Below are 57671 nucleotides of genomic sequence, written 5' to 3' on the forward strand. Positions count from 1 at the left end.
TGGCGTCTGCCGGTACCGTAGTCTCCACCGGCTCCATGACCGTTACCCGCCATAAGGTCTACTGTTAGGTATTTTTCGTATTTTCCTTCGAAGAAATCCTTTAAGGGAGAAAGTCTGAGATTGACCCCCATATCGAACTGCGGATAAGCATTGGTCATATAAGAGCGTTCCAAAGCGATGAAGTTCGCGGAAGACATCAGATATTCCCTATGAAACTGGGTAGGCAATTGCCCGAAGCTGACTCTCGCTCCCATGATAGGGATATTCACGTATAAGAAAGCTTCTTGGATATAACCCCTTCCTTCTTTCAAGGAAACGTTGGTAACTTCTCCCGTAGTATTTTTGCTTTGTGTGATATAGGGAGCGTTCAGCATGTTTTCTCCCCTCAGGTTCAAGGCCATTCCCCACCAGGATCCGCCTTGGTATTGGACTCCCAAGCGAAGACGTCTGAAGTTCCAATCTACGGAGTTAAAGTCCCCGTTTCCGTTATTATAATTGGATCCGGTTTGGGCGGAAATTCCCCTAAATTGGACCCTTCCGGTGATAGTGAGTCTTTCTTTTTGGGGTTCATCGGGACGATTGGTAAGGTGATTCGGGTATGCATTGAATTTAGGATCATGCTTATTGATCGCCTTATCGATCTTACTCTTAAATCTTCCCGGGCCGGGTTTGGTAAACAACTGTCCGTCCTGATCCTCATATATGGTGATTTCTTCCGGCTTCGGTTTTTCCGGAGCTGGCTTAGGGGGTTCTCCTCCTCCCTGTGCTAAGTGTTCTTGAGAGAATGCCGTTCCGGAAAGTAATAATAATCCGAAAGGCAGTAACCTTAGGAGGCAAAAGCGACCTAGGCCTATCATCTCATTCTTTTCTGCGTTCTTCTTCATTCAGAGTCCCTTGGTTTTTTTCGCAAATGAGGGGATTCCCTCGCGAATTCTATTTCTTACGTTCAGGTAACAGAATGATCTCAGAAGGTTACAAAATGATTACAACATGGCGAGGATTTGGTTACAAAGCCGAGACGAGGCCTTTTTGCGGAAGTTCGGCATTAGTATAGTTACAAATTAGGAACGGGATTATCTAATCATATGTTTGTTGTTTTGGAATTTAGAGATCCGATTGCTCGACCGACCCGGAAGAAAAAGATGCGAAGCCGAGACTTAAAGCTAAACGGATAATATTCGGTTGAAAGGATTGTAGATTGAGGGAATGGCGAAGGGTTATTCTATTCTTCTCAGGTATGTTAGAAAAATAGAATAAGGGATCATGGATCTTTCCTCCGCGCTCATTCCTCTTGAAAAGGGATAAGAGGGGAGGAAAGTCGTCGTTTAATACAGATTGAAACGGACAGGTACCAGAACTTTTACGGTTATGGCCTTTCCTTCCAAAATCGAAGGGGAGTATTTCTTCCTGTAAAAGGTTTCGATCGCGGAATTTTCCAGACCGTAACCCAATGCTTTTCCGATGTTTCGGACTCTTAAGACTTCTCCCGAGTCTGCGATGACTACTTCTAATGTCAAGGTTCCCGTAACACCGGCAGCCTGAGCGTCCTTGGTATAAGCAGGGATCAGGTTAGGAGATAGATCCACCGGGGCGGTTGCTCCGGAAATAACTTGGTCTTGGGCGCCGGCGATTCTCGGATCCTCTTTTTTCTTGAGAGTATCCGTTTCTTCGAAATCTCCGTCGTCGGGGGATCCCGTATTCGGGTCCTGGATCACCAAGTTGTCTACGAAAGCCACCTCATCCACCAAGCTCTCTAATCGGTTGGATTGGAAAGAAGGAATGTACCAGAAGGAAAACAATAACAACTGCAGTATTATCGAAACCCCTACCCAGAATTCTACGCGATAACGATCGACGAACTTGCGTAGCTTTCCTCTGGGAGCTTCGATTGTCGTTTTTTGATTCACTTCAATCCACCTCCCTGAGTAGTCTTGGTGACTAAAGAAACTTTCAAGGCTCCCGCTTCTTTTAGAAGTTCGAAAGCGGAATCCAAATCGGCGTAAGGCAGATCCTTGTCTGCATGAACCAATACCTTCAGATCGGGGGTAGTGGTTAGTTTCGCGCGAATATTATTGATCGCCTCGTTGATCGGCATCTTTACCTGATTATAAAAGACGCTTCTGTCTTTATCCGCACTCAGGTATAAGTTTGCGATTTTCTTGTTCAACTGTTCTCCGCCCGGAACGTCGGGAAGGGCGATAGGAATGTCCGGATCAGTATCCAAAACCGAAGTCACCATGAAGAATACGAGCAGCAGGAAGGCGATGTCCGCCATCGAGCTGACCGGAATCTTAGGTGCTTCTTTCTTTTTCTTTAATGCCATTATGTTCCCCGTCTTTACTTTAGCCGTTTAACGGATATTTTGGTAAATCCCCGCAGCTGGACGGCGGATAACGCGTCTAGCATGTTCCCGTATTTCGTTTCTCCGGTGGTTTTGATCAGTGCGATCTTTTCCGAGATATTGTCGATTTCTAGAGCGTTCAGTTCGGCGCGGAATTCCTTTAAATTCTGGTATTCCTTGGTGCCGATCTTTTTATTACGCATCTTGATCACTTCACCCGAGACAAGGACCTCGTAGACGTTTTCCCTCAAAACCAGGGTTGGCTCCGCGTCTTTTCTAGGAAGTTGGATATTCAAACCTTCCTTAACGAAGAAGACGGCGGTGACCATGAAGAAGACGAGAAGTAGGAAGGCGATATCCGACATCGACGATGCGGAGATTTCCTCGAGTTCTTTCTTTTTCTTAAGCTGAATCATAATAAGATCTTCTTACCGAAGCGATTCGGTCGCTTATTACGCTCTCGCGTTATTTTTCAGGAACTCTTTGTAGATGCGGTTGGCCGCTTCTTCCACTTCGGAAGTAAAGCCGTCGATCCTGGAAGTAAGATACTGGTGGAAAGTCATCGCAGGAATCGCGATAATCAAACCTGCAGCGGTTGTAATCAAGGCTTCCTTGATACCACCGGCAACCACTTTCGCGTTTACTTGGTCTGCGTTTGCAATCGCGTCGAACGCGTTAATCATACCGGAAACCGTTCCCAAGAACCCGATCAAAGGAGCGATGGTGGAAACTGCGGCGATGATCACCAAACCTCTTTCCAAAACCGTGATGACTTCCGCAGCCTCTCTTTCGATTCCTTTGGCGAAGATTTCCGCGTTACCGGCGGAGACTTCGATTCCGTTTTTCAGAACGTCGGAGATTTTGTATTCGGAGTTCGCTGCGATGAATTCTTTAGCGCCGTCTAAGCCCTTTGCATCCATCTTTTCCGCGAGGTCGATATTGAAACCTTTAGGAAGGAGTTTGGAAGTGAAAAGGAAATACAATCTCTCGAAGATGATACCGAGAGCGACGAAAGAGGAAAGAGCGAGGGGATACATGGTCCATCCTCCCTTTTCGAAGAGGTCCCAGAGTCCAACTTCCTCTTTAGGAGCAGGAGGAGCTACTTCAGGAGCGGGAGTAGCAGCCGGTTCTTCGACTTTTTGCTCCGTGGTAGGAGTAGCCGGAGCCTCGGTCTTTTGGGAGAATAGAGGAGAAGAAACCAACGTAATTGCGCCGGAAATGAGTAGAATAGCCACCCATTGGCGGTTCGAAAGAAATGCGAACTTATGCATTTAAAAAAATACCCCGTAAGAAGTTTATTAGAGAAATGTCTCATTGCTTCTTTACATAAATATTACATACTGGTTACCGATTGGCGACATTCGGTCCGGAGTCCTAGGCTCAGGCTTTTCGGATTTCCCGACTTGATTCCATTTTGTAATAGTTCCTACAGAAATTCGGAAAAAAGGGAACCGGATCGGCCGGCAAGACTGGGCGTGGGTTTTACGAAATAGCATGAAATTGAACCGAGGGATTTTTGGGCCTTTTGGGAACAGGAGCGGTTTTACGATACTGCTTGAAACCGCTTATCCATAGAATTCATTTAAACCCTTACAGCCCCGGGGAATTTCACGAATATTCGTAGGATCGATCATTGTACGTGCAAAAATTAGAATGCAATATTTTATTCTTACTCTTGTTCCGGAGAGAATAGAACTCCTCCTCGCCAGACCGCTTTGGTATTTAAGGTATCGGTAATACGAACGGAAGGATCACCGTCTACAAGAACTAGATCCGCACGAAATCCGTTGGCAATTCGTCCTCGATCGATTAAACCGAAACGGCGAGCGGGAACGGAAGTTGCAGCGCGTAGGGCTTCTAAAGGAGTCAAGCCTGCGGCGACTAAGAGTTGGAGTTCATGATGTAAGCTTACTCCATGAGCTAACCCTCCTAGGCCGGGTGCGGGTTCGGATACGTCGCTTCCCGCTAGAATGTCCACACCTGCTCGATGGAGTATTTTGACGTTATTAAAGACTAGGTTCAGGCTTCCTTGAGGATGAGTATTCATCGTACCGGAAAGGGATTCGAGCCATTCTTTACTTAGTTTAGAGCGAACTCGTTCGTCTTTTGCCAACCATGCGGCATTATTTCCGAAGGCGCTGGATATAACGGAGAGGGTAGGAATGATGAATGTTTTGGAAGAAGAGAGCGCCTGGATGAGATCGGTAGGAGGAGGCGAGTCTACAAATATATGCGCGAATCCGTCCACCCCAGCTTTTAACGCGCGCTTTGTTCCCACGATGGTCGTAGCATGAGCTACGGCCATTTTGCCCTGTCGGTGAGCCTCGTTAACTGAAGAGATGAGGACAGCATCGCTCGGCTCGGGAAGATTCGGGTAACCTACGATCGTTCCGTCTTCTATTATGATCTTAATATAATCGGCGCCCTCCGAAATTTGCTCGTCCACGAATTTCACCGCCTCTTCCGGAGTGGAAACGGAAGGAAAACTGAAAAAATACCGAATGATTAGGTTACTACTGCTATGAATATACTCCGAAGGGTGACCTCCTTTGGCGGTTACTCCCATGCCCGGAGAACGTACGTCGGCTAGATCATGACGCTCCGCAATTTTTTTGCGTTCCCTCTTGGACCAACTTCCCATCATCTCCAATTCGGTAGTGATGCCGAACTTCAGAGCGTCTTTCAAGCCCTCTTCGTCCGTATGGACATGAGAATCGATCAGCCCGGGCATTAATGTCGCACCGTGGGCATCGATCACTACGGCGTCCGCTGGAATCGGTCCGCCCACCGATTGGATGATCTTGCCTTGGATCACGACAGTCGTATCCTCGATGATACGCTCTCCGTCGAAAATCCTTGCGTTCTTGATCGCGAAGGGCTCGTTTTTCAAAACGGCAGGCGCCCCTTTGCATCCTGCAAACTGACTTAGGATAGCTAGGGCGATTATACAAGAGGTCCAACCTGCGGCTTTATTCGGATTCATGCAACGATTCCTTTTTTTAATGAGACCGACTAGGGAAGATTCCGATCCCAAATATTCAACGAAAATTATGGAGAGAATTTTTTATGTTAGCGAATGGAGCGGTCGTTTTTGCGAAATTGTGTGGAGCATCGAGTCGGATCATTACAAAGCGAAGGCAAATGGGAGTGTCTTAAAAATTTCACACAATTTAATCTTGAGATAAGGCTCTCATGACAGTCAAGCCGTGAGCTTTGAAATTTTTAGTTCTTTTAGTTTCTCCATGTCAACATACTTTTTAGTTCCCCATTTCGTGGAGGCAACATGCCTAAGACGAGCAGTGGCCAACATTATGGCAGATCTACCATCCGGGAAAGCTCTCACAACTTTTGTTCTTCTCTTGATCTCTTTTGTGATCCTTTCCGGATGGTTGCTGATTTTATTTTTTGTAAATATTATTTATTTAGAATATTGTTACAAAACGATTTTATATTTATATCCAAAATGGGATATGTGTTTCGCATAACTTTATTATGCGATTGAGTATTTGAATCGTTCTCGATTTCCTGCTGATGCTCTGGTTTTTAAGAGAGGTTTGGGAATGGAGGTTTCGATTTGGAATAAGGACGAGTCGAGGAAAAAGAACAAGCCGACTTACGATGCCGGCTCATTCGGAAATCTTGAGTTTTGCGGGAATAATCTATTCTCGTTTTAGGTGATAGAGTTTGAATTTTCCTTTGTATTCCAAAATGCTTCTAAAAGAACTTAAGGTGAGAGTTTCCTTGGTGCTCGGGCTATACAGAGTGGTTCTGCAGCCTAAATGCAAGGTAAAAGGTCCATATTTTTCAGGCTCTCTTTTGCATTCTAATTTTTGGAATACAAAATCTTTTCCTTCTAACTTGAACAAAAGTTCTTTCACTACTATATTGGACTCCATGGTCATATGGTCGTAAGCCAATTGGGGGCTCATTCCTTGGTCGGAAGAAAATTTTTCTCCTACATGGTTCCAGAACATAGTATTATGTTCATCTGCATTTAGGGCGAGGCTTGAAACGGTAGCGACGTCGCCTTTTTCGAAAGCGGTAACCGCTTTTTGGACTAGTATTTCCTTGGAATCTTGGAGATTGGATAATTTATAATTCGTGAAATCGATGCAACCGCCCATACTTATAAGAAAGGCGATTGAGAGTGTTATCTTTTTAAATCGGTATTTGTGGATCATAATATTTATAGACAATAAAAAAACCCGCTCCGTTTTGCGAAGCGGGTTTTTTAAGCAAGAACTACTCTTCCTTAGTTAGCAGGATACTGGGCCCAACCTTGGGTCCAATCCGAAGACGAGTCTTGGATTGCTCCATAGAACGTCGTATCATCAAAGAAGGAGACATTGAAGTTTGTGTTTGCGGTTTTAAGCGCAGTGGTTCCTGTGGTGGTGGCACTTGCGGAAGGCGCATAATTTACTGTTGCATCTTCTGCAATTGTGGTGATTCCCACGCTTGCTACACCAATATCCACAGTTCCGGAAGCGCAAGCGCCGACAGCACTGTTTTTTATACTTACATAACTGACTCTTGCATCGGCAGGAGCGGAGTCACTTTGGCAATCCAGTGCATTCTTACCTACGTGGTTGTCCACGATGAAGTGAGAATAGTCTCCCAGCTTGTCACCGGATGCACCGGATGCTCTTCTTACGAAGATTGCTCCGCCTGCGTTCGCGGCGCTTGCTCCCGGTCCTACACAAGTTACGTTTGCGAAGAATGGATCGGAACAGGTTCCATTAGTGGCAGGTCTAGCTGTGCCTGAACAAGAGAAAGATGAGTTTCCATCACCCTCAATACAACGAGAGGTATCGTCGTTCACCGCGATCGCAGTTTTGTAAAGGTGAGAAATAGCATACTGGTATTTTCCGATGAATCCGTCCGCAAAGTCGAACTGGTCGTCACGGTTACCTGTAGAGATCATGTGTTTCGCAGTGAAAGCTCCACCCCATTGCTCGAATCCGTCGTCGAATCCTCTATGGCATTGAACGTAATCCAAAGAAGTTCCCGATCCGACCCCCATAAGAGAAACGCAGTTTCTTTCGTTACCGGGAGAGAATGGTGCTCCAGCGAATTGGACTACTACGTAGGTTAGGTTTCCAGAATTGTCTGCGTTATTGTTTCCACCAAAGGAACCGGTATCACCTTCTCCGATCGCAGTTTGTCCGTAACCACCGAAGGTTTGGACTGCATTTCCTTGGATGATGATTCCTTGCCAGTCGGCAGGAGCTCTAGATCCAGCGTCTTTAGAAGAAGTGAAAAGAATCGGTTCTGCGGCCGTTCCATTCGCATGGATTTTTCCACCCGGCTTAATCAAAAGGGCGCCTGCAGGAGCAACTGCTCCATATACAACCACTCCCGCATCGATCGTGAGCGTTATACCATTCGGAACGATGACCGTTCCACTTAGAACGTAGGGACTTCCCCCTTTGGTTAAGTGGAGGTCGCCAGAAAGAGTTCCGCTGATCTGGGTTCCGTTTTTCGGATAAATCATATCGATCGCTACGGAACTAAAGCTAAAGTCATAACTTCCGCCAGCTTGGATAATGTTTCCTCCAGAATAGAGACTGGCCCAAGAAGACTCGCTACTAGTAACATCTTTACCGGTTGATAGTTCCAAAGGAGCATTCCCCAATTTCTCGGAAACAGGTGAAAGCAAAGAAGCAACTCCGTTTTTAGCGATTCTCAATCTCCGAGCTTTCAGAGGGGAACCACCGGATGGAGTTACGATTACTTTATAAGTATTTCCTACGCTAGAAACGTCGAACTTAGCATGAAAGGAACCGTTAGCTCCCGTTACGAAAGTCGTGATTGGAGTTCCATCAGCTTGAACGGTCGTATTGATTCCTGCGCCGATTGCACCTGCTTCCAAGGTGGAAACATCGCAATAGATACGGACAGCATTCTTTGAGTAAGCCAGCGGATAAGAACTCGCGGTGATCGAGGAACTTCCGTCGAAATACTGACCGACAAAACCGGAAGTAGCAGGAGTGATAGACCATCCGTTGATTTGAGCGACAGTCGATGAACCGCATTGTGCCAAGACGAAATCGGCAGCTGGATTGGTTCCAGGAGTCGCTGCAAAGACGGTAGACGCTTTTGCAATATAAGTTCCAGGGCAGTTCGTTGTCGTATTTACCTTAGTCGTTGCATCAAATCCGCCATCGCAAGTGCTTCCATCTCCTGCTGTAGCTGCATTACCGGATGAGTTATTATATAGAAACCCGGAAGGAGTCTTATCAGTTGGAAATGAGTTACTGCCAGTAAAGTAGTATTGGGTAGCAGGGTTATTTTTAACCCAGTTATGAGGAAGAACCGTTACGGAACTTTCTCCTCTGCCCAAGATTTGCACGGTAGCTCCTACAAGAGGAGCGCCGGTACCATCTACCAGCGTTCCGGAGATATAAACTCCGGGTTGGCTTCCGCCGAGTAGTGCGAGCAGTGCAGCTCCGCTATTCCCAGAAGACGATTTAGGACAATTGAGAGTAAAGAATCCGAGAGTCGCTAACCCTAGGAAATACCCCATCTTTTTTATAGAACGATTCATTTCGAATCTTTCCTCCAAATAAATTCAGTTGATCTAATGAAAACATATGTTTGTTTCATTTCTGTTTCGATTCCGTTAGTTTTCCATCTCCGGGGAACTTTCAGTTAAACGTATAGGTCGCGGAGAAAGTAAACGTAGGCCCTAAGCGATACGAATTGATCGTTTGGCCTTTATACGAATGGCTTCCCAGATCTATGAAATTGCTTCCTATATTGAAACCGTTCGTAGTGGTATGGGTTCCCCCAAATGCATCTAAGTAAGGGTTCTCTTGCACGATTTTGATTCTTGCATCGTTTAAGTTCTTACCGGAAATTTTGATATCCAACTTCTCGAAGAATTTCACGATATAGGTCGCGTCGATCATGCCCACGGGTCTTTCATAAGTGTCCGGGATACCGAGTCCCCCAACCGCATTGATCCTGGGTCCGAATTCGTTATAGAGCAGGGTGATGGAATGGTCTCCCTTCTCGTCGAAGCGGTAACGAAGGTTTACGTTATACACATATGGTGACTGTCCTTGCAATGGACGGCTGATATTCGTAGGTTTCTGGGTGGAAGTTCCAAGCTGGTAATAGATCCAGTCGTTGAAAGTAACCTCCGACTTGATAAAGAACGTATTGATCCCTATAGAGAATCTTTCCAATCTTTGGCTGATTAAATCCAGGGACTTTCTAGCTTCAAACTCCACTCCTCGCACATACGCTGACTGAGCGTTGGTGTATGTGTAACGGAACTGAGAGTCTACTTCCATGACTTTCTCGATCGGAGAAGACATCTGCTTATCGAATACGCCTATGGCTATGATTTCATCCGCTTTAGGATAATATTCATAGCGAACGTCATAGTTATGGATATAAGTCTTGGTTAAGAACTGGTTACCGACCTCAATCCCTCCTCCCAAAATATTGAAGAACTGGAAGGGAGCCATTTCTCGGAAGTCCGGTCTTGCTAAAGTTTCTGTGTAGGAAACTCTTATGTTCGTCTTATCGTTCGGACTAAGGATAAAGTTAGCCGAAGGAAGAATGTTTTGGTTGGCGTTGATCGCATAAGGTTTCCGGAAAGTAGGATCTATAATGGAAAGCTCATACGAATTCAAATAGGATTTATAATTGTATCTGTCGAAGAATTCTGCGTTTGGATCAAATGGGTTAGTAGTTTTGACCGCTTGGAAGTTATTTTCGTAACGGAATCCTCCCACGAAGCGGAGTAGTCTATGAATCGGCATATCCACTTGAGTGTAGTACGAAGTCAGCTTTTGAGCCGCATCGTATTTGTCCGTAGGTTGAGTGGCGTCATCCACATAGTAGCCCTTGGCTCCCCGGTTGATCGGATTGTACACGACTTCCGGAGGCAAAGGATAGTTGGGGGCGGGGAGCGAGCCACCTAAAAGGTTTTGCCCCGGTATTGCAGAGCGGAAGAAATATCTCTCAGCATTGAAGCTACGAGTACGATCCAAATAGCTGTACCCTACTTTTAACTTGGATTGCAATCCGTCCCATTGATTGAACGGAATTTCGTAATCAAGGCCAGCGAATTTACTAACGTCGATCGTATTCGACCAGAATTGGCTGCTTCCCAGGGTTCCCCCTTGCAGATTGGGGGCGATTTTTCCGATCTGCGCCGGATCCACCGCATAAATGGTATCCCTCATATCCGGTTGGTCCCTTCTCGCTTCGGAGTGCGAGATTTTCCAATCCAGTTTCGTATCCTTTCCGAACATGTGGATAATATGGTCCCCTCCTAATTGGGAGGTGAACAGGTTTCTCATGATATAATTCAGCTTTTGAGCGCCTATATCCAATCCGGCAGCGTAATTGCTTCCGTTATAAATCAATACTTCCTTGTCGTTGTTCACGCTTAAGAAGTTTTTAAAATGGATCCTGTGGCCCGCGGAAATTTGGAACGTGTTGTTGAAGATCGTTCCCCAGTTTACAGATTCCACATACCATCTTTGGTTATAGTTATAATATGGGATGAGCCTAACATTCTTTCCTCCAACCGGAAGGCCATTGGCGATTCCCCCCGCTCTGTTTAATGTGTCGTATTCATCACGGAATTGGTAATCGTTGTTATAGGTGATTGCGAACAGGGTTCCGAATTTCTTCTCTCCTCCCAGATCGAATTTGTTTCCGATCGAGAAGTTATATCCCGTATTCATCGGGGCGTTGATCTGAGAAGGAGACCATTGGTTGCTAAATTGCAGGGATCCCGCGGTGATCATTCCTGCATTGTATCCATATTGCCCGGTTCCCACTTCTTTAAAGGGGGCGTTCGGAAGAGAGTCCACTAAGTCCGGTTTCTTTCGGTTTCCTTCCGAAATACCGAGCCAGTCTTGGCCTCCGCCGCTATACGTTTTAAAATTTTGGAAAGTAGTGTTGTTATTGTATCCGGTTTGGAATCCCACTTTCACGAAAAATTCTTCGGGGTATTCCTTGGTATCGATCTTTACCGTTCCACCTGCGAATTCCGCGGGTTCTTCGGGAATGAAGGTTTTGGAAACGATGATATTCTTGATCAAGGAAGAAGGGAATAAGTCCAAAGGAACGATTCTTTTGTTCGGTTCCGTGGAAGGAAGAGGTGCGTTGTTCAAAAGGGTGTTCGAGTATCTTTCTCCCAGACCCCTTACGAATACGAATCTACCTCCGACCAAGGTGATACCCGTTACCCTGCGGATCACGTCCCCCGCGCTGGAGTCGGGAGTCTTTTGGATGGCCTGAGCCGAAATACCGTCGGAAACCGCAGCCGATTTCTTTTGGAATTTCAAGAGGGAGGATTCGGAATCGTTTAGAGCTCTTTCCTCTACTACGACAGTCTCGAGTTTTTTAACTCCCATTGCCACGTTGGCTCTGGCCTTTCCTCCGGCAACCGTGACCTTCTTCTTCTGGGTTTCCATACCCTGCATGATGAATTCGATCTGGTATTCCCCGTCGGGAACGCCCACGATTTCGTAGTTACCGTCGACGTCGGTGCGTCCGTATTTATTGATGCTTCGAATGATTGCCGTCACGCCGAACATAGGCTCTGCGGTCTGTGCATCCAAGGCTTGACCGGACACCGTTCCCGCGCCTTGGGCAAGTAATTGATTCGAATAAGATAAAGCGGCTAATGCGAAGATTAGCTGGAAAATCTTTTTTTTCATGTTAAGAGATTGATCCCCGAAGGTTTGATTTTTCGGATTACAATCACATTTCTGGGTTACATTCTCATTACGTACGGGTTAATAATAGGTGAAGCTAAAGGAAGATCTGCGCGGGATACGATTAGAACCGCGTTCTATCGCTTTTTCTTCCTTATTATAAGAATTGCCGGTGATGGGGGATCTGAAACTGAGTAGGATGGGGAGAATTTTCGTCCGTTACGAGAACGTAATATTGGGAGTCTTCAAAATTCGGATCCATCCGTTTCGGAACTCCGAAAAGAAATGTCCGGGAGACGATCGTATTACAAATTTTCCGGTCCAGCTCTCATTTCGACTGGAATCGCGACAATTCCTCGAAGGAAATCGGTCTGCTGTAATAGAATCCTTGGGCTTCGTCGCAGCCTAAGTCCTTGATTTTTCGGAGTTGCTCCTCCGTCTCCACTCCTTCGGCGGTGATTCGCAGTCGTAGGCTTTTTCCCAAGGCGATGATCGTCTTGGATATGGCGAGAGAACTCGGGTCGGTCAGAATTTTGCGGACGAAGGACTGATCCACTTTCAGGGTTCGTAAAGGGATTTTGCTTAGATAAGACAGGCTGGAATATCCCGTGCCGAAATCGTCCAAGGCCAGGGCGATCCCCCAGGAATGTAGTTCGCTTAGGATTTCTAGGGCCGAATTCATATTGGTGATTAAGCTGGATTCGGTGATTTCCAATTCTAGGTCGGAGACTTCCAGGCCATTCTTTTCCAAACCTGCCAGAACCTTTTTGGTTATGGTAGGATCTTCCAATTGCTTGGCGGAAAGATTGACGGAAATTCGCAAAGGACTCTTTCCTTCTTTCTTCCAATTTCCCAGGTCTTCGAGGGACTTTTGTAGGACCCATTCTCCCATCTCGGAGATGAAGCTGCTTTCCTCGGCGATAGGGATAAATATCGTAGGAGAAACGATTCCCAATTCCGGATGATTCCAGCGAAGCAAGGCCTCGGCAGAGACCATTTTTCCGGAGGAGAGTTCCATTCTGGGTTGGTAATGTAGAAAGAGTTGGCTCTTTTGGATGGAGAGTCTTAGATCCTTTTCTAAGAGATATTTCTCCTTCATTCTTTCCTTCCATTCGGAAGAATAGGTTTGGATTTTTGCGTTTCCCGATTGCTTTGCTTGGTTGAGAGCGGTTTCCGATTTCCAGAGAAGTTGGTCGGAGGATTTACCGTCGAAAGGAAAGACCGAGATTCCTATTCGGACATCCGATGCGATGTTTTGGTCTACGATGGGAATTTGAGCCGCAGCCGTTTTTTCTATCTTCTCCGCCCATTTCTCGGAATCGGATTCCTGCACTTGGGAAGAAGACGATATCGGAAAGAAGGAGAATTCTCCGTCTCCCGTTCTTGCGATTACTGTCTCCGGGCCGAGAAGGTTTTCCAGTTTCTGGGCCAAACCGCGTAAGTACAGATCTCCCATGTGCAGACCGAAATTGGATCGAATCTGTTTAATATGAGTCACTTCTAACGAGAATATCGGAAAGCTTAGGGGATCTTCCACGGAACCTAACTCGCTTAAGCAGGCGTTTAGCTTTTCAATAAACAATTCCCGATTCGGGAGGCCGGAGAGCCCGTCGTAATTCGCCATGTAGTGGATGAGTTCGTCCAATTTTCTCACGGTAATTACCGTATCCGCCATGAGGGAACCTGCCTCATCTCGGTAGACGACGGGTAGATCGGGCAATTCTCTTTCCGTCAAATAACGGTTCAAAGATTTGGAAGTAAGGACGACCGGAGCTAAGAGCTTGTGCAAAGCGAGTAATGTGGCAAATGTTCCTATCAATGTGGCGGCGAGCGCCAAACCTAAAATCCTCAACGCGGTTTCGAAATCCTCCGCCGTGGAGATCACGAAGAATAAGAGGAGCGAGATAAGAGGCACATGGGTGCCTAGAAAGGCCACCATCATGATTTTACTGGAATAGGATTTAAGGAGTCGGATCCTACTTAAGTAGGAATAAAAATTGAGTCCGCTCAGGTTCATGTAAGACCACTCCAAAAAGGAAACGTTATGCGATTTAGCTTGGGTGATTCGGTCTTTTTTGCTTGGGGAATGAGAGCTAACTTTTCTTCTTATTTGCCATGCTTTTAGAGAAGGCCTTGCTCACAATAAGAAAAATCCTGAGGTCTACGCCATAAGGTTTAGTACATAAAAAATTTTTTCCAAAGAGAAGAATTCGGAATCTTTCCGTAAGCATTTCCGGTTTCATATTTAATCAAGAATATTGTCCTTCCGTTTCTTAGAATGCGGTGAGTCTCGAAAGATTTTCGGAGAGGTGAAGGCTTTTGGAATTGCGATTCCGAGCTTATAAATTCACGGAAAGATTCCGCCTAAGTTTCTCCGTATCGGTCCACTTGGGAGAAGGGGGAGGAGTTCCTACCAAATAAAGCAGAAGAGACTGAGTCCTTTCCAGGATAGGTACGGATTTCCTTTTTTATGGAATCCGGACGTTTCTCAGGAAGGATCTCATTTTTCTGCCAAAAATAAGGATGCAAGACCCCCAACTGTCCCGGAAAACCTGTCATTTTGGAACGTTCGTTATAAAAAGTGTTGGTGTTTGGATTTTTTTCTTGCCCCAGTTCGGGTTTTATGTATAATACCAAACGTTCGAAATAAATTAAAACTTGGGGAATGCGCCTCGGTTCTGGCCGAGGAGGGGAGAGAAAATGAGTCTATTCAAGCGTTTGTCCTTTCTAATCGCCTTTCTGATCCCGCTTATGGCGGTCGCAGGATATTATTTGGGAGGAGGATTCAATTTCCTGTCTCTTGCGGTTGTTTTCGGAATTCTGCCGATTCTGGATGTTTTGGTCGGTCCGGATGCGAGCAATCCGAAGGAAGAAGAAGTTCCGGTCCTACAGCAGGAATTCTATTTTAGATTTCTGACATATGCTTGGGCCTGGGTCCAGTTCGCTCTGGTCGTTTGGGCTCTTTGGGAAGTGCAATCCCATTCTCTCAGCACCTTAGAGTGGGTCGGTTTCGTCCTTTCGATAGGAATCAATACGGGTGGAATCGGGATCACTGTCGCTCACGAATTGGGTCATAAGAATACCAAGATTGAGCAGTGGTATTCCAAGTTCATTCTCATGACAGTTTGCTATATGCACTTTTTTATAGAGCATAACAGGGGACACCATGTGAACGTATCCACTCACGAAGATCCTGCCACTAGCCGGAGAGGAGAATCCTTCTTCTCCTTCTATCCTAGAACCGTTTTAGGAAGTTTGGCAAGCGCTTGGAAATTGGAGAAGAAGAGACTCTCCAAATTGGGAAAATCGGAATGGCGCTGGGAAAACGAAATGATCAGCTCAACAGTCGTTCCTGTCTTATTTATCGCAGGGGTTACCGGAATTTTTTATCTAATTACCGGAAACTTTAAATGGGAAGTGCCTGTATTCTTCTTTGTCCAGAGTTGGATCGCATTCTCTCTTTTGGAACTCGTGAATTACATCGAGCACTACGGTCTCGCCAGAAAGGAATTGTCTCCCGGTAAATTCGAGAAGGTGCTACCGATCCATTCCTGGAATCAGAACTTCGGATTGTCCAACGCCTTTCTTTTTCAATTGCAGAGACATTCGGACCATCATGCCAACGCGGGCAGAAGATACCAATCTCTTCGTCATTTCGAGGAAAGCCCCCAGCTTCCTTACGGTTATGAGATCATGATTTTGATCGCTCTCGTTCCGCCCCTTTGGTTCAGGATCATGGATGCGAAACTGGAGGATTGGCAATCGAAATACGGCGGTTCCGAAGCGAAACCGGCTAAATTGTCCAAGCATGCAATCGCTTAAGAAGAATAGAATATACTAAAATATAAAGCCCGGATATTCTCCGGGCTTTTTCGTTTTTTCGGATCGGAATCGATCTATTGTTTGTATTTTTCCAGAACTCTTAGGGTTCTTGCAATGTCGTCTCTTTGTTGCAAAAGGTCCTTTCTTAAGAGCTCCGGCAAGTTGGGATGCTTATCCAGAAACTCTTGGGTTCTTTGCAATAACTTAGGATCCGGTTCGAAGGACGGGAACATCAGATGTCCGAAAGCGGATGCAAAATGAGGATCCCTTTTTTCGTAAACTCCGATCACGGATTCGAAATAGAAATCCGTGAAAGAAAGGAGTAACTCCTTCTGGTGGTCCCATTGGAATCCTCTCATTCCGTAGCGAAGGAAATCCGTGGATTCTCCTTCTGCGGGTTTGAGAAATCTTTCCCAAGAGGATTTCTTGTTTTCCGGATCCGGAAAGGACACTCGAGCGAGAAAAGCCTTCTTGGCTCCTAGATCGGTTCCGTCCTTCTGTTCTTCTCCGTCGATTCTTGTCTTGGATTCGGGGTCTCCGTAAGCACTCAGTCTGGAAAGGATGACCCATCTTCTCTCCTGGTCCATGGAGATTCCTGGGATGGATTTTTTTCCGTCCAAGAGTTCCTTTAGGTAGGAAAGTTGTTCCGGAGATTTGGAAGTATTTTCTAATATTCTAAACCAAAGAATCTGTTCCTGCTCGGGATTCTCGGCTTTTACCGATTTTTCCTTGGCGATCGCGTTCAGTCTGTCCGACCATTTTCTCTTTTCCTTTTCGGGGATGTAATGGTCGATCACTGTCAAAGCCTTGGTAAGAATATGGCTGTTTCTTACTGAAAGATCCGGTTCCTTCAGGCCTTGGTCGAGTGCGAGCTCCAGAAACTCCCGGGGAGAAAGTTCCGCGTCTCGGACCATTTGCCATAGGCTACCCCATACGATTCTTCTCGCGAAACGATCTTCTAATGTGTGTAGGCTTCGTTTCAAAACGGGGAGCGCATTCTTACCTAAATAGGTTTTCGCGTATGCATAATCTTCGGTGTTCAATAGCAGCAGGTCGTTCCCGTTTTGCTTGTCCCCTTCTTCCAATAAGGTTTCGGGACCCTTGACTAGGATTCGTTTTCTCCAGACTTCTTTTAATTTTCCGCTTTCTTCTCGGAATAGTGCGGCCTGGAGAGCGTGGGTGCGGAGGAGTCGATTGGTTTCCGAAGGGCTTTGGGATAGGAAGAGTCTTCCGTTTTGGCTAACCGGACTAAGAGTATTGACTCCAGTGGTTTCCAGCCATTCCTTACTCCAACCTCTGATATCTATGCCGCTTGTCTCCGACATACAGGAGAGAAAATCGCCGAGTACAGTGTTCTTCTCCGCATAGCGTTTGAAATACAATCGCATTGCGTCTCGGAACTTCTCTTCTCCCACATAATACATGAGTTGCCTGAGAACCGAAGCTCCCTTGGAGTAGGAGATCCCGTCGAAATTACTGATGGCTTCTAAAGTATTTTCGGCTTTGCCCGCGATCGGATGGGTGGTGGAGAGTTGGTCCTCCCGATAGGCCCATTCTTCTCGAACGTAAAAATGTTCCAGGGCGTCCGGGAAAAGTTTTCCCTTCGACATGGAATAATAGGAAAGATAGTCCGCGAAACTTTCGTTCAACCAAAGATCGTTCCACCATTTCATGGTGACCAGATTTCCGAACCACATGTGTACCATTTCATGATAAATCGTATTGGCACGGTTTAGATATTCCGAATAGATCCTGGGGCTGCGGAAAATATAACTCTCGGAGAATGTTACGGCACCCACGTTCTCCATAGCTCCCATATTGAATTCCGGCACGAAGATCTGATCGTATTTGCCGTAAGGGTAGGGAACGTCGAAGTATTTCTGTAGGAAACCGAAGGCCTCCTTTGTGATCGCGAAGATATTGTCCGCATCCATGTATTTGGCGAGGGACTTACGGCAAAGAATTCGCAGAGGAATGTCTCCCGCCTTGTCCTCCCAAACCGAATAGGAACCTACGATGAGAGAAAAGAGATATGTGGAGAATTTCTTGGTCTTATGGAATCGGATCGTTTTTTTGTCCGCATTCTTTGTTTCGGAAGCGGGGACGGTATTATGCACATAGGTCCATTCGGACGGGCCGGTCACTTCCAGTTCGTAATCAGCCTTTAGGTCCGGTTGGTCGAAGGAAGGAAACAAACGATGCGCTTCGAATGGCTCGAAGTCGGTATGCATATACTCCGCTTGGTCGGCTGGGTCCACGAATTTATGGAATCCGGAGCCGCTATGGTCGAAACGATTTAAATAACGTATTTTTAATTCGTTTTTTCCTTCGTTCAGGGAGTTTCCGGGAATCAGAAGATAGGAGTCCTTCTTCTCATAATCCTTCTCTTCTTTACCGTTTAGCCATAGGATCTCGATTTTCTTGGATACGAAATCCACCTTCACGCTACCTTTCTTGCCGCCGGAATAGACGAAGCGAACGCTCGTTTCCCCCTCGTATTCCTGGGAGCCTTTTTCCAGTTTCAATTTTAAAGAATAGGAAACGTCCGAAATCTGGGCGGAGCGAAGCATCGCCTCCTGTTGAGTGAGTATATTATCCATTCTTTGCCTCTAAACCGTAATATCCTTGAGATCCATTTTCCTTAGACGGGGGGCGATGGCAGTAACGAGAGCTACTGTGATAAGAGTGAGACTTCCACCGATTACGACGGAAGGAACCAGGCCGAAAGCGCGGGCCGCAGCCCCGGATTCGAAGGCGCCCAGCTCGTTGGAAGACCCTATGAATATGTTATTCACTGCGGAGACCCTTCCCCTCATATGCTCGGGAGTATACATCTGAACGATAGTATGACGTATGACCACGCTGACCATATCGAAGGAACCGCTGATGACCAGAGCGGCGAAGGAAAGATAGAAACTCGTGGATAGCGCGAATACGATCATGCAAACCCCGAAACCGAATACGCTCGAAAGCAGAATGACTCCAGAATTCGTTTTGGGAGGTTTGACCGCGATGAAAAGAGCGCATGTGACCGCACCCAAGGCGGGAGCGGATCTTAGAATTCCGTAATATTCGGGACCCATTCCCAATACTTCCCGGGAGAATGTGGGAATGAGAGCCACTGCGCCGCCGAAGAGTACTGCGAACAAATCCAGAGTGATGGCTCCCAGTATGAGCTGGTGGCCGAAGACGAATTTCCAGCCGGAGCCCAGGCTTTTCCAAATGGATTCCTTCTCTCCTTGTTTTTCCGGAACCGGCTTGGAAGGCACGGCAAAGAATAAAAGCAGGGAAAATGCCATGATCCCGAAATCCGCGAGATAGGCGGTCTGCACTCCGTTGAATCCTACTAAGAGTCCTCCGAGCATGGGGCCTAATACTGCGGAGCCTTGCCAAGCGACCCCGCTCCAGGTCGCGGCGTTCGGAAAGATTTCCTTGCTTACCAACTGAGTCTGGAAGGCGGCGATACTAGGAGAAAGAAATCCTCTACATATACCGGAGAAGAATATGACGGAATAGATAGGGTAGACCCAATACTTTTCGGTGATCCATTCGAAGCCGGGTGAGGAGAATAATAACAATAAAAAGGAACTGAATGTGAGTCCAGTCAGGGAAATGAATATGATTTTCTTTCTGGGAAAACTGTCCACCACCAGACCGGAAAACAGGGAGATTGCTACGTTAGGCACAAGCTCGGCGAATCCGATCAATCCCACAAAAAACGCGTCGTGAGTGATATGGTCGATCTGCCAGAACACTACCGTGGATTGCATGACGAAGGAAAGTGTGACTAAAAATTTTCCGGCTAGAAAATTCCGGAATTCCGGCACTTGGAGGGAGATAAATGGGGAGGCTTTTTGTTGTTCCATCGACTCGTTCTATTTCTCGTGGTTTAATCCGTATTTTAGGAAGTACAATCCGAATGCGGCGACCATCATCCCATGGTGTAGGATATGTCTTTGGACCAGATCCGGAATTTTGCTTAAAGGATATTCGTACACTTCTATTTGTTCGCTTTCGTCCAGATCTTGACCTCCTTCGTGAGGACGGATATTCCTCGCGATGAAGGTATGGCACCAGTTATCGAAGATCGCTGGGTTTCCCGAGACTTTGCCCAGGTATTCCCAATCGTCGGAAACGAATCCGGTCTCTTCTCTCAATTCGGCCTGAGCGGATTCCAGTAAGGTCGCCTTCTCCGCGACACCTCCCGGAATTTCCACGGAATACCGATCGAGCCCGTGCCTGTATTGATCTATTAGTAGGATTTTTCCTTGGTTCGTGAGTGCGATTACGTTCACCCAATCCTTGGATTCCAGATGGTAGAAATCCCTGGAAATGCTGCCGTCGGGCGATGTGGTAGGAACTCCTACCAATTGGAAGATCGGAGTCTTGTAGAGAGATTTTTTTTCCCCTCGTTTCCAGAGTTTGGAATCGGCAGAATATTTGTCGGGTTGGAATTCCTGCATAGAGAATGCGATTTCATCCAGTTTTTCCAAATCCCGTAAGATTCGCAAACCTTTGCCTGTACGCGGTTGACAAGATCCGAAATTGGAGAATTATGTCGCTTATATAACCGGAAAAATGGCCTTAGATTTTCGAAGTCTTTGGACCTTCCTTTCCGAATTCTATCCGATGAAAGACGAATTTTTAGAACCTAGTTTAGAAGAAGGAACCGTATTTCCTGCCGAACCCAAAACGGTAGGAACTCCAGCAATCTCCGAGAGGGGACTTTTCGATTTTTTCGAAACTCAAACGGAAGATTCTAAATCCTCTCCGGATTCCGTCCAAACTGCCGAAAAAATTCCGGTTCCTTCTCACTTGGATTCTAATTCGAATCGGGAAACTTCCTCTTTGGAACTAGATTCTTCTTTCGAGAATTCCTTCGGATCCTCTTTTTATAGGGACGACGAGTTCGAAGAAGAAGTTTCCGACACTCGCGAGACGTCCCATTCTACTGAAAATCGATTGGAAGTTTTGGACCCTAATTCGGATTCTTTCCAAAGGATTTTGGAATCTCTTCCCGAATCTCCCGAGCCTATCGTAGAATCAGCCATCAAGGCGGAAGGTTCCGATTCTTCTGCGGAAATAATCGAAGATGATCCGGATGCGCCACCGCTCGCGTCATCCGCTTCTACGAGTCCCTCTAAAGAAAGGGCTCCCCGGAAAAAGAATGCTACGGAACCTAGGGAAAGTTTTTCCTCCGTTCTAAAAAGTCTGTCTCCCGAACAGGCGAGAGCCGTGCAGACAGTCCAAGGACCTCTTCTGATTTTTGCGGGAGCGGGATCCGGAAAAACGAGAGTGATCTCGAATCGGATCGCTCATATGATCCAGGACCACCATATTCCTGCGGGGAAACTAGTCGCCTTATCTTTTACAAATAAAAGCGCGAAGGAAATGGGCGAAAGGGTTCGCAAACTCGTGCCTAGAAATCTACTTAAAGGAATCGTTCTATCCACATTCCATTCCTTAGGATTGGGAATCCTAAAAAAACATATCGAAAAATTAGGCTATAAAATGCCTTTCTTATTATTGAACCAAGCCGATCAGGAAGGTCTTGTAACGGGAATGCTCGTGGCCCAGAAATTGGAGCCCAAAAGGGCCCAGGTCATGGAAGTTCTCTCCAAGATTTCCAGGATCAAAAACTCAGGTCCGGATTATAAAGAGGCAATGGAAGCTTCCCTAAACGAAGGAGATCTGCTGGCCGCTTCTCTTTTTCAGCAATACCAGGATACTTTAAGAGAACAGAATTCCATAGACTTCGACGATTTGATCCTTCTTCCCTCCCAATTGCTGAAAGAATTCGAGGAAGTAAGGGAAGAATACCATAAGAAGCATCATTATTTCATGGTGGACGAGTTCCAGGATACCAACCCGATCCAATATACGTTTCTACGAGCGCTTATGGGAGATTCCAATAATCTCTGCGTGGTGGGAGACGACGACCAATCCATTTACGCTTTCCGAGGATCGGATGTAAGTCTTATCCTGGGTTTCGAGAACGATTTTCCGGGAGCCAGCGTTATCCGTCTCTTGGAGAATTATAGATCTACGGACATCATCGTATCCGCGGCCAATTCTCTCATTCGCCATAACGTTTCCCGCAGATCCAAGGAGTTGTATTCGAGGGTTCCGGGAGCTCTCAAAGTGAAATATGTGGAGCGCATGGACGAGAAGGACGAGGCGGAATGGGTGGTCGAAAGTATCCGAGAAGAGATCATCAAGGAGGCTCGTAAGGGTAGCCAGATCGCGATCCTTTTCCGTACCAATTTTCAATCCCGACCTTTCGAGGAATCTTTCCGTGCCAGGGACATGCCTTATAAAGTCGTGGGCGGATACAATTTCTTCGATAGAAAGGAAGTCCGGGATCTGATCTCTTATATTCGTTTGATCGCCAATCAAAAGGACGACGCGTCTCTTTTACGGATCATCAATTATCCCAAGAGAGGAATCGGGGCCGGGTCCATCGCGCTCGTCCATGAAAAGGCGGCGCAAAACAAGGAATCCTTGTACGAGACATTATTCCGGGTTTGCGAATCCCCTGATTTTATTCCCGATCTGAATCGAAAGATCTCCTCCGAAATCTATAATTTCGTGAATCTGATCGAAAAATCCAAGAAGAAGTTTTCCTCTTCTCCCAGACTATTCTTCGCCTTGCGCGAGTTAATCGCGGATCTGGGCCTGGAAAAAGAGATCATTCTGGAAGAAAAAGAGGAGAAGGTGGCGAAGGCCCGAATCTACAATATGTCCGAGCTCGTGAACATGTTGGCATTCTTCGAAGAAAACAACGATTCCGGCGAAAAACCCACATTATTCGATTTTATCAATCGATTGGCGATGCTTATGGAAGACGAGCCTTCGGATGAGAAGGAAGACAACCGAGTGCAGCTTCTTACCATTCATCAATCCAAAGGATTGGAATTCGAATCCGTTTATGTCGTGGGACTCGAAGAGGGGATCTTACCCAGTGGAAGAGCCGCTTTGGAGGATAATTCCGTAGACGAAGAAAGGCGACTCATGTACGTGGCCATGACCCGGGCCAAAAGGCATTTATGCTTGACAGGGGCCGCAAATCGCCGCAAATTTGGGGAGCAATTGACCTCCGAGCCCTCCCGATTCCTGAAGGAGATAGACCCGGAGACCCTAGACTGGCTCTCAAACGAGGAGACTCGTAAGCAGGAAACGGATGATTTCCTACAGGAGCTGGAAAAATTGAAAACGGGATAAGAGAATGAGTAAATATTTCGCCATATTTTTGATCGGAGCCCAGATGTTCCTGGCTTGTGCCTCCGCACAGAAGGAAGGTGGGGTTTCCTCTAATTTGGAATCCCAGGTACGTTCTGAAATCAAAGGGATCGACCAGCAATTATCCGATGTCGGACAAGAAGACAAGAAACGCTCCGAACTACTCCTCGAAAAAGCCAAATTACTCCTCAAAATCGAATCCTTTAAAGAAGCATCTCTGGTTCTGAAGGAACTCCAAAACTCCAAAGAAGGACGCAACCTTCAGCATCTGGATCATTATCTAGGTTCTGCGTATCTCGGAATCAACGATTACGACAATGCAATCGTACATTTCCGCAAATCCGATAATGTGGATCGTGATTTCGAATCCGTTACCCGTAAAAAGATGTGGGCTAAGGCCTATTTCGAAGACGAGAAATACGGACAGGCTCTGGGAGTTCTCGGAAGAGCGTCTAGAGAAAAGAATTTTGAAAAGGATCTTTTCTACTATGAGACGGTCGTAGTCAGTTTCTACAGAATTAAGGAATACAAAAGATGCCAGCTGGTTCTGGAAGAGGGATTACAGAAGTTCCCGGAAAGCCTCGTTCTGAGGGAGACTTCGGAGAAGATCAGTCAGATTCTTCCGCGATAATTCGATTTAATATTCCGATTCCCAAAAATCCGATTTTCCGAAAGGAAAATATGTCCGTTTCGATTCCGGTTCCTAAGTTTCTTTACCGGGTCTTTTCCCTCGTTTTCGGCAAGATCAGAAGCGTGGGAGAACATCCTTCCTTTCGGAAATATTCCATTGCAATCATCGTAGTTCTGCTTCTACTCACCGCAGCTAAGGAAGGAGCGGAATGGTATTTCGTTCGTAGAGTGATCAATCTGCGAGGAGTTAAGGAACTGGCTCGTGAATTCATCAATGTGGAATTGGACCGAGCCGTTACTTTAGGCGTTGTAGAATACGAATTTCCCAATCATGTATTCATCGAAGACTTAAAGATATCCTCGGACGAGGATTTCGCATCCCAACGTATGATTTTCCGAGCCAATAAGGTGGAATTAGTCTTAAGAGGTTTGTGGAAGGGTCAGCCTTCCGTAAAATTCATCCGAGTGAAAAACGCTCAAATCAGCGTAGATTTGGAAGATAAGATTTCGGGGGAAATTCTATCCTATATTCATAAGATCAACGTTCCGGAAATCAGCTTAGAGAATAGTAGCGTCACCGTATATAAGGGCGGAAAGATTCTTCTGGAGAATGTGAAGGATGTCGATTTGGATATTCATAAGGAAGGAAATCAAATAGACGTTCAGATTTCCGATTCTCTCTTTCCGATTCCCGGATTCAGATACTTAAAGGGAAATTTCCGAACCGATATAGGTACCAAGAATATGAGTCTTTCCCTTCGTTTCAAAAACGCAAGGGCTTCGGCGGTCGGAGGGCTCTATTCCGAACTTTCCCCGTTCTATCCCAAGACCGGTAAAATATCCGGAGAAGCCGATCTAGAAGTGGACGGCGCCTCCATCCGAGGGAAAGGGAATACGCAATTCTCGGATGTGGGAGGAATCCTACTCCTGGATCTTCCTCTGAGAGAGGAGAATTGGGAATGGAGGGACGCGAATCTCTCCCACGAATGGGACCGAAGCTTCCAAGGGCAATCAATATCAGAAAATCATAAAGTTTCTTTCGGTTCCGATAAGCTGACCCTGACTAAAACGAAGAACGAAAAAGGTCTCCAAAACTGGGATCTGACGATGAATGTCCAGGATCTGGACGATTTACGAAATTATCTTCCTCTCTCCTCCGATCTGGATACTTTTACCGGAGCCTTGGATCTGATTTGGAAAGGGACCGAGACCGGCAATTACGGAGACTGGCTTAAATCCGACGCGAAATTGACTCTTAGGGATTTTCATTGGAAGGATCCGTATCTGGATCTAGGAATCCAAAATGCGAGTTTCTCTTGGAATCCTTCCGGTTTGGAATTCAGCGGATACGGTACCCAGTTCGGTCTACCTTGGAAGGCCTCCTTAAAAGGAAAGGCCGGCTTCCGCAAAGGTTTCAAAGGGGACGGAAGAGCCTATTTCCCTTTGCAGGGAGATTATTATTTGGATTTCGAAACGGATTCCTTGGTATTGTCCAACTATCTTCCTTTGTTTAGAAGCGTGAGACAAACGATCCGAGAGGACATCCACACTCGTATGGAGAAGCTTATCCCAGAGATTAAATTTATCCGTACCGAAGTTTACAAATACTTTATGGAATATCCGAGTGGAACCGTTCAGTTCAGGAGCAAGGAAACCAAATTCGATTCCGGACTTCCCGATATGGGTAGATTGGAGGCGATTTTGAAATTTTCGGCCAGCCAGTCTCGATTGGAGGGAAAGATCAAAGGCAGCGGAGAAGCCAAGCTCAATTCTTATTTCACTTATGGAGCCGATAATCCATATTTCGGAATCGATTTCCAGACGACCGGACTCGCTTGGGGAATTCCCGCTCTGACTTTCTGCGGAGGGACTCTCATCCCTGAGGCCTTGGATTCGGAGGGGACGATCCGGTTTAACGGAAACAATTTCCTGGATATACACGATCGGATTTATACTACGATAGACAAGGTCCGATTGCTCGGAACCGTATGGAAGGGAGAGGGGGAATTTCCGGTTTCTATTTCTACCAAATTTGAAATGGGCTTCGATTATGCGAGCCCGGGAAATCCGCCTCTTAGAAACGTTTATTGGAAATCGGACAATACCAACGCGACCGCGAATGTGTACGTGGATTCGGATTCTTCTCTTCGTTATTCCGTAACGGGGAGCGTATATTCCACTTCGGCAGAATCCGGAGTTCCTACGGTAACTTCTTCCTTTTTTACCCGATTCAAAGAAACGGGCAAGAGTTGTATTAAGGAACAGTAATTAAACCTGAGGCTTTTCCTTCAGGAAGGAAATGACCGCTTTCGCGGCGTTTCTGGAAGTATGCTCTTCGCCCAGGGATTCCTTTACCGAATGGATCTCGTCGATCATTTGGTTTCGATATTTCTTATTTTTCAGGATTGCGAGCGCCTCGTCCTTTGCTTCCTCCGGAGTGCATTCCGCCTGTATGAGTTCCTTGACCGTTTCTCTTCCGCTCAAGATGTTCACAAGACCGATGAAAGGGGTGCGGATAAGCATCGCGGATATCACATAAGTAAGAAAGCTTACCTTATAGAGAATGACCATGGGTTTCTCGAAATACACTACTTCCAGAGTGGCCGTGCCCGAGGTTACTAGGACGAGATCCGACGCTTCCATCGCTCTCAAAGACCGATCGAAAATATATTCGATACGAATGCCGGGATGATTCGCTTCCAAGGTCGCGATCTTGGATCGGATGAAGTCCTCTTCCTTGGTATTGATATTTGGAAGAAGGAACCGCACATGTTTTTTCTCGGATTCCAATTCTTCGTGAATCTTTGCCGCGGTTTCTAGAAGAATATCCAGAATCCTGTGGATTTCTCCGGAACGAGAACCGGGCATAACGGTGATCGTGAAGGAACTTCCCGGTTTTTCCTCAAGCGTAGGGATCGGAGCTTCCTTTCGGATCTTTTCTCTGATTCTCTGAGCGATCGGGTGACCTACGAATACGGATCGCACTCCATAATCGTCGTATAATTTCTTTTCGAAGGGGAATAATACGAGCATGAGATCCACGTTCTCCTTGATCTTGAAGATACGGGAGAAGTTCCATGCCCAGAGTTGCGGCGATACGTAAAAGATAACTTTGATGCCCAATTCTTTCAATCTGGTGGCCAATCTCAGATTGAAACCTGGGTAATCGATCAGAATGGCATGGGTGCAGGATCTTGCGATCGCTTCTTCCACGAGGCGATCCATGAGTTTTTTCAAGAACTTGTATTTGAATAGAATGGCGCTGAAACCGATTACGGAAAGTTCCTCCATGTTCTCTATGGAGTCCAATCCCTCTTCTATCATCTTAGGGCCGCCGATTCCGAAGAATGTGAAATCCGGGTCGTGCTTCCTTAATTCTCGGAGGAGTTCGTAACCTAGTACGTCGCCGGAATGTTCCCCTGCCAAGACCAGAAATACTGGAGAACCCGAGATGGGACTCCGTTCTTCCGCGTGCTTGGATTTCTCAGCGCTCTTCTTAGGCTTGAGGGAGCTTTTTTTGCTTAGTATTGATTTTTGAGACGTTGCCACGGCCGATGCTCAGGATATGAATTTTCAATTTTTCTGCAAGGCTAATAAATTCGAAAGGATTGACCACGATGGTTTCTCCCTCCCTTAGAGCGAGAATATCGCAATTGCTTTCGCTCATGACTTTCAGGGTCTCCACCCCAACGGTAGGTAGATCGAATCGATCGTCCTGGCTGGGCTTGGAGCTTTTACAGACGACCGCCTTTCTTTTTTTGGCGAATTGACCGCCTCTACGGATCGTTTGGTCGGTTCCTTCCACCGCTTCCACGGCTAGGACGGATTTATCCAGGACCACTACCGCCTGTCCTATGTCCAGGTGCGCGATCTTTTCCGCGTATTCCATTCCGAATTGCACGTCTTCGATTTGTTTTTTGTCCAGGGATTTCTTGGTATAACGTCCTTCCGGAAGAAGAAGGGATTTTAAAAAGGTTTTTTGGGAGATGATACGGATTCCTTCTTTTTCGAAGTCCTCCGCCACGGTCTTAAAGATGGAGTAATCGTGACGATTCACCATTCTCGCCAGAAGCGCCAAAGCTTTTAGATCGAAATTCAGACTCTTGAAGATGATCTCCTTTTTTACTTTTCCCAAGAGAAGGAGACGATCTATACCGTGAGTCTTGCAGGATTTCAAAAGCCCTCCAATCTTTACGATACGAATCGGGACCACTCTATCCTGGTATTGTCCCGGATGAAAATCGGATTCCGCAATGGAGAGAAAAAGAGGATCCTCTCCAGCGGCGAGGGCCTCTCGCATTCCGATCTGTGGGAGATTTCCTCCTCCCGCTAAAATTCCTAAACGTCCCAAGTCTTAGCCGGAAGAAGAACTTCCGGAGGAACCGGAGGAGTCGGAACCTTTGGAACCGGACGATTTGTTATCGGTCACATAGAAACCGGATCCCTTGAAGATGATCCCGCCAACATTGGAGATAAGACGATCCACTTCTCCGCTTTTACCGCAAAGAATACATGTGGTAATAGGATCGTCCTTCATGGACTGAAAATATTCGAAAGTTTTTCCGCAAGCCTTGCATCTATAATCGTAAGTCGGCAATTTGGATTCTCCTTCTTTGATCTATGGATCAAAATAAAAATTTAAAACGGAAGACCGCCGCATTCGAATCGGATTTCTTTTCCGGTTGCAGCAGACAGAGCTTGAATAAGGTTCCTTCTTCCGAAACGAAGTCCTCTTCCGGTTGGACCCCCTGTAGAACGGTCTTTTCTTCCACGAGAAGGGAACCTAATATCCGATTGGAAGAGGAGTTCAAGCCCAATTGGAATCTTCTCTTTCCGGAATCGGAACCTATGATATACTTGTTCCTATTGATGGAGACGCTTTCCCTGTCAAGGTCGATTTGGTAAACCGGCTTCCAGTCTCCCGGACGTCCTGCATACAATCGGAAGAGGGGAACGCTTTCGTCTCCGCTCAGACTGGCCGCGAGAAATTCCAGATTTCGAAAAGGTTCCTCTACGATCCTGCAGACTTCCTTATATTTATTATCCTTGGCTCGGTAAATTACGATTCCGTAATCTCCATCCAGCGCTAATTTTTCAGTACGAATGTATTCTCCGTGAAAGCCGGAAGGAATTTTTTCCTCGTTCCAGAATGCGAAATCCCAGGCTTGGCTTCTTTCCGACTCTTGGAAAGACTTAGCCATTTCTTCCGCCTTGGTAGAAGGAAACGGATCCTCTTCCAAAAAATGGGAAAAGATCCAACCCACTACTTGGGTTTCCGGAATATATACCTGCACCCAATTCCCTTTTCTTCCCTGGACGGTTTCGGACCTCGGGTCCTTGTCCAAGGCGTAGAGTAATAGTCCCTTCTTCAATCTGGCTTTTCCGGCGTTTTCGGTTCCGGGGCCGGATCTTAGATTCGTGTTTTCTCCCGTATTCTTCAGGCGCCCTCCCAAAAGGGAAGAATCCTCGCGAGTGGAAAGAAATCCTAATAGATCGGAGAGCTTGTTTTTATCCGTTTCGGAGAGTTTGGTTTCTCTTCTAAGAGACTTGCGTAGAATATTGGAATAGTTCGAACCGAATACGATCGGATTGGAATGTAGGAACTCCTTCAAATCTCGCAGGAAGGTAGCATCGTCCTCCCATTCGGTCGCGTTTTCCAGGCGCAGCGCGATGGCCTTCTGTCTCCAGTATCCGCCTTGGCGAAGCTGGGAAACGAATATATCTTCGAAAACGGGGAATTCTCCGGAGGCCTCCGTGGAAGGAACGGAGCCGATCCCGTATTCTTTCTGGAAATTCTTTGCGATCTTATTTCTTTCCTCCGACTCCTTCTCTTTCAGCTCTTGGTTGAAGCGAAGTAGAGAATGAGACGCGTAGAATAGATCGTCCGGAGTGGGGGAGGGATGATTCTTAACTGCGCGAATTACCTTTTCCCATCTCTCCTTTTTGTAATCGGAGTAAATGGAATCCGAGGCCTTGGGCCAAAATTTGACCGCAATCCATATTAGGAAAATGAAAAGAAAGATCCCGATGATGGAAAGGAAGAATCCGCGCTTCAAAGAGTGTACTTACGTCTCCTATTCCAATTTAGGCAGGAGTTTTTCCGTATCCAGATTGAATTTTTCGAGAAGAGTATTCTTCGCTATATAGTATCTCATCAGATCGATATTGAAGTTCACCTTTGCTTGGGTCAGACTCAATTGATCCCGAACGAGAGTATCCAAAGCGTTTTTGACCGCAACGGCGTCCGCTCTACCTTGACGGAAACTTCTTACGACCCCGTTGTAATAGCTTTGGGTTTCTCTTTCGGTAATGATGGAGTTTTTATAAATTCTATAGCTCGCTTCCAAGGAGTCGATTCTACTTTTTAGATCGTCCCGAACTTCGTTTTTGAGTTCGGTCTCTTTTAGAGCCGCCTGTCTTAAGCTAATCTCGGAGTCTCTTCTGCCTGCGTATACTCCCTTATCGAAAAGAGGATAGGAGAAGGATACTTTTCCGTTGAAGTCTTTGTATTTGAAAGACTGCACACCGTCTCCGGTATCCGTGTAATTCGCGGAAGGAGTGGTGATCGTTTGCGCCTGAGAGGATGCGGATCCGGAAAGCTGGAGAGAAGGTAGCTGGTCGCTCTTAGCGTTCTTCACTAGGAGTTCCGCGATTTCCTTTTCCTTGAGTACGTTTTGGTAATCGGTACGTTTTTTATAAGCTTCGGGTAAATCCTTGGAGAAATCGGGTTTATCGGGAATTTCTTCGAGTAGGTCCGTATCTTCGGAAAGTTCGGTTCCTTCCTCCAATTTCAAGCTACGAGCGAGCTTACGTTTCGCTTCTTCTTTTTGCACCATGGCGGTTTCCAATTGGCTGTCCGCTTGGGCGAGAAGAGAATTCCATTGGTTCACTTCGAAACTTTCGGATAATCCGAGTCCTTGTTTACGAATGGTAAGATTGCGAATGTCCTTAACGTTTTCCTGAAGTTTGCGGAAAGTCTTCAAGGCTTGGAGTTTTACGGAATAATCCCAAAAGTCGACGAGAGATCCTACGATTGCCTCTGAGATTTGGAGAGAAACCTGGTTTCTCGCCATTTGGGATTGGTTATTCAGGATTTGTTCCTGGTTCCTACCCTTATAACCGAAGGAGTTTTTGAGCAAGTCCTGGCTTACGGTAGCGGTAATGAATCCGGTATACAAAGGAGGAAGTGCGAGTCCCGAGAAGCTGGAAGCGAAAGGATTGCTTTTATCTTCGAAAGCGTTCGAGTCGAATCGTCTGCTTCCTGATTCCAGTTTAAAATAAGTTCCGGTGGCTCGGATGGTTTTTTCGATACCGCCTTTGATGGTATCGTCCGAGATCTTGGTTCCCGTGAACACGTTGTTCTGGTTTTGGGGAAGGATACTTTGGCGGAAACTTCCGTCTGCTACCAATCTCCAAGAATATTGGGACTCCGCCTTCAGATAATTCGAATCGGTTTTGGCCAATTCGTATCTTAAATTTTGGAGTTTGAAGTTATTATCCAATGCCCTTTTCACGGTTTCTTCCGTGGTGAGCTTTAAGGGCTTTCCGGAAGAAGGGGCCGGAGTTCCTTCTTCCGCAAATAAGATGCCGGTTCCGAATAGGAGGACGGCCGACCACAATAAGACGAATTCGAAACTTTTCTTTCCGATCATTTTCGAAAGATTTCCCTGCTTGTGTTTCATACCGAACCTCCTTTCGGATTTAGACCCCGATTAACCGATGGCCTTTTTCATTTTTTCGCCGACTTCGGCGATGGATTGGCAAACGGAAATGCCCGCATCCTGCATAGCTTTCATCTTGGAAGAGGCTGTGCCCATTCCTCCGCTGATGATAGCTCCTGCGTGTCCCATTCTTTTGCCCGGTGGCGCGGTTTGACCCGCGATGAATCCTACCACAGGCTTCTTCACATTCGCCTTGATATAAGCCGCAGCCTCTTCTTCGGAAGTTCCGCCGATCTCACCGATCATCACGATTCCTTTGGTCTCGGGATCTTCGTTCAGCAGTTTGACCGCTTCAGTATGGTTCATACCAGGAACCGGATCCCCCCCGATTCCGATCACGGTGGATTGCCCCAAACCGTGCTGGGACAACTGGGCTACGGATTCGTAGGTCAAGGTTCCGGAACGGGAAACGATTCCGATGGATCCTGCTTGGTGTATGAAGCCGGGCATAATCCCCATCTTAACGTTGTATTTCGGAGAAATGATTCCAGGACAGTTCGGACCGATAAGGCGGGTCTTAGAACTGCGAAGAGCGCTATATACCTTCAGCATATCGTGTGTTGGAATTCCCTCGGTGATACAAACGACTAAAGGGATCTCGTTGAAAATACCTTCCAAGATCGCGTCAGCCGCGAAGGGAGGGGGAACGAAGATGATCGAAGCGTTTGCACCTTCTTTTGCTATTGCGTCCTTCAGGCTGTTGAATACGGGAACATGCTTACCTACTAAGTCCGCTTTCTGGCCACCTTTACCTGGAGTAACCCCGCCGACCACATTGGTTCCGTATTCGATCATTTGTTGGGCGTGGAAGGAACCTTCCTTTCCGGTAATCCCTTGGACCACGACTCTTGTATTACTATCTACTAATACTGCCATATGTATTTAAGTTAACCTTTATTCTTTACTTAATGGCTTCCGCCACTTTTTTCGCCGCGGTGCGAAGATCATCTTCTCCGATGATGTTCAGTCCGGATTCGTTCAGGATTCTCTTACCTTCTTCCGCGTTCGTTCCTTTCAAACGAACTACGAGAGGAACCCCTATGTTCACAGCTTTAGCGGCTTCGATGATTCCTAGAGCTACTCTGTCGCAGCGAACGATTCCGCCGAAGATATTGATGAAGATCCCTTTTACGTTCGGGTCGCCTAAGATGAGTTTGAATCCGTTGGTTACCGTGGTTACGTTCGCTCCACCGCCGACATCCAGGAAGTTAGCGGGCTCGGCACCTGCCAATTTTACGATGTCCATGGTAGCCATTGCAAGACCGGCTCCGTTTACCATACAACCGATGTTTCCGTCCAGCTTCACATAGTTGATATTGTATTCGCTGGCTTGCACTTCCAGAGGATCCTCTTCGGATACGTCTCTGAATGCGGCGTTTTCTGGATGGCGATACAATGCGTTCTCGTCCAGATCCATTTTACAGTCTCCGGCAACGATCTCGTTTTCTTTGGTAAGAATGAGAGGATTGATTTCTAAGAGAGATGCATCTTCTTTGATATAAGCGGTGTAGATGGAAGCGAGAAGAGCCTTAAAGGATTTATGAGCTTCCAAAGGAAGTCCCAGATCGAAAGCCAATTGAGAGGCTTGGTTCGGTTGGAGACCGATTCCCGGATCTACGGCGATTTTAAGGATTTTTTCGGGATGAGTCTCGGCGACCTCTTCGATCTCCATACCGCCTTCGGTGGATGCCATAATGATGGTCTTACGAATAGCGCGATCCAAAAGGATACTCAGATAGTATTCCTTTGCGATATTGATTCCTTGTTCCAGATAAACTTTGAGGACTTTTTTTCCTTCCGATCCGGTTTGAGGAGTGATGAGTTGCATACCAAGGATCTTGTCCACGGCCGCGAGCGCATCTTCTTTGGTCTTGGTGACCTTAACTCCGCCGCCTTTGCCTCGTCCACCCGCGTGGATCTGAGCCTTGACGACTACTACGGAACCTCCCGTTTTGGAGGTTACTTCTTCGTGAGCTTTCGCTCCGTCTTCTTTCTTATCGATAACTACGCCGAAAGGAACTTTGGCGTTATGGCGTCTCAGGATTTCCTTTGCCTGGTACTCGTGAATTTTCATGAATCAACCTTATTTTTTGGGTGTGAGGTCGCGTTTGGAATGCTTTTTCTAAGGATTTTACGGGGAAGAATCCTGTCCATCCCCTTTCGGAAAGACTTAGAAACAAGAGATAAATCCCGGATTTTACTTATGCTTAGGTCGGGGAATTTCGAGTTCTCTTTTCGTTCATCCGAGAGGAACCGATCTCAGGACAGACCCTATTCTTCTCGAACCCGACTCCCGAATACTTTGGCTTTTCTTCTTTAAATTTCGCAGCTTTCCCTTTCTGCGGAGAAGGTTTGCTCAAAGAATATTGAACGAGGTCCCAAGAGATTGGTCAATATGACAGATTTTATTTCCATTATAGCATAAACGGAGCTGCTTCTCTGAGCATTACAGGGGTTTTGGGGGAAACCGTAGGAACACCTACAAAAAACAGGAGATACATATGAAGGTGCTATTTCAGAAAATCGTCTCCCCGGCGGTTCTTCTCTTTTTGGTCGCTTGCGACGGAGGAGGTTCGGGAACGAATTTAGGGCTTTTGGCCGGAGTATTGGGAGGAGCTTCGATTCCGGTAGCGACTGCTTCGGATCTGACGAACGAATCGGCGGCCGATTATAACGATAACCAATGGGGACTGATTACCGGGACGCGTTTGGAGTCTTGGGTCAGCGATTGGCAAAACAATAAGCCGGCTCATATTACCGGCAAGCTCGTGATTCTGCAAAGCAGTCTCGCGAATAATTTCTCGGGAGATACAAGCGGCAGATCCTATATTAAATCGGATAATGCGAACGGGGTCTATGTTTATCATCTGGACGATTTTCAATCCGGATTCCGATTCAATCAGCAAAGAGATACGGGACTTATCAAGAATTCCGTCCGTTACCAAGCGGACGGGGCCACCGTGGATCTTTGGCTGAAATTTTACGGAATCGATCTGAGTAAAGACTTGGTTGTATTTGCCGTAGGAACCGCGAACAATAACGGAACGGCTTATTCGAACGGATCCCAAACCCAGGACGTGACCAGAGGAATCTATTGGTTGAAATATTGGGGAGCGGATACCAAACATCTGGCGATTTTGAACGGAGACATCCGAGTTAATTTTACGAATGCGACGTACCTGGATGCGAACAAGGATACCGCTCCTCTGGATAACGGAGGTTTCAGTGTGAAGCAACTCCGGGTGGATCAAACGATCATCACTCTGACTTTGGAAGATGTGATTCAGATCGTGAAGAATAACGGTTCCGCTTCTATTCCGGGGATTACCGAAACCCAGATCATAGTGGATGCAAGACCTGCCGCTCAATACAACCAAACCGTGGGAATCACGAATAGCGGGGCCAATCATATTACGACCGCTTGGAACGATTCGGGAGCCCCGGCTAGCGGAACCGCGGGAACTCCTAAAAAATACGTTCTATTCGAGACCCGTTTGAAGGGAGCGAAGGCCTTTCCTTGGGCGTCTCTATTGGATGCTTCCTCCACAGGATATCGTTTCTTGAGTAAGGCTACACTTGCGGGAACGTTTGCGAGCACAGTATCGGGAGTAGGAGCCAGCTATGTTGCCGGTGCTACCATCGTTTCACAATGTCGTACGAATTTCGAGGCTCAGGTAAACGGATTTGCTGCTCAGAATATATTAGGATATCCTACAGTATTCTACGATGGGTCCTTAGTGGAATGGACTTCTTTAGTGGCAGATTATCCGGACGGAACGGAAGGAACGAGCTTTAATAAGCTTTCGCTCACTTCTCCATTTAGAACGGACACGGTAGATTTAAGCTACGCTCCTAGCGGGAATATAAATTATAATTCCTATGCGAGTGGAGGAGCTTCTTCTCCTTACGTTACGGTTGCCCAGGCAGACGTGGATCCGACCGCCACGACTACTAGGAAAGCGCAATGGGCGGATAAGGCCTATAAATATTAAGAATCCAGAATGGAGTAGCGATAGAGGAGGAGAGAATCCCCTCTTCTTCTCTTGAAATAAAAAAACTCCCTGGGCGGAAAACGCCGGGGGAGTTTTCGGATCGAAACGAATTTCGACGGATGTTTTTAGAATAAGGTAACCAGGATTTGGTCTAGAGAATAAGCTCCTCCACCGGTGATTCCGAGAGTGATGGCGGCACCGACGGCAAGCAAATGGAACTCGTAACCTTCTCCTTTTTGAGCGCCGAACCAGTTAATGAAGAATCCATGCTCCTTATGTACGAGGAGGGCGGCACCGAGCATAATGATCCCGATGGAAATCGCCGAGAAACGAGTGACGAGGCCCAGGATGAGAGCGACGGAACCTAAGGATTCGCCTATAATGACTAGGAAAGCGATGATTCCGGGAAGACCTGCGGATTGGGTAAAGTAACCATAGGTGCCTTTGAAGCCGTAGCCACCGAACCAACCCAAAAGTTTTTGGGCTCCGTGTGGGAAAATCACGAGTCCCAGGGTCAGTCTGAGGACCAGAGGGGCGATATCGTTACTGGTTGCGAGTAATGTCTCTAACATTTGAATTTCTTCCTTTCCCCGTTCAATGCTTTGTGGGGTAATAGTTTATTCTTAAACTATATTACTTTGAATGTGAAGTATTTCTTACAACTCTTTTTCCCTTCGGTCGGTTTTTTCCGAAAAAAACAAAAGAGTAGAATAGTGAGTAGTTCGAATTCTTCGCTTTTCTATCGATTTTGACGTTTTTCGGTGGAATGGGCAAGGTTGAGGGAGTTCCTACCATTCTGAGGACTCTGAGAAGAATAGTATCTATTTGTCGAATGGATTGAGCAGTCACTGATAGGAAATTCAATATAACGGAAATTATTCTGTTATTCCTGGGCTTGTGAATCCAGATTAGTGAGAGATACTTTGTCCCAAAAAATCCAGGACCTCGTAGAGGAGAGATTCTTTGTCCGAGCCATTCTCTATTCTGATTTCTATCGTTTTCGCATCATTCTTGTTAGGCTTTCCTTGGGTCGCAAACCGACTTTCCGAGAAATACAAATGGGCCGGTTTTTTCGGGCCTGTGGTGATCTGTTATGTTGCGGGGATTCTTCTTGGGAATTTGGTTCCGGGGGGATGGCTTCCGAAGAATGTTGCGGAAAGGGTTTCCGAACTTTCCATACCCATCGCGATTCCTCTACTTCTTGCTTCTTCCGATTTTTTAAAGGGGATCCGAGAGGCCAAGGTTGCACTTTTCTCCTTCTTTCTTTCCTGCCTGGCCGTGGTAATTTCCAGTAGCGTATTCGGTTATCTATTCGCCTCCTATCATCCCGAATCTTTTAAGATAGAGGGAATGCTGACAGGATTGTACACGGGGGGAACTCCGAATCTGAATGCGATCGGATTGGCTTTGGATGCGGGACGCTCCACGATTGCTCTCGTGAACGCCGTGGATCTTGTCGTAGGAGGAACTTACCTGCTGTTCCTACTCAGTTTCGCTAAGAAGGTATATTCGATTTTCTTAAAGCCTGAGGAGGAAATCGTTCCTAACTTGGGAGAAGAATCCGCATCGGAGTCGGGGATAAGACCGATCTCCCGCTTCGGGATAGGTTTGGCTTTGGCCGTGGTCGGGTTCATACTTTCCATCGGAGTCTCGATTCTCGTTTCGGGCGGAATTTCTCTTCCTATTCTTCTTTTGGGAATTAGTAGCTGGGGAATCGGGATTTCCTTTTCTAAAAAGGTAAGAAATCTGAACACTTATACTTTCGGAAGTTATTTTATTCTAATATTCTCCGTGGCCATAGGATATTTGGCGGACTTAAGGTCTCTAGTGAACGATGCACCCGTCGTATTCGTGATCGTTTTGTCCACCATGTCCGGGGCCATTCTTCTTCATTTGCTTTTCGGAATTCTCTTCCGGATTCCTGTGGATACTTGGATCATTACCTCGGTTTCCAGTATCTACGGTCCCGTCTTCGTCCCTCCCGTTGCCGCCGCCATCCGGAACCAAGGAGTCTTGATTTTAGGAATCTTAACGGGACTCGTCGGATATGCGGTAGGAAATTATTTGGGACTCGCGGTGTATTGGTTTCTTGCGAATCGCTGAAGAAGCGATACGCAGTTGAAATATTGAAGGCCTGGGTTTCTCTATCAAAATAGGATCTATTTTGCGAATTCAAAGCTTCTATTCTAAACCCGGCCGTGCATTACTGAACGGAAATTCCATTCCTCCGCCGCATTCTAAAAGCGCCCCCACCCATGTCTCCGGTTTGTACCGAGCTTTCTTCTTGCTGTCGGAATGGAAATTCCGTTCAAGAGTTTAGGAATACCAATGGAATTGCCGCAGATTCTTTGCATCTTATAGAGATTTCAAGATCTCCCGGATCAATTCTCCTGTATCGGTAAAGGATTGTTTTTTTAGAATCTTTTCCACTTCCTTGAGAGCCGACTTATCGTCGAATCCGAGTTGCACCAATGCCTGAACTGCGGTTTCTTTGAAGCGATCTTCCGGACTAGGAAGGCGTTCTGCGGGGATTTCTAGGGAAGCGGGATCCTGTGGAGATTTCTCCAAAAACAATTCCAGCTTCTTTAGATTCTGTTTTACTTCAAAGAAAATCTTTTCGGAAGTCTTGGCTCGGACCTTAGGAATCTTTTCGAGCTCCTTGGCTTCTCCCGAGGACGCGATTTTATGTAATTCCCAAGGACTGAAAAAGGAAAGAACCTTAAGAGCGGTCATCTCTCCGATTCCGTGCAACCCTTTCATTACCTTGAAGAATTCCTTATCCCTTTCCTGTAGGAACCCGAAGAGGCGTTGGCCTCTTTCGTTGATGGAATGGTGGATATGCAGTCTGATTTCCTTTTTACCGGAAGAGATCAGATCCTTCAATTCCCAATAGGTTTTGAAAGAAATCGTCACCTCATAAGTTACACCCTGCACATCGATATGTGCGGATCCTACCTCTAATTTAATGATATTGCCTTGTAGTCCGGAAATCATTTCGGATTAGAACATCAGTCCTGCGGACACGATCATTTCCACGAATCCGAAGTTCTGAGTGGCCCTGTCTTTTGATTTACCGTTCGTGAGAATATTCGTCAAATCGATATATCCTCCCTTGGCTCCGAATTCGAAGAAAAACGATTTCAACATATCCAATCTTAAAGCCGAATAGCCGGAGACTCCGTATCCGGAAAGATGGAAATGGTTGTTCTTTCCTTGTCCGAATAGACGAACGTCGCTTCGGCAAATCACTGGGCCACCACCTACGGATCCGACTAGGCTCAGCGCATTTTCTCCGCTCTGAGAGATCCAAAGAGGAGCAACATATCCTACATCTACGAAAAGATAATTCAGACCGTCCGTATGTTCGAACTTCAAAAAGTCCGGGGTGATATTGATGGTCTCTCCTCCGTGATACCCCGCGAATTGATTCAGGTGTTCCGGGAACAGATATAAATACGGAGCCGACTCGAAGGAAGTTGCGTATCTGGCCGCAGCGATCGCTAGAGGATCGATGTATCCGGAAATATTCGCGGCCTGTCCCTTGGACATCACGTATTTCATATGATCCTGTCCGAAGGTGATGAATAAGTTATCCTTAATGTAATAGGTAAACTTGATATTATATTGCGGAATCTCCCAGAGGGACGGGTTGAAATAAACGTCTCCTTTGAACGGCTCCGGTTTGTCCCTGGCAACTACGTCCTTGAGAGTAAAATGGTAACCCGGTCCTCGGAAATTGATATCGCTTTGCGTATAAGAATCGCGGTTATAACCCCATTGGAAGGACCAGAGACCTTTTCTCTGATCGACTCTTCGATCCGCTTTTTTACGTTTTTCCTTTTCTTCGTTTTGTTCCTCTTGCGATTGGACCTGGACGCTTCCAGGGCCATTCACGCTTTGCCCTAAAATCGGGAGGGATAAGGATGCGATAAGTATCAGAAGAATATAATATATCTTTGCTATTTTCATATTTATGCGTTCGTTCCGCTTGGAGTCATTCGGATCGGCCTCTCCTTGGGTCGGTAGGACCAGAATTCCAATCCGAACGAAAGAATCCATGTTTTTTCCGATTAAACCGTAGTACCTTATTCCATTAAGCTCTACCTGAGATTCGTTTCCGGAAAAACCGACTAAAGATCGATTCCTGTGCCTATGCCCCAAGGAAGAATGCGGACCCCTTCATGGACTCCCCAGGAGATTCCTGTATAAAGTGGGTGGATTCCTTTCAAATCCGGAGTTTCCGGAAAGCTTAATCTTTGTCTCAGATCTAGCATAGGTTCTTGGGGTAAATCGTCTCCCAGGGGGAAGGTTCCCCAGTGTATCGGCGCAAATGACTTTGCTCCCAAATCTTTAGAGGCTAGTAAAGCTTCCGTTGGACCGATATGCGCGTATTTCATAAACCATCTGGGTTTATAGGCTCCGATCGGGAGTAGGGCTAAATCCACCGGTTTACCGAGTCTTTTGGAGATATCCTTAAAATGAGAAGAATAGCCCGTATCCCCCGCAAAGTATACAGTTCTGCCCTGAGACTCTATCGCATAACTTCCCCAAAAATATTGGTTGGTATCCCTAAGCCCCATTCTGCTCCAATGGTGGGCCGGTAAGAATACGATTTTTACGCCTTCCCTGGAAGTGATCTGTCCTAGCTCCTGGGTCACTGTGGCGCCTAACTCTTCCTCCTCCGCGAATTGTTTCATTCCGGAAGGAAGAAGTAACTGTAGATCCGGGTTTTTCGCTCTCAAAAAACGTAATGTATCCCGGTCTAGGTGATCCCTATGTGCATGGCTCACGAGAACGAAGTCCACCTTAGGTAAAGACTCTTTAGGAATAGGAAGTTTAATGAGTCGATCCACTAAGATCGGAGCCTCGAAAATCGGGTCCGTGATTAAGTTGATCGTTTTTCCGTTTTGAGTGGAAGAAATCCATACGGTCGCATGTCCCAACCAGACCACTCTCACTTTTCCTTCCGGTGCGATGAGGTCCTTTGCGGTTCTCTCGAAAAGTAGAGGCAGTTCGTTCGTGAGACCTTCCACAGCCGGAGGATCCTTGGGACCCCAGAGTTTCCAACGAAGAATGTCGATCGGCGACTTGCCTTGCAATTCTTCGTCCGGATCCAGATTATGATAACGACCGTCGCGATAGCTGGGAGACTTGATCCGGTCCGGATCCAAAGGAAAACAATAGAATGAGGATAGGATGATCCAGAGTAAGAAAATCCGAGAGAAGAATATCATATTGGTCTTTTGGACCGAATCCGCTCCGCTTGGGAGCCTATTTTTTTCTCGAAGAAAGGAATTTTAAAGAATTCTCTTGGAAATAAGTTAATAACTTTTTTCGAAAATAGGGTTAAAACCGACCGTCGGTTCATCGGGTTAGGAGCCAAGGATGCTTGCAGAAATTCACCCCGTATTTCCACCTATCCACATGGAAGCATCCGCACCCTCAAGAGATCTACCTTTTACCGAAAATCGGATTTTTTCCATAGGTATTCTTCTTCTTTTTGCGGGCTTCCATTATATCCTTCCCTGGCTTTGGAAGGTTGGGAGCGGTTGGGAAACGAAGGCTCTCGCTTGTGTCTGGATCCTCGCCTCCGGTCCTTTTTCTTATACTTTTTGGAATCTGATCCACGAGAGCATCCACGGAAATTTTTCTAATCGTAGGGAGACCAATCATTTCTGGGGTCGTTTACTCTGTGTGGTCTTCGGAGCTCCTTATTCCGTTCTTAAATCAAGCCATCTCATGCATCATAAATTCAATCGAGAACCGGGAGATCGTATCGAGTTTTACGATCCGACTTCTTCCCGTCCTAGATGGCTGCAGAGTTGGAATTATTATTTTAGGATCACATTGGCGACTTATCTTTTCGAAGTGGGGACGGGGTTGCTTTTATTTCTTCCTAAAACATGGACGAGACCCGTAACGGAAAAATTCACGCAGTATCCCATTGAAGAAGGTTTCTTTAAATGGATTTATCGCCCCGAGGTCTTGCGGGAATTACGTATCGATATGCTTTGGATTCTGGTCTTTTACGTTCCTTCCTTTTGGTTGTTCGGTGAGAGCGCTTGGATTCCATTATTCATGTTAGGTCTTCGCTCTTTTTTTATCTCATTCTTCGATAACGCCTATCATTATGGAAAAGAAATCGACGACAAAAATTCCGCGTATAATCTGACTCTTCCAGCCCCGGTTAGCGCCTTTTTCCTGCATTTTAATTATCATCGAATCCATCATAAGTATCCCGGTTGTCCTTGGATTCGATTGCCCAAACAGATGGAAGTTTCGAAGGACAGTTGGGATAAAAGCTTTATCGATCAGGCCTGGAGCCAATGGTGCGGTCTCCTGGATCCGATAGATGGGAAAAATACAAAGTAAATAGAAAAAATATGAGAACATTAATTCAGTCGTTTATTCATAACCGACTTTTCATGTATCTTGGAGTAGCATTTATCTTTATCGCAGGGGGAATGTCTCTCTGCGGTTTGCGAAGGGATGCGTTCCCCAATGTGGACATGAAACAACTCGTGATTACCACTAAGTTTCCCGGGGCCTCTCCGGCGGACGTAGAGTTGCGCGTAACGTATCCGATCGAAGAAAAGATCAAGGAGATAGACGGGATAGACGAAATCCGTTCCTTCTCCAGGAACTCAGTCTCAGATATAGACGTCCGAGTCAGCCTGGACGAAAAGGATCCGGAAAAGGTCCTGGATGAAATTCGGAGAGCCGTGGATAATGCCATTTCCGAATTCCCGGTACAGGTGACGGAAAAACCTAAAATCACGGAAAGAAAATCGGGTTCTTTTCCTATCATGGACTTTTCCGTGTACGGCGGGAAGGACGAGATAGAATTGCATACCGTCGCCGAATTCATAGAACTGGAATTGGAAAAAATCCCGGGGGTGGCTCGGGTGGACGTATTCGGAAAACGTGATAGAGAATGGCATATTCTCGTAAATGCGGACCGATTGAAGCAGTATTCTTTGGATTTATCCGATATCACTCAATCCATCCGGAATCGAAATATCAATCTTCCCGCGGGCTCCGTGGATTCTGAAGAGGCGTTCGATCTTAGAATAGACGGAGAGTTCAAACAACCCTCCGAAATAGGAAAGATTCCCGTTCGGACCAACGATCTTTTCTCTACGGTTCGGATAGGAGATATCTCCAGGGTGGAGGACACCTTCGAATACCCTCGCTTTCTCGCCATTGCGAACGGTAAACAAGGTCTTATTCTTTCCGTAATCAAAAAGGAGAAAGGGGACGCGATCGAAGTAGCCGATCTGGTTCAAAAAAGATTGGCGGAATTGGAGAAAACTTTTCCGGAAGGAATCAAAACCTTCAAGCTGAACGACGAAGCGGCCAGAACCAAGAATCGTTTGAACGTGGTGTCTTCCAATGCTCTCATCGGATTCTTGATCGTTTTCGGGATCCTGTTTTTATTTTTGGATTTCCGAACCGCAACCTTGACGTCCATGTCGTTGCCTCTTTCGATGCTTATGACGTTTGCCGTCATTCCGTTCTTCGACGTTTCCTTCAATATGATCTCCATGATGGGACTCATCATCTCTCTCGGGATGCTCGTGGATAATTCCATCGTGATCTCGGAAAACATATACACTTATCTCGGGGAGAAGATGGATAAGACTTCCGCGGCTCTGAAAGGGACCACGGAGATGGTGATTCCGATCTTCGGATCTTATCTCACCACCGTGGCGGCGTTTCTTCCTATGCTATTCATGTCCGGCATCATGGGAAAATTCATCTGGCAGATTCCGCTCGTAGTGATCGTAGCCTTGACCGCGAGTCTTATAGAATCTTTCCTATTCTTACCCGCGAGGATTGCAGCTTTCGCTAAGACTCCGGAAGAATTGAAGAAATCTTCCGGACTTAGATTGAAATTGGATGCATTCTTCAATCGCATGGAGGAGGGATTTTCGAATTTCGTCGCAATGACGATCCGGAATCGTTATAAATCCTTCGCTACGATTATGCTCCTGGTTCTGGGTTCCTGTGGAGCCATGTCTCGAATGGATTTCATTCTATTTCCTAAAGAGGACATAGAGATCTTCCTAATTAAAGCGGAGTTTCCTCCTTCTTCTCGGATTTTCCAGACTCGAGAAAAGATGAAATACATGGAAGAGATCCTGAAAAAGATCCCTAAGGACGAGTTGGTCAGTTATTCCACCAAAATAGGAGTGCAACAGACGGATCCGGACGATCCTCTTTCGAGATTCGGAGAAAACCTGGCCGTGATCATGGTATACCTGACTCCGGAATCTAAAAGAAAGAGAAAGGCTACAGATATTCTTAAATCCATAGAAGGGGATATCCGTAAGACTCCCGGATTATCCGACGTATATTTGGAGGAAATGGCGATGGCTCCTCCGATCGGGGCTCCTATCACCATCGGTGTTTTAGGAAAAGATTATGAAGTTCTTAAAAAAGTGTCTTCGGAGCTTCAGTCTTTCCTGAAGGGAATCAAGGGAGTCCATTCCGTTCGGGACGATTTCCGATACGGCCGAAAACAGATGTACATCAAACTCGACGAGGGTCTGGAGAGCTTCACGGGAGTTTCCACTTTTGCCGCAGCCAATCTTTTAAGAACGGCGTACGACGGAGAAAGGGCCGGGAACGTCAGGAAAGGAAAAACCAAAATATATCTGAGGGTCATGTACGACAAAAACTTCCGGAAGAACCCTGAAGAGGTGAAAGCGATTCCTCTTAGAAACAAGGCGGGAAATATCACAAACTTGTCCAAGATTTCCAAAATGGACCTGCGAGAATCTCCCGAGCTATTATCGCATAGGGATTTCGAGAGAGCGATTACGGTTAACGCGGATATTCGTTTGGAAGAAGGGACTACCGCGCATGAAGCCAATCAAAAGGTGGCGGACGAATTCAAGCCGTTGATCGAAAGGCAGTATCCGGGAGTCTCCATCGTTTTCGGAGGAGAGGAAAAGGATACGCAAAGATCTATGGCATCCTTGGCTAAGGCGGGAGTATTGGCGCTCGCGGGGATTTTCATCATTCTCGCTTTGACCTTACAGAATTTCTGGAGACCTTTTTTGATACTTAGCACCATTCCTTTGGGAATTGTAGGAATCGTGATCGGATTTCCTTTGTCGGGAAAGGCGATCAGCTTCTTGGCTATGATCGGTATCATAGGACTTGCCGGAGTATTGGTGAACGCTTCCATCGTTCTTGTGGATTGCATAGACTCCTTGGCCAAAACTTCTCCCAAGGCTCCTTTGGACGAAGTGCTTATGGAAGCTAGCCGCAGAAGATTTCGTCCGATTCTTCTCACTACCTTGACTACGGTGGCCGGATTGCTTCCGACCGCATACAGTGTGGGCGGATCGGATCCAGTTTTGATCCCTATGACTCTAGCTTTGGGTTGGGGACTCGGATTCGGAACCCTGGGTAGTTTACTCTATGTCCCAGTGACTCTTTCCGTTTTCCAGGATCTTAGAAGGAGATTAGGATTTAAACCGAAGACGACTCCATTACACCATTAGAAAATTCTTCTTCCTCTCCGTTTTCTATTACGGGGAGGAAGAGCTTCTATTCTTTATTAAGCCTGGTTTTGGGAATCAAGCCAAGCCTTTCCGGCCCGTTTCATTTCTTCGGCAACGAGTTGCAGTTCCTCCAGGCGCCGGATTCTTTCAGTAGGGGTTAATTTCAGACTCTCACGGATCAGGCTTAAATCCAGATCCTTTTTATATAAATCGATGATTTCCTGGATGGAATCTTTTTCCGTCATGGGGAGAAGCCTGCCCTTGGGATATTTCCTTTCGGAAACGGGGAAAGTCTTTTTTAAATATCGGTCTTCTGGTACCGCTTCGAATTCTCTTGCCTCCGTTTCCTCCCGAATCAATCTGTCCAGAAAATGGCGTACGAGCATAAGAATATCCTAGATACGGACCAGTTCACCAAAGAGGACCTGGACTTTCTCGTGGAAAGAACGAGAGAGATGGAACGCTTGGTGGAGCAGAATAAGGCTTTCGGAATTCTGGAGGGAAAACTTCTGGCTTCCCTTTTCTTCGAAGCATCCACTCGAACACGACTTTCTTTCGAGGCGGCTATGGAGAGACTTGGGGGAAGGGTGCTTTCCACGGTCGGCTTTCAATTCTCCTCCATCTCTAAGGGAGAAACCTTATACGATACCATGAAGATGATCGATGCCTATGCGGATATAGCCGTCATCCGTCATCCTGTGGAAGGTTCTTCTAGAATTGCGGCAGGAGCGGTTAAGATTCCGGTGATCAATGCGGGCGACGGAGCGGGACAACACCCGACCCAAGCCTTGTTGGATCTATACACGATCATTTCCGAAAAAGGAAAATTGGACGGACTCGCTCTGGCATTCATCGGAGATCTGAAATACGGAAGGACGATCCATAGCTTGATCAATCTTCTCCGCCATTACAAGGTGCATTTATATTTGATTTCTCCTCCCGAGCTGGCCTTGCCCGAGTCCTATAAGAAAGGCCTTTCCGGCTTTCCGATCAGCTTTGAAGAATCGGACGATATCAAGAAGGTTTGGGAATGCGATGTGGCCTATGTGACTCGGATCCAAGAGGAAAGATTTCCGGATCATAAGGAATACGAGAGACTCAAGGAATCCTTTAAGGTGAATAAGGAACTCATTCTTGCGTCCAAAAAGGACACTACGATTCTGCATCCCCTCCCTCGTGTGAACGAACTCTCTACGGATGTGGACGATCTACCGAACGCGGCTTATTTCCGACAGGCGAAATACGGAGTCGTGAGTCGAATGACCTTACTCTGTCTTTCTCTGGGCGTCAAATTCTAAAACGGGGAAGAATGGAACGTAAAATCTGGACATACGAAGAAGCTAGAAAAATTCTACCCTATGTCCGATCCATCACGGAGGAATTTTACGAGGACGTAGGAAGAATCCAGAAAGAGATCAAGGAAGGGCTCTATCAGGAAAACGAGCAGGAAGCCAGGGAAGAAAGGGTAGAGTCCCTTCTTATCGATTGGTCTTCCAAGATCCGAGAACTGGGGATCGAGGTCAAAGGTCTTTGGCTAGTGGATTTCGATAACGGGAAAGGATACTATTGTTGGCATTTGGGAGAAGAGGATCTTCTCTTTGAACACGGATACGACGAAGGATTTGCGGGTCGCAAACCCATTCGAGATTTTGACGAGGAAAACGAATAATACATGGCGAATATCAACGAGAACTATTTAAAACTGAAAGCAGGATACCTGTTTCCAGAAATAGGAAGAAGGGTCAAACTCTATTCCGAAAAGAATCCTTCCGCAAAAATCATCCGATTGGGGATCGGAGACGTTACTCTTCCTTTAGCTCCTTCCGTAGTGGACGCGCTCGTGTCCGCTTCCAAAGAGATGGGAACTCCGGAAGGATTTCACGGATACGGTCCGGAACAAGGGTATTCCTTTCTGCTTAAAGCGATTGCGGATAACGATTACGCTCCTCTCGGAGTGAAATTGGACGAGTCGGAAATTTTCGTATCCGATGGATCCAAATGCGATTGCGGAAACATTCAGGAGATATTCTCTACGGACGCGAAGATAGCGATCGGCGATCCGGTATATCCCGTTTATGTGGATACGAATGTGATGGCAGGAAGGACGGGTGAAGCCGGACCGGACGGAAGATACTCCAATCTCATTTATATGCCCGCTACAAAGGAGAACGGATTCCAACCCGATTTTCCGAAAGAAAGACCGGATCTGATTTATCTTTGTTTCCCGAATAACCCTACCGGGACGGTCGCTTCCAAAGAGGCCTTGAAAGGTTGGGTAGATTACGCGAAGAAGAGCGGAAGTATTATTCTATACGATTCCGCTTACGAAGCTTTCATTTCCGAGCCTGGAATTCCCAGATCTATTTACGAGATAGAAGGAGCGAGAGAAGTCGCCATCGAATTCCGTTCCTTCTCCAAGACTGCGGGATTCACAGGACTTCGCTGCGCTTATATCGTCATTCCAAAAGAATTGAAGGGAAAAACGAAAAACGGAGAGGAAGTTTCCATCGCTTCTCTCTGGAGCAGAAGACATACTACTAAGTTCAACGGTGTCTCGTACGTAACCCAAAAAGCGGCCGAGGCCATCTATTCTCCCCAAGGGAAGAAAGAAATTCGGGCGAGCATAGACTCTTATATGAGCAATGCCAAAGCAATCCGAGAAGGATTGCAGAAGTTAGGCTATGAGGTCTTCGGAGGAGTCAACGCTCCTTATATCTGGCTCAAGACTCCGGACAATCTCAGTTCTTGGGATTTCTTCGATCGTCTTCTGGACAAGGCCCAGGTGGTAGGAACTCCAGGCTCCGGATTCGGACCTGCGGGCGAAGGATATTTCCGGCTCTCCGCTTTCGGAAAGAAAGAGGATGTGGTCGAGGCGATTCGAAGAATCGGAGCTCTCTAAGGTCCCTCGATACGATTCTCGCTTTGCTTGAATCCTCGGGAACCAAGCCATTGCCGGGAAGTAAGATGCACTTGGAATGAGAATTCCGATCGTAATGAGAATCTTAGGCGACGAAACAATATTTTTCTGATAAAGCAAATCTCGGCTTTCTCCCGCAAGCCCGCCTCCTCCACCCGTGATTTGTACGTCCGGGAACATAGGTAACAGTTTAGACCGGAGACATGGGTTACACTTTTAATATCCTAGAGACCTTCTGTCTTTTTTCATCAAATATTCCTATTTTAACAAAGCTAAAATAAATTGTCCAAATACCATCCTCCACTGGCTCGAAGCCTATATACTCGCCCCCTAAACTTTTAGTAACAAAGAACCTTTTATTCTTCCAATAAAAATTCCCATCATCCACCTTCCGGACCTCGAAGTGACCAGGGTAAGAAATCTCCGGTATACGATTCGGAAATGATCTTGTAGATGCCTTATAAAAATGAGATGGTGTCTTTTGCCCTAAGGGCTTCGTGAGGGACGTTCGTTATTGTATTCTTTCCTAAACCTATCAAAAGATTTTTGCTGCTGCTTCATATTCGAACGGATTGGATAAACAGCTTCTGCCTTTAGGGTCCTGTGCATTCTCTCATGCCTTCCGTTCTCCTGTGGCTTGCCCGGCTGGATACGTTCGGGTAAGATTCCTAATTTGATCCACCAAGTAGAAAGTAGCGAAATTCCTAATCTGCTGCAAAAGGGATCCCGTTGTCTGTTCGTATTGCATTAGGAAGTCCATATTCCCTAAAACATCTCTCGAATTCCTTTTTAGTTTCATATGTTCTTGTTCCGGATAAACCCTTGCAACAGAGTAAGAAGCGGCTATATCCGTCTGAAATCGTTAACGGGTAACAACGAATCCCATCCTTTAACTTAAAATCTCCTTTGAAATCTGCACACCATACTGCGTTTGCATGATCATACCCCTTGAAAGGTTCAGAGTATCTTGCCATTCCCTGCCGTTTCTTTTTAGATTTTACTAAACCTCTTTTTTGCAGAATGATTCCTATCGTGCTTGCAGCAGGCCAGTCCAACTCCGGATGAGAATTTTCCAGAAACGCAAGAAGCTTTCGAGGCCCCCAGGTTGGATGATCTTTACGAATTCCTATGATCATCCTTTCTTCGGCAAAGCCCACTTGATTCGGATTTGAATGTGGAGCTCGATTTTTATCTAATAATCCTTCAGGACCTTCTTTACGGTAACGGTCCAGCCATTTGTAACCGGTCTTCCTACTTATACCAAATGTCTCACAAAGAGAACTCATCGATACATTACCATCGCAGACTGCTGCAATGAATTTTACTTTCTCGTCCATAGGTGACACCTCTTTCCACGGCAAAGGATTAGCCCTCCTTTGCATACGTTTAGTGTTACCTATGTTCCCGGTCTATTTTGTTACCCATGTCTCCGGTTTGTACCATTGGGCGGGGGCCTTTTCGTAAAAAGGGCTCGGAATTACTGTTTCATTTTCGCACAGAACGGTCGACGGTGGCGTTCGATATTACCTTAGAATTTATGAGTAGTTAACTCTAAGGTCCCTCGATACGATTCTCGCTATGCTTGAATCACTCGGGAACCGTCCCGATTGTGGGAGGCTTCGCGAGTGATAAATTTTCTCCGATCACCCATTTCAGCGCTTCGGAGAGCGAAAAAATAGACTACGAATTTCCGCCGTCTGCCGATAGTCTACTAGTAGGGAAAGCTATGGGTTCGAAACGTACTCTATTTATCGCTGTAACGGCGTTTTTCATGATCGGGATTTCCAACCGGCATTACGCCGTCTCTCCGGACCAGACCAATCTCGCCATTCTAATCGATGAGAATAAGATCAATCTCAAGTTCATCAATATTTGCGTGAGTAATCTAGCTCCACCGTTGGAAGAAGGAGCAGCTGCTCCTAAGACCCAGACGGGAACTCCCACCGCGGCAGAAAATGCTCAGAGCGGACAGAAACCAGCCGGGAATGCCCCGGCCGGTCAGGAAGAATTGTATAGGAAACTGAACGGAATCGACAATTACCGCGCTTTCAAGAAGGCAAACCAAGCTGACTTCAACGGAAATATGTGGTATTTCCAAAGCAATTACAGCCTTTCTTATAAGAATCTGAAATCCGCCCAGGCGGAAATGAAGGATATTTTCCAAGTAGTTCACGAGAATTATATCAAGACGGCTCGGATTCTTCTGGAAGCCGCTTCTCCTATGATCATTCGTTCCAACGATAAGATCGCTCAGCATCTCTTGAAATTGGGTTTTCGGGATCTAAAATCCTCAGAAGACAGTTTTACTTCCGCGTATAATTCTTCTCCTTACCAATTCAGAGTGAAGCTTGTTCTTTTCGGAGAAGGGATCAAGGTCGCGAGAAGGGCCAGAAGATTCGCTATTCTCGCCATGATCGCGGCAAAAACGCCTAATGACGATAAGGCGGAATTCCAATTCGTGAACCTGGACGAGGTCCGGAATGCCGCCGAAAAGGAAAATATTTCCGATTACGATCGCATTCGAAACACTCTGATCGATTATATCGATAACGAACTTCTTTCCCAAAAAATCTCTCCTCCTGGAGAAGGGAAAGACAATCCCGTGGATCTTTTAGAGACTCACGACGACAATTACGGATTCATCACCAATGCCCGAGTCTCCTTTTTGGAGAAGAGTAACGAAGAAATTCGTTCCGACGATATCAATAAAAAAGAAGCGCTTCCCCCCGTGCCTCAATCCGGTGCAGGAAACTAAAAAAGGCCATGGATCTGCCCACTCCAGAAGAAATTCTTTCCCTCCGGAATAGAGGATTCTGGAAATGGGTCCTGCTATTTGCCGGAATTCTTTTCGCTTTCATCGCTTGGGAAGGAATTGAATCTTCTCAAGGAAGCCAAACTTTTCGGGAAAGAAAAAAATCCGTGGACTCTAAGGTGAGAATTCTCCGTGAAATCGGAGAATCCTTCTCTTCTCCCGATCTGAAAAGAGATCTGGAGAAAATAGAGAATTATTCCGCGGAGCTCGCCTCCGCTTCCAAGGTGGGAACCGCTAAGGAAAAAGCGGACGCACTTGCCGTTCTGGAAAGAACTCTTCCTGAATCCTTGAAACGCTGGTCCGAATACGCCGAATCTTCCGCAGATAAACTTCTCCAGCATGTAGCTAAAGAAAGTCGTTTCCAAAAAATGGAAACGGAAGAAAGGCATCCTATTTCCGCCAAAGAAGAGGAGAAGGCCAACGATTATTTCCGGATGGCCAGAGAAGAATGGCTGGCGGGAAATAAATTCCGTAGAGACGGAAATCATCTCTACGCTTTGGTCCTATATAAAAGATCCTTAAAGTATTCTCTCTTTAGTCTGAAGGTGGCCAAGCTTTCTTATCCGGAAGAATACGGTCCCGCAGCCGAAAAACTCGTAAGACGTTAGTCTACTCTTTTAAATGCGGAACCGCTTTTCCGCGCCTACTTCGTTTGGAACAAAGTTTCCTCTCTTGCACGATTGACTTTTTTCTTATATAGTTCTATCATGCTTTCTTGCATCCAATTTTTAAAACCGCGATTCCAAGATATACGCATAGATACCCTGACTTACCTTTCTTTACCGGATGATGGTTTTCAATACGAATTGGTGGAAGGGGTCATGCGTATCGCTCCCAGCGGTTCTTTTCGCCATGGAGAACTCCAGTTGCGTTTCGGTCATCTTCTCTCCGAATACCTAAGATCCAATCCGATCGGCAGGGTATCTTTGGAGACGGATATGATCTGGGAAGAGCGCAATACGATTCTTCGACCCGATATCAGTTTCGTATCTAAGGATAGACTCTCCATCATCCGAGAGCATATCTCCGGACCGCCCGAGTTGGTGATTGAAATTCTAAGCCCCTCAAATCGTTCCTGGGACCTAGGTAAAAAGGCGGAGTTGTATTTGTCTTTTGGTGTTCTAGAATATTGGATCGTAGATCCATCCGGAAGATCCTTGCAAGTTTGGAGGAGCCAAAACGGCGAGGAATGGAAGAAGGATAGGGGAGCAATATTGAAAAGTGAGATACTCCCCGGGTTTCGTATCCAGACTCGGGAATTCTTCTGTCCCTAAACTTTTTCTCTTCTATGACTTGGATCTGAAGTTGGATCTTGGTTTCCTAAGGAAATTTTTCGGAAACCCGGACTAATACATTCGTGCGGCTCCAAAAACTCCCAGATTCGAAAAAAAAAGTTAAGGCGTTTTCCCTGTCGACCTGCGAAAGAAGTCATTTCGGGGCGATTTCTCGTCCTCTCTCTATGAGAATCGAAGCCATATACAAATTCTTCCTCTACACTCCTGCCAGTCATCTTCCCGTTTGGGAAGAAGCGAGCGGTCTCTTAGGACTTCTTCCCAAAGAAAGAGTGCTTATGGAGTTGGCGGATTTGAGCGTTGCGGAGAGGGAATTCTCCCGAATCCCCGAAGAGTTTCTAGTCAAAGAAATTCCGGATAGCCTACTCGCATTCTTCCAAAGACAAAGAACCATCCCGGTCATAGCTCCTACGGGAGAAAAAGCGGAAGAATGGGACAAGCCTCGGTTTATGGCGGAACTCAGCCGCGCGTCCTGGGTGGCTAAGGAAACCGAGAAAAAGGAAACTTCTCCCGAAAAATCCGAGGAAGACAAGGCCAGACAGAGCCAGTGGTTCATGGAGGTTTTGTTACAAAATTTTCCGGACGGCCTTCTTGCCACGGATTTGGACGGACACACGGTTTTTTACAACGAGAGTTTCGAGAAGGAGATCCTACCACGCAAATGGTTTCGGGATAGCATTCTCCAGGCAGAGAAACTCCTAAAGGAGATGGCCAAGGATTTACTAGGTAATTATCTTAAGACCCATGAACTCAGATTGGAAGAGGGTAAACTTTCCGTTCAGACTTTTATCGAGGACTTGGAATCTTTGGTAAGGGTCTCCATCCTAAAACAGAAGGGAAAGCCTCTCGGCTATCTGTATCATTTTTCACCCGCTTCTTCCAAGCTGAATAGCCAAGATGGAGAAGGGACGGACTTTCCGTCCGTTACCGAAGCCTTCCACCAAAAGCTACCCTTAGAGACCATGCTTAAGGAAGTGGAAGGAAGTTATATTTATCATACACTCAAGAGAAACCAAGAAAACGTATCCCATGCCGCCTTGGATCTGGGAGTGCCTAGAACCACCTTGCAGAATCGGATTAAGTTTTTGGATCTCGCTTCCAAATTCAAATTGAATAAGGACCAACCGATTCCGCGCAAAAAGGTATCCGCGCCTTCCGGTAAAAAGTCTCCTTCCTTGGCTTCCAAACCGACTCCTAACTCCGAATCTAAGCCCAAGTCGGCGGCTCCTAAGAAAAAGCAGGGCGGTTCTAAAAAGAAACAACCGTCTAAAAAAAGGACAAAGCAGAAATAAATTCATTGACAGAGTTTAGAATTTGGAAATAGTCCACCTTAAGAGCCGACCTTTGCTCCCTCTTTCGGAAAACTATGTTCCTCACATAGAAAGAAGGTTTCCTCGGTCGATCGAAAAAAAGAACCGGCATCCGGATCCTCAAAACCCGCTCTTAATCGAATAACAAGAATACTGGAAGTTCATATAGGTCTTCCAAATCCAATAACGGTATTCCATGGCCAACCCAAGACGAGACTCTAAGCCCAGAAACAACTACCAAAACAACAATAATAACGACGCACAAAACGATAACAACGAAGAAGAACCGAATTTTCCGGAAGACGATCCGGAAACAGCGGAGATTCGTTCCCGCAAACGACGTCGAGGCTCCTACGAAGGACCCACACCCGCACCGATCGATCTAGTCGCTCTCAAGAAGACTTCCATTTCTGAACTCATAGAAGTCGCGAAAAATCTAGGAGTGGAGAACACCGGGGGCTTAAAAAAGCAAAACCTGATCTTCGCTATTCTCCAGGCTCAGGCGGAAAGAGAAGGGCAGGTGCATGCCGCCGGCGTCATGGAAAGACTGCCGGACGGATACGGCTTTCTTCGTTCTCCGGATTATAACTACGTTCCCGGTCCGGACGATATCTATGTTTCTCCTTCTCAAATCAAGCTCTTCGGACTTCGCACTGGAGATACTGTAGAGGGACAAATCCGACCTCCTAAAGAGTCCGAAAGATTCTTCGCGATGCTAAGGGTGGAAACCGTAAACGGATACACCCCCGACGTAGCCAGCAAACGGGCATTATTCGATAACCTGACTCCTCTGTATCCGAACGAAAGATTGGTGATGGAGCACGATCCTTCCCAGCTGGATACTAGAATCGTGGATTTGATGTGTCCGATCGGAAAAGGACAGCGCGCTCTTATCGTAGCTCCTCCTAGAACCGGTAAGACCATTCTCATGCAGAATGTGGCCAATGCCATTACCCGAAACCATCCGGAAGTCACTCTGATCGTTCTACTCATAGACGAGCGTCCGGAAGAAGTGACCGATATGGCTCGTAACGTTCGAGGAGAAGTGGTGAGTTCCACATTCGACGAACCAGCAACTCGTCACGTTCAGGTGGCCGAGATGGTCATTGAAAAGGCCAAGAGGCTCGTGGAACACGGAAGAGATGTCGTCATTCTACTCGACTCCATCACCCGTTTGGCCCGGGCCTATAACCAGGTCATTCCTACGTCCGGAAAGATTCTCTCCGGAGGGGTGGATTCAAACGCACTTCACAAGCCTAAGAGATTCTTCGGAGCGGCCAGAAATATCGAAGAGGGCGGGTCCCTTACGATTATTGCGACCGCACTCGTGGATACCGGGTCTAAGATGGACGAGGTGATCTTCGAAGAGTTCAAAGGAACCGGTAATATGGAAATCCATCTGGATCGGAAGCTATCCGACAAACGGATTTTCCCTGCGATCGATATCAATAAGTCCGGAACTCGAAAAGAGGAACTTCTATTGCCTAAGGAAACCTTGCAGAAGGTCTTTGTTCTCCGAAAAGTGCTTTCTCCCATGAGCATCACGGAAAGCATGGAATTATTGCTGGATAAGATGAGGCAGTCTAAGACAAACGAGGCCTTTTTAGGCAGCATGAACGCCCAATAAGGACCAAAGGAAGGGAGAATATATGAAAACAGACATCCATCCTAAATACGCCGACGCCAAAATTCGCTGCGCTTGCGGGGCGGTATACGAGACCCGTACCACGGTCGGAGATATCCACGTGGAGATTTGCTCCAACTGCCACCCATACTTCACCGGAAAATCCAAAATTCTGGATACCACCGGTCGAGTGGACAAGTTCAAGAAAAAATACAAAATCTCCTAATAGAGAGATCAGTGGCGTCCCCTTCGCAAAGCCTTTTGGCTTGGCGAAGGTCGGGCTCCTCTGGGCTTCGCTTTCGCTTCGGTCGCTTCGCGACTGCTTCGCACCCGCCAGATCCCTGACGCGTTTTAATCATTCCCGCGATTATGCTTGCGGTTAGCTCCATTTGCTTGCATCAACAGGAACAGAGTCGTTGCGCGGGGGCTCCAAGATCGCCAAAAAATTGTTTTCAAGATCCTACGCAAACGTCTAATCTGAGAAAGGGAATCATTCTAATTATGTTATTCTATTCCGAAAGTCTTGTCCGAAAGGAGTTCCTTCCATGACAGTAATGGATTTTAACCGATACAAAGAAATCAACGATCAGAGATTGAACTATAGGGAAATGGAAGACGCGACCGTAGTTTCGAATTATAGAAACGTGGGTTGCGGAGACGGATACAGGATATATCTTAAGATAGACGAGAATCGAACCGTAACCGATGCGAGCTATACCACAACTGGTTGCGGCTTCGGAATCGTAGCGCTTGCCATGGCCACAGAAATCGCCAAAGGAAAGACGATCGACGAACTCAAAAACGTGACCACGGACGATGTGGAAAAACGTTTCGAGTTTCCGGAACGCAGAAAGAATTATCCCGAATCCGCGGTGGCCGCTCTACAGCAGGCGATCCATGATTACGAAACAGGAGCAGGAGTTCCGAAAGAAAGAAGGATTACCGCTTCCAAGGCAAAGGAAATTCTTTCCGAAAAGGGAAATCTGAAAGGCGAGGATCTTTCCTCGATTATATTAGAAAAAGAAGATTTGCACGGAGTCGATTTTTCCGGTGCGAATCTGAATAACGCATTTCTTACCAATTGTAATTTTGCCGGAGCCAATTTCGAAGGCGCTCGCTTGAGAGGGGCTTTCTTGAACGGGGCCGATCTGACGGGAGCGAATCTGAAAGGATCGGATCTGCGTTGGGCCAAACTCGCCGGAGCAAAAATAGACGGAGCCGATTTTACGGACGCGGTCTACGATATAGGAACTAGGGTGGACCAAAGACAAATTCATATCTTCTCCTCCATGAAAAAAGAAGGGAAGGATATATACATGGAGAAGCATGAAGCCGGGTGATAAAGCCAAACTGACCAAAAGAAGTTTTCTATTAAAAGGTGTGATCGTTCTCACCGGCGCCCAAGTGGAGATCCAGGAAATCAACGGAGATAAGATCTCCGTTCTCTATAATGATAGGGAAGGCTACCAGCATATCATCGAGGATCTCACTCTAAACGATCTGGTTCCTTTGGATTGATCCCTCGATACGGTGCTTCGCACGCTCGGGAGGTCCGATCTTTGTCATGAAAGGGCGCCGTCCTGAGTGATTTCCCCAGAGGGGAAATTGTATCGAGGGGCTACTTTTTCGGGAAATATTTAATCCCGTCTAAACCGATAAAATCTTCGTCTCGAGTCCACAATGTTGCATTATGCTTACGAGCTGTTGCTAAAATAATACTATCGGTCATCGGTATTCTATGGTCGTTAGCATTTTTACCAATCCGGTGTTCGTTCCTAGGGAATGCGTAAATTTAACGGCCCACTCGTTAAAACCCCGGAATTAGAATTCCATAATTTAGAAAGCGCTTGTAAAATGGACCTAAATCGCTTCGTAGAGATCCTTCGGAAAGATATCCGATTATAGAGGCCTGCGGTTTGAAAGGGCCGCTCATTCTTACTCCTCTTGCGGAGGGTAATCTCACTCCCGAGCCTGTGCTGCCGTATCCAGGGCGGGATCGGATCTATAGGACTTGCCTACGAGACTCGGAACAAATCGAAGACAAAGTGGATTATAGAAGGGATCAAGTCCGTGCTTCGGTAATGGTCGGCGCCTTCGTTTCAATCTTGACTTTTCCTTAAATCGAACCGACATTAAAAATTCGCGTAGAAAGAAGTCGGGAATCCGAATGTTAGCTCTCTCTAAAAAAATAATTCTTTTACTGGCCGCTTCTTTACTGATCCAATGCGCCACTTATTCCGCCGCAAGTTATGCTCGTTACGAGCAAATTCGGGCAAAGACTAGCAATGCGGTAACCTCTCGCCATTTAAGTCTACTCACCGTTCGTTTTTTGAAAAGTAACGATCTATACGAAAAATATCTGGAATCTCCCGAAATGGTCATCTACGACCTAGACAACCGGTTTATAGCCCTAAGGACCCGGGAGCTTGCCTATTATTTGTCGGAGCTTTGCTATCATACCGGTTCGGAACTGGACGGGGAGGATCCGATGTTTGCGAGACTCTTCGCTTCTTCATTGGTATATTCCTATTCGTATCTATTCGACAAAAAGGCGCTTCCAGCTCCCGATCCCTTTTCCATGGAATTTCGTTTCGCCTTGGAGACTTATAACCGGTCCCTCGCTCAATTGGTGAGACATGCCAAGAAGAATCGTAAACTTGCGAATCTAACCGATTTAAGTCTCCCATTGATCCGAGGCACATTGACCATGGTGCGTGCCGATGTGGAGACTTCTTGGACTCCTAAGAATTTTTTGCAGGTCGAAGTCGCCTACGATTAT

At 46.5% G+C, this 57671-nt stretch carries 46 protein-coding genes and 2 pseudogenes (2 of these 48 cut by a window edge); 20 read left to right on the plus strand and 28 right to left on the minus strand.

The window, feature by feature from the left end; translation table 11 throughout:
* The 11 genes and pseudogenes from LEP1GSC061_RS04560 to LEP1GSC061_RS04615 form a co-directional block, all read right to left on the minus strand.
* Positions 1–884: the 5' portion of a hypothetical protein gene (locus tag LEP1GSC061_RS04560; RefSeq protein WP_016544939.1), read on the minus strand. It extends 796 nt beyond the left edge of the window; 884 of the gene's 1680 nt are visible here — the first part of the coding sequence; it begins with the start codon at positions 882–884; the stop codon falls past the left edge of the window.
* Positions 885–1325: 441 nt separating this feature from the next.
* Positions 1326–1913 (minus strand): energy transducer TonB, encoded by a 588-nt coding sequence (locus LEP1GSC061_RS04565; protein WP_052006494.1) that lies wholly within the window; start codon positions 1911–1913, stop codon positions 1326–1328.
* Positions 1904–2323 (minus strand): ExbD/TolR family protein, encoded by a 420-nt coding sequence (locus tag LEP1GSC061_RS04570; protein ID WP_016544263.1) that lies wholly within the window; start codon positions 2321–2323, stop codon positions 1904–1906. The genes LEP1GSC061_RS04565 and LEP1GSC061_RS04570 overlap by 10 nt, the downstream gene beginning before the upstream one ends.
* A gap of 14 nt (positions 2324–2337) precedes the next feature.
* A complete protein-coding gene (locus LEP1GSC061_RS04575; RefSeq protein WP_016544771.1) occupies positions 2338–2757 on the minus strand; it encodes an ExbD/TolR family protein in 420 nt (139 codons plus the stop codon).
* A 36-nt stretch (positions 2758–2793) separates the two neighbouring features.
* Positions 2794–3612 (minus strand): MotA/TolQ/ExbB proton channel family protein, encoded by an 819-nt coding sequence (locus tag LEP1GSC061_RS04580; protein ID WP_016544458.1) that lies wholly within the window; start codon positions 3610–3612, stop codon positions 2794–2796.
* 398 nt (positions 3613–4010) lie between these two features.
* On the minus strand, positions 4011–5324 hold the full coding sequence (locus tag LEP1GSC061_RS04590) for an amidohydrolase family protein (protein ID WP_016545054.1): 1314 nt from the start codon (positions 5322–5324) through the stop codon (positions 4011–4013).
* A gap of 216 nt (positions 5325–5540) precedes the next feature.
* Positions 5541–5732, minus strand: a pseudogene (locus LEP1GSC061_RS21000) (transposase); the annotation flags it as partial.
* 268 nt (positions 5733–6000) lie between these two features.
* Positions 6001–6537: a hypothetical protein gene (locus tag LEP1GSC061_RS04600; RefSeq protein WP_232218364.1), complete on the minus strand. Its 537-nt coding sequence runs from the start codon at positions 6535–6537 to the stop codon at positions 6001–6003.
* A 56-nt stretch (positions 6538–6593) separates the two neighbouring features.
* Positions 6594–8885, minus strand: coding sequence for a hypothetical protein (locus tag LEP1GSC061_RS04605; RefSeq protein ID WP_016544645.1), 2292 nt, complete (start codon positions 8883–8885; stop codon positions 6594–6596).
* Positions 8886–8985: 100 nt separating this feature from the next.
* The gene (locus tag LEP1GSC061_RS04610) at positions 8986–12024 is read right to left on the minus strand and encodes a TonB-dependent receptor domain-containing protein (protein WP_016544723.1); all 3039 of its coding nucleotides are present in this window, start codon (positions 12022–12024) and stop codon (positions 8986–8988) included.
* A gap of 325 nt (positions 12025–12349) precedes the next feature.
* The gene (locus tag LEP1GSC061_RS04615; RefSeq protein WP_016544710.1) at positions 12350–14038 is read right to left on the minus strand and encodes a putative bifunctional diguanylate cyclase/phosphodiesterase; all 1689 of its coding nucleotides are present in this window, start codon (positions 14036–14038) and stop codon (positions 12350–12352) included.
* A 683-nt stretch (positions 14039–14721) separates the two neighbouring features.
* Here LEP1GSC061_RS04615 and LEP1GSC061_RS04625 point away from each other — a divergent pair.
* Positions 14722–15843 carry an alkane 1-monooxygenase gene (locus LEP1GSC061_RS04625; protein WP_016544189.1) on the plus strand — a complete coding sequence of 374 codons (1122 nt, stop codon included), beginning with the start codon at positions 14722–14724 and terminating at the stop codon, positions 15841–15843.
* A gap of 74 nt (positions 15844–15917) precedes the next feature.
* Here the strand turns inward: LEP1GSC061_RS04625 and pepN are convergent, their stop codons facing one another.
* The 3 genes from pepN to LEP1GSC061_RS04640 are packed head-to-tail and all read right to left on the minus strand — an operon-like array spanning position 15918 to position 20306.
* Complete coding sequence (gene pepN, locus LEP1GSC061_RS04630) at positions 15918–18443, minus strand: aminopeptidase N (protein ID WP_016544323.1); 2526 nt, start codon at positions 18441–18443, stop codon at positions 15918–15920.
* Between the two features lie 9 nt (positions 18444–18452).
* Positions 18453–19709 carry an MFS transporter gene (locus LEP1GSC061_RS04635; protein ID WP_016544701.1) on the minus strand — a complete coding sequence of 419 codons (1257 nt, stop codon included), beginning with the start codon at positions 19707–19709 and terminating at the stop codon, positions 18453–18455.
* 9 nt (positions 19710–19718) lie between these two features.
* A complete protein-coding gene (locus LEP1GSC061_RS04640; protein WP_040508166.1) occupies positions 19719–20306 on the minus strand; it encodes an NUDIX hydrolase in 588 nt (195 codons plus the stop codon).
* A gap of 748 nt (positions 20307–21054) precedes the next feature.
* Here LEP1GSC061_RS04640 and LEP1GSC061_RS04645 point away from each other — a divergent pair.
* Genes LEP1GSC061_RS04645 through LEP1GSC061_RS04655 form a run of 3 tightly spaced genes read left to right on the plus strand, consistent with a single transcriptional unit; the run spans position 21055 to position 25980 of the window.
* Entirely contained in the window at positions 21055–23064 is a 2010-nt protein-coding gene (locus LEP1GSC061_RS04645) for an ATP-dependent helicase (protein WP_040508167.1), read from the plus strand.
* Between the two features lie 4 nt (positions 23065–23068).
* Positions 23069–23713, plus strand: coding sequence for a tetratricopeptide repeat protein (locus tag LEP1GSC061_RS04650; protein ID WP_016544801.1), 645 nt, complete (start codon positions 23069–23071; stop codon positions 23711–23713).
* Between the two features lie 50 nt (positions 23714–23763).
* Entirely contained in the window at positions 23764–25980 is a 2217-nt protein-coding gene (locus LEP1GSC061_RS04655; RefSeq protein ID WP_016544870.1) for an LIC_12586 family protein, read from the plus strand.
* On the opposite strand, the gene lpxB is transcribed toward LEP1GSC061_RS04655, so the two are convergent.
* Genes lpxB through sucC form a run of 7 tightly spaced genes read right to left on the minus strand, consistent with a single transcriptional unit; the run spans position 25981 to position 33507 of the window.
* Entirely contained in the window at positions 25981–27261 is a 1281-nt protein-coding gene (gene lpxB, locus LEP1GSC061_RS04660; protein ID WP_084680464.1) for a lipid-A-disaccharide synthase, read from the minus strand.
* Positions 27209–28063: an LpxI family protein gene (locus tag LEP1GSC061_RS04665; protein WP_016544191.1), complete on the minus strand. Its 855-nt coding sequence runs from the start codon at positions 28061–28063 to the stop codon at positions 27209–27211. Before LEP1GSC061_RS04665 ends, lpxB begins: the two co-directional genes overlap by 53 nt.
* 3 nt (positions 28064–28066) lie before the next feature.
* Positions 28067–28309, minus strand: coding sequence for an FmdB family zinc ribbon protein (locus LEP1GSC061_RS04670; RefSeq protein WP_016544304.1), 243 nt, complete (start codon positions 28307–28309; stop codon positions 28067–28069).
* Between the two features lie 28 nt (positions 28310–28337).
* A complete protein-coding gene (locus LEP1GSC061_RS04675) occupies positions 28338–29768 on the minus strand; it encodes an SH3 domain-containing protein (RefSeq protein ID WP_016544821.1) in 1431 nt (476 codons plus the stop codon).
* An 18-nt stretch (positions 29769–29786) separates the two neighbouring features.
* The gene (locus LEP1GSC061_RS04680; protein WP_016544936.1) at positions 29787–31394 is read right to left on the minus strand and encodes a TolC family protein; all 1608 of its coding nucleotides are present in this window, start codon (positions 31392–31394) and stop codon (positions 29787–29789) included.
* Between the two features lie 30 nt (positions 31395–31424).
* Complete coding sequence (gene sucD / locus LEP1GSC061_RS04685) at positions 31425–32309, minus strand: succinate--CoA ligase subunit alpha (RefSeq protein ID WP_016544963.1); 885 nt, start codon at positions 32307–32309, stop codon at positions 31425–31427.
* 25 nt (positions 32310–32334) lie between these two features.
* A complete protein-coding gene (gene sucC / locus LEP1GSC061_RS04690) occupies positions 32335–33507 on the minus strand; it encodes an ADP-forming succinate--CoA ligase subunit beta (RefSeq protein ID WP_016544476.1) in 1173 nt (390 codons plus the stop codon).
* 427 nt (positions 33508–33934) lie between these two features.
* Here sucC and LEP1GSC061_RS04695 point away from each other — a divergent pair, with 427 nt between their 5' ends.
* Positions 33935–35425, plus strand: a complete 1491-nt coding sequence (locus LEP1GSC061_RS04695; RefSeq protein ID WP_016544584.1) for a lipoprotein — start codon at positions 33935–33937, stop codon at positions 35423–35425.
* A 125-nt stretch (positions 35426–35550) separates the two neighbouring features.
* On the opposite strand, the gene LEP1GSC061_RS04700 is transcribed toward LEP1GSC061_RS04695, so the two are convergent.
* The gene (locus LEP1GSC061_RS04700; RefSeq protein WP_016544653.1) at positions 35551–35997 is read right to left on the minus strand and encodes a DoxX family protein; all 447 of its coding nucleotides are present in this window, start codon (positions 35995–35997) and stop codon (positions 35551–35553) included.
* 391 nt (positions 35998–36388) lie between these two features.
* Here LEP1GSC061_RS04700 and LEP1GSC061_RS04705 point away from each other — a divergent pair, with 391 nt between their 5' ends.
* A complete protein-coding gene (locus LEP1GSC061_RS04705; RefSeq protein WP_016544917.1) occupies positions 36389–37528 on the plus strand; it encodes a DUF819 family protein in 1140 nt (379 codons plus the stop codon).
* A 252-nt stretch (positions 37529–37780) separates the two neighbouring features.
* Here the strand turns inward: LEP1GSC061_RS04705 and ruvA are convergent, their stop codons facing one another.
* The 3 genes from ruvA to LEP1GSC061_RS04720 form a co-directional block, all read right to left on the minus strand.
* A complete protein-coding gene (gene ruvA, locus LEP1GSC061_RS04710; RefSeq protein WP_016544365.1) occupies positions 37781–38419 on the minus strand; it encodes a Holliday junction branch migration protein RuvA in 639 nt (212 codons plus the stop codon).
* Between the two features lie 6 nt (positions 38420–38425).
* The gene (locus LEP1GSC061_RS04715) at positions 38426–39379 is read right to left on the minus strand and encodes a hypothetical protein (protein WP_375517452.1); all 954 of its coding nucleotides are present in this window, start codon (positions 39377–39379) and stop codon (positions 38426–38428) included.
* Positions 39380–39555: 176 nt separating this feature from the next.
* Positions 39556–40659: an MBL fold metallo-hydrolase gene (locus LEP1GSC061_RS04720; RefSeq protein ID WP_016544239.1), complete on the minus strand. Its 1104-nt coding sequence runs from the start codon at positions 40657–40659 to the stop codon at positions 39556–39558.
* 151 nt (positions 40660–40810) lie between these two features.
* On the opposite strand from LEP1GSC061_RS04720, the gene LEP1GSC061_RS04725 reads away from it, so the two are divergent.
* Both LEP1GSC061_RS04725 and LEP1GSC061_RS04730 read left to right on the plus strand, forming a co-directional pair.
* The gene (locus tag LEP1GSC061_RS04725; RefSeq protein ID WP_016544615.1) at positions 40811–41797 is read left to right on the plus strand and encodes a fatty acid desaturase family protein; all 987 of its coding nucleotides are present in this window, start codon (positions 40811–40813) and stop codon (positions 41795–41797) included.
* An 11-nt stretch (positions 41798–41808) separates the two neighbouring features.
* On the plus strand, positions 41809–44937 hold the full coding sequence (locus LEP1GSC061_RS04730) for an efflux RND transporter permease subunit (protein WP_040508063.1): 3129 nt from the start codon (positions 41809–41811) through the stop codon (positions 44935–44937).
* Between the two features lie 56 nt (positions 44938–44993).
* On the opposite strand, the gene LEP1GSC061_RS04735 is transcribed toward LEP1GSC061_RS04730, so the two are convergent.
* Positions 44994–45323 carry a hypothetical protein gene (locus LEP1GSC061_RS04735; RefSeq protein ID WP_016544579.1) on the minus strand — a complete coding sequence of 110 codons (330 nt, stop codon included), beginning with the start codon at positions 45321–45323 and terminating at the stop codon, positions 44994–44996.
* Here LEP1GSC061_RS04735 and pyrB point away from each other — a divergent pair.
* From pyrB to LEP1GSC061_RS04750, 3 genes are read left to right on the plus strand one after another with little or no spacing between them, the layout of a single operon-like run.
* Positions 45309–46235, plus strand: coding sequence for an aspartate carbamoyltransferase (pyrB, locus tag LEP1GSC061_RS04740; RefSeq protein ID WP_016544435.1), 927 nt, complete (start codon positions 45309–45311; stop codon positions 46233–46235). The genes LEP1GSC061_RS04735 and pyrB overlap by 15 nt on opposite strands.
* Before the next feature lie 11 nt (positions 46236–46246).
* Entirely contained in the window at positions 46247–46606 is a 360-nt protein-coding gene (locus tag LEP1GSC061_RS04745) for a DUF2203 domain-containing protein (protein ID WP_016544759.1), read from the plus strand.
* Positions 46607–46609: 3 nt separating this feature from the next.
* Positions 46610–47836: an LL-diaminopimelate aminotransferase gene (locus tag LEP1GSC061_RS04750; RefSeq protein ID WP_016544250.1), complete on the plus strand. Its 1227-nt coding sequence runs from the start codon at positions 46610–46612 to the stop codon at positions 47834–47836.
* A 226-nt stretch (positions 47837–48062) separates the two neighbouring features.
* On the opposite strand, the pseudogene LEP1GSC061_RS22035 reads toward LEP1GSC061_RS04750, so the two are convergent.
* A pseudogene (locus LEP1GSC061_RS22035) lies at positions 48063–49215 on the minus strand (integrase core domain-containing protein).
* Between the two features lie 410 nt (positions 49216–49625).
* Here LEP1GSC061_RS22035 and LEP1GSC061_RS04760 point away from each other — a divergent pair.
* The 8 genes from LEP1GSC061_RS04760 (at position 49626) to LEP1GSC061_RS04795 (ending at position 56410) form a co-directional block, all read left to right on the plus strand.
* On the plus strand, positions 49626–50609 hold the full coding sequence (locus tag LEP1GSC061_RS04760) for an adhesin OmpL37 family surface protein (RefSeq protein ID WP_415751824.1): 984 nt from the start codon (positions 49626–49628) through the stop codon (positions 50607–50609).
* 8 nt (positions 50610–50617) lie between these two features.
* Positions 50618–51274: a PROCN domain protein gene (locus LEP1GSC061_RS04765; protein WP_016544964.1), complete on the plus strand. Its 657-nt coding sequence runs from the start codon at positions 50618–50620 to the stop codon at positions 51272–51274.
* Between the two features lie 99 nt (positions 51275–51373).
* Positions 51374–51940 carry a Uma2 family endonuclease gene (locus tag LEP1GSC061_RS04770; protein WP_016544790.1) on the plus strand — a complete coding sequence of 189 codons (567 nt, stop codon included), beginning with the start codon at positions 51374–51376 and terminating at the stop codon, positions 51938–51940.
* A 185-nt stretch (positions 51941–52125) separates the two neighbouring features.
* Positions 52126–53250, plus strand: coding sequence for a PAS domain-containing protein (locus LEP1GSC061_RS04775; RefSeq protein WP_040508173.1), 1125 nt, complete (start codon positions 52126–52128; stop codon positions 53248–53250).
* Positions 53251–53464: 214 nt separating this feature from the next.
* Positions 53465–54895, plus strand: a complete 1431-nt coding sequence (rho, locus tag LEP1GSC061_RS04780; RefSeq protein ID WP_016544221.1) for a transcription termination factor Rho — start codon at positions 53465–53467, stop codon at positions 54893–54895.
* A 22-nt stretch (positions 54896–54917) separates the two neighbouring features.
* On the plus strand, positions 54918–55118 hold the full coding sequence (rpmE, locus tag LEP1GSC061_RS04785; RefSeq protein WP_008592280.1) for a 50S ribosomal protein L31: 201 nt from the start codon (positions 54918–54920) through the stop codon (positions 55116–55118).
* Positions 55119–55437: 319 nt separating this feature from the next.
* A complete protein-coding gene (locus LEP1GSC061_RS04790) occupies positions 55438–56232 on the plus strand; it encodes a pentapeptide repeat-containing protein (RefSeq protein ID WP_016544622.1) in 795 nt (264 codons plus the stop codon).
* A complete protein-coding gene (locus LEP1GSC061_RS04795) occupies positions 56219–56410 on the plus strand; it encodes a hypothetical protein (RefSeq protein ID WP_016544760.1) in 192 nt (63 codons plus the stop codon). The genes LEP1GSC061_RS04790 and LEP1GSC061_RS04795 overlap by 14 nt, the downstream gene beginning before the upstream one ends.
* Positions 56411–56510: 100 nt before the next feature.
* Here the strand turns inward: LEP1GSC061_RS04795 and LEP1GSC061_RS21400 are convergent, their stop codons facing one another.
* The gene (locus LEP1GSC061_RS21400; RefSeq protein ID WP_415751825.1) at positions 56511–56684 is read right to left on the minus strand and encodes a DUF5615 family PIN-like protein; all 174 of its coding nucleotides are present in this window, start codon (positions 56682–56684) and stop codon (positions 56511–56513) included.
* 375 nt (positions 56685–57059) lie between these two features.
* Here LEP1GSC061_RS21400 and LEP1GSC061_RS04805 point away from each other — a divergent pair, with 375 nt between their 5' ends.
* Positions 57060–57671, plus strand: partial view of an esterase/lipase family protein gene (locus LEP1GSC061_RS04805; protein WP_016544282.1) — the beginning only. Its footprint extends 1254 nt past the window's final position; 612 of the gene's 1866 nt are visible here — the first part of the coding sequence; it begins with the start codon at positions 57060–57062; its stop codon lies beyond the right edge, outside the window.

It is taken from the genome of Leptospira wolffii serovar Khorat str. Khorat-H2, from assembly GCF_000306115.2.
Lineage (GTDB): Bacteria > Spirochaetota > Leptospiria > Leptospirales > Leptospiraceae > Leptospira_B > Leptospira_B wolffii.

What these genes read in the sequence shown, in the direction of transcription:
- sucD (WP_016544963.1), bottom strand. Translation starts at nt 32,309, where the DNA reads ATGGCAGTATTAGTAGATAGTAATACAAGAGTCGTGGTCCAAGGGATT.
- LEP1GSC061_RS04605 (WP_016544645.1), bottom strand. Translation starts at nt 8,885, where the DNA reads ATGAATCGTTCTATAAAAAAGATGGGGTATTTCCTAGGGTTAGCGACT.
- LEP1GSC061_RS04610 (WP_016544723.1), bottom strand. Translation starts at nt 12,024, where the DNA reads ATGAAAAAAAAGATTTTCCAGCTAATCTTCGCATTAGCCGCTTTATCT.
- pyrB (WP_016544435.1), top strand. Translation starts at nt 45,309, where the DNA reads ATGGCGTACGAGCATAAGAATATCCTAGATACGGACCAGTTCACCAAA.
- LEP1GSC061_RS04590 (WP_016545054.1), bottom strand. Translation starts at nt 5,324, where the DNA reads ATGAATCCGAATAAAGCCGCAGGTTGGACCTCTTGTATAATCGCCCTA.
- LEP1GSC061_RS04745 (WP_016544759.1), top strand. Translation starts at nt 46,247, where the DNA reads ATGGAACGTAAAATCTGGACATACGAAGAAGCTAGAAAAATTCTACCC.
- LEP1GSC061_RS04680 (WP_016544936.1), bottom strand. Translation starts at nt 31,394, where the DNA reads ATGAAACACAAGCAGGGAAATCTTTCGAAAATGATCGGAAAGAAAAGT.
- LEP1GSC061_RS04625 (WP_016544189.1), top strand. Translation starts at nt 14,722, where the DNA reads ATGAGTCTATTCAAGCGTTTGTCCTTTCTAATCGCCTTTCTGATCCCG.
- LEP1GSC061_RS04580 (WP_016544458.1), bottom strand. Translation starts at nt 3,612, where the DNA reads ATGCATAAGTTCGCATTTCTTTCGAACCGCCAATGGGTGGCTATTCTA.
- LEP1GSC061_RS04650 (WP_016544801.1), top strand. Translation starts at nt 23,069, where the DNA reads ATGAGTAAATATTTCGCCATATTTTTGATCGGAGCCCAGATGTTCCTG.
- LEP1GSC061_RS04725 (WP_016544615.1), top strand. Translation starts at nt 40,811, where the DNA reads ATGCTTGCAGAAATTCACCCCGTATTTCCACCTATCCACATGGAAGCA.
- ruvA (WP_016544365.1), bottom strand. Translation starts at nt 38,419, where the DNA reads ATGATTTCCGGACTACAAGGCAATATCATTAAATTAGAGGTAGGATCC.
- LEP1GSC061_RS04765 (WP_016544964.1), top strand. Translation starts at nt 50,618, where the DNA reads ATGGATCTGCCCACTCCAGAAGAAATTCTTTCCCTCCGGAATAGAGGA.
- LEP1GSC061_RS04760 (WP_415751824.1), top strand. Translation starts at nt 49,626, where the DNA reads ATGATCGGGATTTCCAACCGGCATTACGCCGTCTCTCCGGACCAGACC.
- pepN (WP_016544323.1), bottom strand. Translation starts at nt 18,443, where the DNA reads ATGGATAATATACTCACTCAACAGGAGGCGATGCTTCGCTCCGCCCAG.
- LEP1GSC061_RS04700 (WP_016544653.1), bottom strand. Translation starts at nt 35,997, where the DNA reads ATGTTAGAGACATTACTCGCAACCAGTAACGATATCGCCCCTCTGGTC.
- LEP1GSC061_RS04635 (WP_016544701.1), bottom strand. Translation starts at nt 19,709, where the DNA reads ATGGAACAACAAAAAGCCTCCCCATTTATCTCCCTCCAAGTGCCGGAA.
- LEP1GSC061_RS04770 (WP_016544790.1), top strand. Translation starts at nt 51,374, where the DNA reads ATGCTTTCTTGCATCCAATTTTTAAAACCGCGATTCCAAGATATACGC.
- LEP1GSC061_RS04720 (WP_016544239.1), bottom strand. Translation starts at nt 40,659, where the DNA reads ATGATATTCTTCTCTCGGATTTTCTTACTCTGGATCATCCTATCCTCA.
- LEP1GSC061_RS04790 (WP_016544622.1), top strand. Translation starts at nt 55,438, where the DNA reads ATGACAGTAATGGATTTTAACCGATACAAAGAAATCAACGATCAGAGA.
- LEP1GSC061_RS04615 (WP_016544710.1), bottom strand. Translation starts at nt 14,038, where the DNA reads ATGAACCTGAGCGGACTCAATTTTTATTCCTACTTAAGTAGGATCCGA.
- LEP1GSC061_RS04575 (WP_016544771.1), bottom strand. Translation starts at nt 2,757, where the DNA reads ATGATTCAGCTTAAGAAAAAGAAAGAACTCGAGGAAATCTCCGCATCG.
- LEP1GSC061_RS04655 (WP_016544870.1), top strand. Translation starts at nt 23,764, where the DNA reads ATGTCCGTTTCGATTCCGGTTCCTAAGTTTCTTTACCGGGTCTTTTCC.
- LEP1GSC061_RS04640 (WP_040508166.1), bottom strand. Translation starts at nt 20,306, where the DNA reads ATGCAGGAATTCCAACCCGACAAATATTCTGCCGATTCCAAACTCTGG.
- LEP1GSC061_RS04570 (WP_016544263.1), bottom strand. Translation starts at nt 2,323, where the DNA reads ATGGCATTAAAGAAAAAGAAAGAAGCACCTAAGATTCCGGTCAGCTCG.
- LEP1GSC061_RS04735 (WP_016544579.1), bottom strand. Translation starts at nt 45,323, where the DNA reads ATGCTCGTACGCCATTTTCTGGACAGATTGATTCGGGAGGAAACGGAG.
- LEP1GSC061_RS04750 (WP_016544250.1), top strand. Translation starts at nt 46,610, where the DNA reads ATGGCGAATATCAACGAGAACTATTTAAAACTGAAAGCAGGATACCTG.
- LEP1GSC061_RS04730 (WP_040508063.1), top strand. Translation starts at nt 41,809, where the DNA reads ATGAGAACATTAATTCAGTCGTTTATTCATAACCGACTTTTCATGTAT.
- LEP1GSC061_RS04795 (WP_016544760.1), top strand. Translation starts at nt 56,219, where the DNA reads ATGAAGCCGGGTGATAAAGCCAAACTGACCAAAAGAAGTTTTCTATTA.
- LEP1GSC061_RS04775 (WP_040508173.1), top strand. Translation starts at nt 52,126, where the DNA reads ATGAGAATCGAAGCCATATACAAATTCTTCCTCTACACTCCTGCCAGT.
- LEP1GSC061_RS04695 (WP_016544584.1), top strand. Translation starts at nt 33,935, where the DNA reads ATGAAGGTGCTATTTCAGAAAATCGTCTCCCCGGCGGTTCTTCTCTTT.
- rpmE (WP_008592280.1), top strand. Translation starts at nt 54,918, where the DNA reads ATGAAAACAGACATCCATCCTAAATACGCCGACGCCAAAATTCGCTGC.
- rho (WP_016544221.1), top strand. Translation starts at nt 53,465, where the DNA reads ATGGCCAACCCAAGACGAGACTCTAAGCCCAGAAACAACTACCAAAAC.
- sucC (WP_016544476.1), bottom strand. Translation starts at nt 33,507, where the DNA reads ATGAAAATTCACGAGTACCAGGCAAAGGAAATCCTGAGACGCCATAAC.